Raw genomic sequence first — 57671 nt, 5'->3', positions numbered from 1 at the left:
CCTCGCTGCCCTTCGGCGGGCGCTACCGGCTGGTGGACTTCCCGCTGTCCAATATGGTCAATTCCGGCATCTTCACCGTCGGGCTGATCACGCCCTATATGTACCGCTCCATCATGGACCACGTGGGGGTCGGCAAGGAGTGGGCGCTGAGCCGGAAGGTGGGGGGCATGTTCATCCTGCCCGGCTCGATCTACGGCCTGAAAAACGTGCAGGGCAAGTTCCTGCTCCGGGATATCCTCCGCAACAGGCCGTATCTGGACCGCAGCAACTTCGACCTCGTTGTAATATCGGGCTGCAGCAAGGTTTTCAATATCGATTTTCAGGATGTGGCGGAGCAGCACACCGCCAGCGGCGCCGATATCACCCTGATCTATAAAAAGACCGACGCCGCCTGCGGGACGAAGGAGCTTTACCTGGACGTGGCGGAGAACGGGGAGGTCACCGCCGCCCACGACGCGCCCATAGGCGCCGACAACTGCTTTATGGACGCCTTTATCATGAGCCGGGACCTGCTTTTAAAGTTCATCAGCTGGTACGAGGAGACGAGCTATCTGGACCTGACGGATATCATCGTCGAAAATCTCAGCCATCTGTACGTGAGCGGCTATGAGTTTACCGGCTATATGGGCAACGCCGACAGCGTGGCGTGCTATATGCGCTGCAGCCAGGAGCTTTTAAACCCCGAGGTGAACCGGGAGCTTTTCCGGCCGGACCGGCCGATCATCACAAAGATTCAGGACAGCCCCCCGGCGAAATACTGGCCGGCCGCCAGCGTCAGAAACGCCCTTGTCTCCTCCGGCTGCATCATCAAGGGCACGGTGGAAAACAGCATCATCTTCCGCGGCGTTACCATCGAAGAGCACGCCGTTGTGCGTAACGCCGTCGTCATGCAGAATACGGTGATCCACCGGGAGTCCATCCTGGAAAACGTCATCTGCGATAAATACGCCGTCATCCGCCCGGGCGTCAAGCTCTTCGGGAATCCCGACGCGCCGATCCTTGTCGGCAAGGGACAGGACGTCTGAGACTTGTTGCGCAACGGGCGATCACAGATCGCCCCTACGGGCATGGCGAACCGTGTTCGCCGGACGTACAATGCCGTAGGGCCGAACTGTGTTCGCCTCATCAAACTGGGAGATTTATATGGCCGATCAGCTGAAAGTTCTCTTTGCCGCCTTTGAGGCGGAGCCCTTCGCGAAAACGGGCGGCCTCGGCGACGTCTGCGGCAGTCTGCCCGGCGCACTGCAAAAAGCCGGCGTGGACGCCCGTGTCATTTTGCCCAAATTCGGGACGATCCCGCAGGAGTACAGGGCCGCGATGACCCCTGTGGCCGACTTCAGGGTGCGCCTGGCCTGGCGGGACCAGTACTGCGGCCTGGAGACGCTTACGCACCGCGGCGTCGTTTTTTACTTTGTGGACAACGAGTATTACTTCAAGCGCGACAGGCTCTACGGGTACGATGACGACGGCGAGCGCGTCGCGTTTTTCTCAAAGGCCGTGCTGGAGTGCCTTGCGCATATGCCCGGCTTCTTCCCGCGGGTGCTTCACTGCCATGACTGGCACGCCGCTCTCGTCCCCGTCTACCTGCGGGAGCTGTATGGCGGCGCGGACAAGTACCGGGATATAAAAACAGTCTTCACCATCCACAACCTCAAATTCCAGGGCGTTTTCTCCAGGTTTTACCTTGGCGACGTGCTGGGCCTCGACGGGTACCCCGCCGCCGCCGACCAGCTGGCGCAGTTCGACGCGATCAATTATATGCGCGGCGGGCTCAATTACGCCGACGCCATCACCACCGTCAGCCCCGCCTATGCCGAGGAAATCCGCACGGATTTTTACGGGGAACGGGCCCAGGATATCCTGAACAGGCGGCGGAACGTCCTCACGGGCATATTGAACGGCATCGACAGCTCGGCCTATGACCCGGCAGCGGACACGGCGCTTTACGCGTTATATACCGCCGATGATCTCAGCGGGAAGGCAGAAAATAAAAAACGCCTCCAGGCCGAGCTGGGGCTGGAGGTCAGGGACGATACCCCGCTGGCGATCCTCGTCAGCCGCCTGACGGAGCAAAAGGGGCTGGACCTCGTCGTCCGGATACTGGACGAGCTGCCGGGGGAAAACATGCAGCTGGCCGTCCTCGGCGTCGGCGATAAAAAATATGAGGACGCGTTTTCGCACTTTGCCGGGAAATATCCGGGAAAAGTGGCCGCGCGCCTGGCCTTTGACGAGCGCCTGTCCCGGAAGTTCTATGCCGGCGGGGACATGATCCTCATCCCGTCGCTGTTCGAGCCCTGCGGCCTGACGCAGATGATCGCCATGCGCTACGGCACACTCCCCATCGTCCGGGAGACCGGCGGGCTGAAGGACAGCGTGACGCCGTACAATCAGTTTACCGGCGCGGGCACCGGCTTCAGCTTCAAAAACTTCAACGCCCACGAGCTGCTGGACACCGTCCGCCGCGCCATCCAGGTGTATTCCGGCGACAGGCCCGCCTGGGAGCGCCTGATGAAAAACGCCATGGCCGCGGACTTCTCCTGGAACGCCTCGGCGGAAAAGTATACGGCGCTGTACCGGGGGCTGCTGAAAGCATGATGTCGGCATAGCTTAATAAACAGAGATTACTGTTGCGCATGTCTGGGCATACGGAATGTCTTTCTACGTAACATCATTTTTCTCGATGGAAGATGAGAAAATTATGGCTCTGGATGAATACTGGGGCGATGATGGGCCGGCTCCCCAATGGAGGCTCGATAAGCGTATAGGACAGCCTATACGCTAAATTCCTTTTAACGGGAAGTGTCGGGCGGCGATTTGACGAATGCAATGGCCAAGCACCCGCAGGGCGGGCTTGCTCCCGCCGTGCGCATACACTATAAGCAAATGTCCGCACGGCCGACTGAGGATTTTATATGGAAGCTTATCACAATTCACACGATTTGAATTACAGAAACCCCTTCGGCGCCGTCCGGGCCGGTGAGGCGGTGCGCCTGTCTCTGGATGTGGCGGCGGTTTCATGCTCTCTCGTTCTCTGGAGGGACGGCCGGGAAGTGGAGAACGTCCCGATGGCGCGGGAGGAATCCGGGCAAAGCCGGTTCTCCGTGACGATACAAACGCCCCCGGAGGGGGCGCTCCTGTGGTATTACTTTGCCGTCCGGGGCGACGATGGAGGCATCCGGTATTACGGCAACAACGACGCGCGCCTCGGCGGGCCGGGGCGGCTGTCGGAGACGGCACCGGCGCCGTACCAGATCACGGTGTATGAGGAGAGCGGCGCGCCCGCGTGGTTTGAGGACGCCGTCGTCTATCAGCTTTTTCCCGACAGGTTCCGCCGGGGCGGCGACTGGGAGGAGCGGCGGAAAAACGCCCGCCGCCCGGAGGGCTGGCGCGGCCCGGCCCGCGTCTTTCAGGAGGACTGGCACGACACGCCCTTTTACACGAAGAATGCGGGCGGCGCGGTGACCCGCTGGCCGTTCTTCGGCGGCACGCTTACCGGCATCCGGGAAAAGCTTTTATACTTAAAGAGCCTCGGCGTCGGCGCCATATACTTGAACCCGATCTTTGAGGCCGCCAGCAATCACCGGTACGATACCGCCGATTATATGAAGCTCGACCCCGCCCTCGGCGACGGGGAGAGCTTTAAAAGCCTTGCCAAGGCCGCCGGGGCGCTTGGCATCCGCCTTATATTGGACGGGGTTTTCAGCCACACGGGGGCGGACAGCGTCTATTTTGACAAATACGGCAATTACGGGGGCGCCGGCGCGTACAGGGGCCCCTCGTCGCCCTATTACGACTGGTATCGATTTGACAGCTTCCCGGACAAATACGACAGCTGGTGGGGCGTCGATGACCTGCCAAAGGTGGACAAAAACCAAAAATCCTACAGGGATTTTATCTACGGCGGACCGGACAGCGTCGTCCGGCACTGGCTGGAGCAGGGCGCCGCCGGCTGGCGGCTGGACGTGGCGGACGAGCTGCCGGACGATTTTATCCGGGGCATCCGCCGCGCCATGGAGGAGACGACTCCGGGCACGCTCCTGCTGGGAGAGGTCTGGGAGGACGCCAGCAATAAGGTCAGCTACGGCGTCCGCCGGACGTATCTCTTGGGCGGGGCGCTGCAGTCCGTGATGAATTACCCCTTCCGGCTGTCGGCGCTGGACTATATGCTCGGTAAAAGCAGCGCCTTTGACCTGGCCGCCGCGCTCATGAGCCTCAAGGAAAATTACCCGCCCGAGCAGCTCCGGTCGGCGCTCAATCTGGTCGGCAGCCACGACAGGGTCCGGGCGCTGACCGCCCTTGGCGACGCGCCGGAAAACCTGCCGGACGGGGAAAAGGAATATTATACGCTTCCTCCCGACAAATACGCGCTGGCCAAGGCGCGGCTGAAGCTTTTGTCGCTCATCCAGTTCACGGCCGAGGGCGTGCCCTGTGTCTACTACGGCGACGAAGCGGGCGCCCAGGGCTTTGAGGACCCGTTAAACCGCGCGCCGTTCCCCTGGGGGCGCGAGGACCCGGAGCTTCTGGACCATTACCGCCTGCTCGGGCTGCTCCGGCGCCAGTACCGGCCCCTGCGCCGGGGCGAATTTGTCCCCGAGGGGCTGACGGCGCATGTTTTCTCCATCAGCCGCCGGGCCGGGGATGAAGAAGTCCGCCTGATTGTCAACAGGGGCATCTTCGAGCGCGAGACGGTGACGGTCCAAACCGGGGCCGGATATATCCTCGACCTTTTGACTTCGGAGGAGCTCCCCGGGGAAAACGGCACCCTGACGGTGACGCTGGAACCCCTGACGGCCAGGCTGCTGTATCTCAAAAGCGCCCCGCCGGCGCGGACCGGGCTCCCCAGAGCCGCCGGCATCCTCTGCGCCCTGGGCTCCGTGCCGTCGGAACGCGCGGAGGGCGGCGTGACGCTCGGCGATATCCGCCGGTTTATCGATTTTCTCGCCGATAGCGGGCAAAGGCTGTGGCAGCTTTTGCCCCTGAATCCGGCGGGGAAGGGCGGCTCCCCCTTTTACAGCCCCTCGCTCTTCGCCCTGGGCGGCGCGCTGCCGGACGGCGATGCTTCGTCCGATGCCGGCGCGTTTGAGGAGTTCTGCCGGGAGAACGCGTACTGGCTGGACGACGACGCGCTGTACTGGACACTGAAGGAGAAAAACGGCGGCCTGCCCTGGCAGGACTGGCCGGAGGACGAGCGGACGCGGGAAAATCTCGAAGCGCTCTTTGAAGAGCACCGGGACGGTATAACCCGGCATAAAAAAACGCAGTTCCGGCGCCAGCGCTGCTGGCTGGCCGCGAAACAATATGCAAACAGCCGGGGCGTCTCGATTATCGGCGACCTCCCCGTTTACGCCGCGCCCGACGGCGCCGACGTCTGGACACACCAAAGCCTGTTCCGCCTCGACGAAAAAGGCAATGCGGCGCTGCACGGCGGCGTGCCGCCCGACTATTTCAGCCCCGAGGGGCAGGACTGGGGCAACCCGCTGTACGACTGGGAGAGCGACAAAGACGGCGTCTATCTGTTCTGGGAGCTGCGGCTCCGGCGCGCCCTCGAGCTGTACGATACCGTCCGCCTCGACCACTTCCGGTCGTTTTCCGCCTATTTTGCCATTCCCGACGGCGCGCGCCCCTCGGAAGGGCAATGGCTTATTGGCGCCGGGATAGAATTCTTCGACGAGATGCGCCGCCGGCTCGGGCGCCTCCCGGCCATCGCGGAGGACCTGGGCGCCCTGGACATGGCGGTGAATGACCTTTTAAAGCTTTCCGGCCTTCCCGGCATGCTCGTCTGGCAGTTTTCCGCCGACGAGATGGAGGCCATGACGGCGGCGGAGGCCGCCCGGCGCGTCTTTTACAGCGGCACGCACGACAACCAGACGTCCGTGGGCTGGTGCGAAGAATGCTACCCCGGGGACGACCCCGTCAAAAAGGCCAATGAGCTCGTGGAGAAGCTTTACGCCGCGCACGCCCCCTGGGTCATTACGCCTTTGCAGGACGTTATTGGCCTCGGCGACGAGGCCCGGATGAATACGCCCGGCACCACGGCCGGCAACTGGACCTGGCGGGCCGACCGGGCCCGGCTGACGCCGGCGCTGTCGGCGAAGCTGCGCGGCTGGGCGGAAAAGTACGGCAGATAAAAGCCATCCGCCCGCCCCAACGCCTGCCGGTGGACGGGCGGCGCGTCCTGTGCTATACTCGGCTGTGGCAATTAAAACCAAACGCCCCTGCGTCTGATGGCCGCTCCCGGCGGCCAGGGAAGGAATACCGTGGATCAATACAGGAAACTTGCGAAAAACACCGTCATCGTCGGCATCGGCAGCTTCAGCTCAAAGCTCCTCGTCTTCTTTTTGATGCCGATCACCACGCGGATATTGACGAAGGCCGAAATGGGCTCGTACGATCTGGCCTTCCAGACGGCCAGCCTCCTCTATCCCGTCGTCAGCCTCGGCGTCGCCAACGCCATCCTCCGGTTCGGGCTTGATAAAAACGAGGACAAGACGGACGTGTTTTCGACGGGCCTTTTTACCAGCCTGATCGGGTTGCTGGTGCTGCTTGCCTTTGTTCCGCTGGGCGGCCGCGTCGATGCGATTTCACAAAATACCCTCGGCATTTACCTGTACGTCTTCTTTGCCACCCTCCACGCCGTCTGCTCCTGTTTCATCCGGGCCTGCGAGCAGGTCAAGCTGTACGCGGCCGACGGCATCCTGTGTACCGTGCTGATGGTTTTGTTCACGGTGCTTTTCCTCGTCGTCTTCAAAATGGGGGTGACGGGATATCTGCTGGCCACCTCGGCGTCCAACGCCGTGTCGATTATATTCCTGTTCATCCGGGCAAAGCTGTACCGGTATATCCGGCTCCGGGGCCTGAACAGGAAAACGGCCCTCGCAATGCTCAAATACTCGGTGCCGCTCATGCCGTCGATGATCTTCTGGTGGATCACGAACGTCTCCGACCGGTTCCTGGTGACGCATTTTATGGGGAGCGCCGCCAACGGCCTTTACGCCGTATCCAACAAGGCCCCCCAGATCATCGTGATCGTCAGCAACATTTTCTCCGACGCGTGGCTCATTTCCGCCGTGACGGAGGGCGACAGGGGGAGAGACAACTTTTTTACAAAGGTCTTCAAATCCTATCAGGCCGTCGTTTTTATCGGGGCCTCCGGGCTCATCATGTGCGCCCAGCTTGTAACGCGGATTCTGGTGGACGCCTCGTTTTTTGAATCCTGGCGGTTCATGCCCATTCTGGTCATCGCCACCGTTTTCTCCTGCTTCGTCACATTCCTGCAGAGCATCTATTTCGTCGAAAAAAAGAGCGTTATATCTCTCGTCACCATGTTTGCCGGCGCGCTGGTCAACGTAATCCTCAACCTCTTCCTCATTCCCGCGTACGGGATCAATGGCGCCGCCCTGTCCACGCTTATCTGCTATATCTTCGTCTTCGTCCTCCGGGCGGTCAACACGGGCAATTACATCAAAATCCGGTTCAATATCCTGACGCTGGGCGCGAATTTTCTCATCCTCATGGCGCAGACCTATATCTTACTCAAAGAGCTCAGCTATTGGCCCATATATGAGGCGGCACTGTTCGCGATTGTCTTGCTGCTCAATTTCAAGCCGCTTTTGCAGAGCGTGCAAAAAATCATCAAACGCTGATTTGGTCAACGGCATTAATTTATTAGACCCCCTTTGATCCGGGCATACTGGCATCAAAGGGGGTTTTTGTCCATGGCGTTCAATATCGGCGAAAAACCGGGCAGAGGGCGGTATCAATGCGTTTTCAGCGACGATGTCGTTACGCTGGAAACAGACGACGACGCGCTCCCGGCCTGCCCGAATACCGACTGCCTCATCGCCCACGAGACACGGTGGGAAAAAGCAAAATTTTCAAAAAATTCTTAATTTTTTACTATTTTGTGCTTAAAAATTACACGATAAACTTAAATAGATATCCAGAAAAACACAGGGAATAACTGTGTTTTTCGTTTGGGTTTTTCATAAATAATATAAAGTGGCAGAAAATGCCCGAGGAGTGACACCATTGTTAAAGAAAACAATCCCTGTCTTCGCATTGATCCTGACGCTGACACTTTTCAGTTCCTGCGCTTCGGAAACGCCGCAGACGAGCCCCTCGCCGGATGCGAGCGTCCCGGCCGACACCTCGGCCGACGCCTCTCCTGATGAGGGAGGAAATGCCGGCGCCGGCGCTTCGGCCGACAACGGCGGCGTGCCTGCGCGGGGCGTTTGGAGCAATGGCGTGTATTCCAGCGTATTCACCGGACTGAAGTTCACCTTGCCGGACGGCTGGGAGGTCTCTCCGGATGAGGAAGTCGCCGAGAAAATGAGCATTGCGGCGGACACACTGTCCGATAAAACGAAATGGGCCGCCGCCGCCTCGGGCCTGTCGACGATTTACGATATGATGGCCAGCGATCCCACCACCGGGAGTAACGTTATCGTCATGTTTGAAAACGCCGACGGTATGGCGTCGGTCAGCGAGAGCGACTATCTGCTGGCCGCGGCAATGGCGCTCGATCCCGAGGACTATACCATTGACGATACATATACCACAAAGGTCGGCGCCACGGATTATAAAACGCTCCATGTGTTTGAAAAGTATATAGAGTACGATCAGTATTTCTTTGTGCACAGGCAGGGCAATTATATGACAAGCTTCGTCGTCACCATCCTGGACGACACAAAAATCGAAGATTTTCTGACGCATTTCGCCTGAACACCCTTTAAATAAAAAAATCCCCGCCTGAACGGCTTGTTCATGCGGGGATTACGTTATGCCGTCTCAGATTCTTCCCTCGCCCTTCAGCCAGGCGATAGTGTCGCGGATGGTTTCCTCAAAGGGGCGGGGGCGGTAGCCCAAATCGCGGGAAGCCTTGGCGTGGGAATAGAGAGAGTTGCCGCCGAGGGTGTGCAGGGAATAGGCGCAGAAAAGCGGCTGCTGTCGCCGGAACCTGTAATAGAGGGCCGTCAGCGGCAGGCCGGCGCGGGCCAGCCACATGGGGGCGAAAAACCGCGTGCGCCGTCCCCCGGTTTCCTTGTGGAACAGGTCGAACATCTCCGACACGGAGACTTGGCGGTTGCCGAGGATATAGCCCTCGCCGGCGCCGCCCCGCTGCGCCGCCGCCGCGATGCCCTTTGCCACGTCGCGCACGTCGACAAAATCGAAACGGCTCTTGAGGCCGACGGGCATTTTGCCCATACAGTACGCAATGATAAGCTGCGTGATGTTATTGCTTTTGCCATAGTCGTACGGCCCTAAAATGCCGCAGGGGTAGACGATCGTCGCGTTGAGCCCGTTTTTGACGGCTTCCTTCACATAGGCCGTGGCCTCCGCTTTCGTCTTGGCGTACGGCCCCACGACCTTGGCCGGGTCAAACGTCTCTATCTCCGACATCGGCTGGCCGTCCGGCAGCGTCGGCATGGCGTGGATGGAGCTTACATAGACGAGCTTTTTCACATTTTGCTGTACGCACATGTCCACGATGTTTTTTGTGCCGCCCACGTTGACGTCGTGCAGCCTTTTGCTGGCCTTCATGGAGGTGCTGACGATGCCGGCGCAGTGGATGACGATCGTCTCCGTCTCCTCGGGCACGGCAAAGAACTCCGACAGGGAGGCTTTGTCCAAAAGGTCGCCCTTTACCTGCTCGACGCCGTCCGGCAGCCGCGCGGCCGCTTTATCTCCCGGCATGACAAGCACGCGTATATCCCGAAGGTCCGACGATATCAGCTCGCGGACGACCGCGCTGCCCAGATGGCCGGCCGCGCCCGTCACTAAATATTTAGTACGCATCATACCACTCCATTTTTACGAACACAGTGTTGATTAACTATCACAATTTCATTATAATAGCACTGTGTCTATTATCAACAGTCACATTCGGACCTTATGCATGATACCTGACAATCACAAAGTTTTTTGTCTGGTATCTCTGGAAATGGATGTAAATTTTTTATGAACGGGCGGGATAAGTCGTGGCGGAAAAAACGGACAGAAGAGTCCTGTACACAAAAATGGTCCTCAAGCAAAGCCTTCTGGAGCTTTTGCGCGAGCACCCGATCGAGAAAATTACCATCAAGGATATCTGTCAGAAGGCCGATATCAACAGGGGCACGTTTTATTCCCATTTTTCGGACCCCTACGACCTTTTGGAGCAGATCGAAAACGAGCTGTTCAGCGAGATATTGTCGTCGGTGGAGTCTCTGCTGAAGGCCGAGGCCATTTCGGGGCTGCTCCTGAAGATCTTCGAGTCGATCCATAAAAACAGCGACCTCTGCCGGATATTGTTCAGCGATTACGGCGACAAGGTGTTTTTGCGGCGGATCATGAATATCGCCCGCGACAGGAGCATCGCCGAGTGGAAGAAAATGATCCCCGCGGTGAAGGACGAGCAGATGGAGCTGCTCTACCTGTTTTACGCCAACGGCTGCGTGGCCATCATACAGCACTGGCTCCTGAGCGGCATGAAGGAGAGCCCCCAGGAGCTCTCGGACATGATCGAAAAGCTGTCCCTCAAGGGTCTCCGGGCATTTATATAGGCGCCGTTTGCGGTTTGGCTTGACAATAAAATTTAATTGTGTTAAATTAAATTTATAACAATTGAATTTTATGAGGTGACACCATGAGTATCTATGATATTACAGTCAGCGACAATAAGGGAAATCCCGTACCGATGTCCGCTTTTAAGGGCAGGGCCTTGCTGATCGTCAATACGGCCACGGCCTGCGGCTTTACCCCGCAATACGCCGGTCTTCAGGAGCTGTACGGAAAGTACGGGGACAAAGGGCTGGAGATTCTGGATTTCCCGTGCAACCAGTTTGCCAATCAGGCGCCGGGCAGCGCGGAGGAGATTCATACGTTCTGCACGGGGCGCTTCGGCGTCACGTTTCCCCAGTTTGCAAAAATCGATGTGAACGGCAAAAACGAAGCGCCGCTGTATACCTTCCTGAAAAGCCGGCAGGGCGGCGTGCTCGGCTCGAAGATAAAGTGGAATTTCACAAAATTCCTTGTGGACCGGGACGGCCGCGTCGTCGGCCGCTACGCGCCGACAGTCACCCCGGAAAAAATAGAGGCCGACATTGCCGGGCTGCTCTGAGGCGGCAGCTGTCGGGGCAATTGCGCCCGGGGCGATTGTGTGATATGATTTCGCTGGAGGCGACCGGATGAGTTATGAGGCTTTAAAACTTGAAAATCAGCTCTGTTTCCCGCTCTACGCGTGCTCCAGGGAGGTCGTGCGGCTGTACAAGCCGTTTCTGGACGAGATCGGGCTGACATATACCCAGTACATCGCCATGATGGTGCTCTGGGAGAAAAACGAGGCCACCGTCAAGGAGCTGGGCGACCGGCTCCATCTGGACAGCGGCACCATCACGCCGCTTGTGAAAAAGCTCCAGTCCCAGGGCCTTGTAACCCGGGCCCGGGACGCGGCCGACGAGCGCAGCGTCATCGTGGCGCTCACCGAGCAGGGAGGAAGCCTGCGGGACAAGGCAGTGAGCATCCCCGAAAAAATCGGCCGCTGCATCCCGCTCACCGCCGACGAGGCGGGGACCCTGTATCAACTGCTGTACAAGGTTTTGAAAACGGTATGAAATATCAAACGCCCCGCCGAAAGGCGGGGCGCGTTGTTTGAAGCTTTATTACATCGCCAGCTCTGTCCTTTTTATAAGGTCGTTCTGGCCGGAGATGTGGAGCTCGACGAAATAGGCGGAGAAGCCGGCGACGCGGACGACGAGGTCTTTGTGCTTGTCGGGGTTTTTCTGGGCGTCACGGAGGACGCCCGTGCTGATGACGTTGATCTGGAGCTCCATGCCGCCCAAGTCGAAGTAAGTCTGCATAAGCTGCATAAGCTTTTTCCAGCCGTCCTCTCCGGCCAGGGCCGTGGGGTGGAACTTGAGGTTCATGAGGGTCCCGTTGGCGAAATCCGTCTGTTTGATCTGGGAGATGGAGGCGATGATCGCCGTGGGGCCGTTTTTGTCGTAGCCCTGGGGTGCGGCGATGCCGTCGGCCAGGGGCTCGCCCTTATAGCGGCCGTCGGGCGTGGCGGCCGTCATCTGGCCGAACATGACGTTGGTGGTGACGGGATAGAGACCGGCGCTGGAACGGTTGCCCCTGGGGCCGCTCGTTGCCCTGACCGCGTCGGCAAAGACCTTGGCCGCCCAGCCGGCCAGCGCGTCGGCCTCGGCGATGCCGTTGCCGTAATGGGGCGCCTCGTTCAGAATATAGCGGTGCAGGTCCTCAAAGCCCTCCCAGTTGTTCAGTATGGCGTCGTACAGCTCCCGGGCCGTGCAGACTTTCTTTTCAAACACGCAGTGGCGGATGATGTTCAGGCTGTCGGCCACATTGCCGATGCCCACGCCGGAATTGCCGGTGGAGTTGTATTTGGCGCCGCCCCACATGACGTCCATGCCCTTTTCCATGCAGCCCGCCATCGTGCAGGAGACGACCGGGTTCGGCAGGACCTCCCGGGCCACGTACTCGAACGAATTGATGTTCATATGGTGCCATTTGACGAAGAATTCGATCTGCTTTTTAAAAGCCTCCTTGACCTCCTCAAAGCTCTTCATGTCGTAGAGATGGCCGGTCGGCAGTCCCACGCGCGTTTCGGACGCCTTGAGCTTCGCGGCTTCCGCCATGCTGTCCGTCATGAGCGGCGGCATGGGATTGTAGCCGTCGTTGATGGCGATCCATAAGGCGGCGGCCAGATTCATATAGCTCTCGGTGCCGGTGCCGCCGCAGCAGGGCCACTCCGTGCCGCAGCCGGCGGGCTCGACACAGCCGATGAGTGTACAGTTCCTCGCGTCCTCCAAGGACAGGCCCCGGGCCATCAGGGCGGGGATGATGACCTCGTCGTTTTCAAATGTCGGCACGCCGCCGGCGAGCTTCGTGGTCTCAATCGCCGCCTCCCAGAGCTCCGGCGGGGTGTTCTTGTGGATGCGCAGCGCCTGCGGGGGATCGTGCAGGACGAGGCGGCCGGCCGTCTGCAGCATCATATAGGTGACGGCGTTGGACGCGTCGTTCCCGTCCTTGTCCACGCCGCCCATAGTCATGAGCTGGCCGGAGGTGTAGCCGGGGTTTGACTGGGTGGCGCCGTAGCTCCAGGGCTTGTTCATTTCGGCCACCTTCAGGTAAAAGAGGTCCAAAAGCTCCTGGCCGTATTCCGGGGTAAGGCGCCCGGCCTTGATGTCATTGTCATAGAAGCCGCCCAGGTACTGGTCCACCCGGCCGAAGCTCATGCCGTGCATGTTGGCGTCGAGGCACAGGCAGGTCTGGTACATGAACAGGCACTGCACCGCCTCGTGGAAGCTGCGGCACGGCTTTTCCATGCACCAGTCCAGCACCTCCGCCATCGTCTCCAGCTCCTTTTTGCGCCCGGGGTCGGCCTCAGCTGCCGCCATCTCCGCGGCAAGGCGCGCGTAGCGCTTGGTGAGCGTGATCATGCCGTCGCAGACGATGGAGACGGCGCGGTAAAAGTTGTACTGGTCGATGGTCCTGCTTGGTATCCCCTGCCCGACGAGCTCGGCCTTTTTCGCCTCGGCCTCGGCCCTGATGGCGGCAAAGCCCTTGCGGATGGCGGTATTGTAGCCGGTGGCGAAATGGCCCACAGGGGACATTGTCTGGCCCCGTGGCCCGAAGAGCAGCACGCCGTTTGCGGCGATGGGCTTGTATTCGTCGATGATGGCGGCGTCTGTCTTGGCGCTCATGCACTCCTTCATCCAGAAATCCACGGTGGAAAGGATATAATCCCTGTCCTCGTCGGAGACGATATAGGGGTCGATGTCGCGCGTCATTATATAGCCGCTCTCCAGCTCTTCCTTCAGCCAGATGACGGAGTTTTCCGGGTACAGGGCGCAGGCGCGGTACTTGGACGACTGGGCGCCGACGATGACCTCCCCGTCGTCGATGCGGATGGCGATATTCTCGCAGATATTCTTAAAGTTTTTGGCGCGCTTTAAAATTCCGGTCAGATCCGGATTGTCCATATAAAACTCCGTGATCAGCCTGTAACGGGATGTGCAGATTTCCGGCTGCGTGCCGCGGTATTTCTCGCGCATTTTTTTAACGCGCTCAGTGACGGGTGCCAGCTTATACATGCATCTGCCTCCTTAAAATCAAGTGAGCCGCAGTATTTCTCCAGCTTGAGTATAGCACAGCCCCCGGGAAATTCAATTTCCATCGGCGTATGAGATGATGCAAGAATATCATGACGTTTCCGCCAACCCGGCCGTCGGCAAAAAAAAGCAGCCTTTCGGCTGCTTTGGGAGGATATGCGCAAATCCGGAAAGAACCGCAAGGATCAGGGCGTCCCGGGGGTGGGAGAGGCGGCCTCCGTTACAAGCTCTATGGCGACGGCGGTAACCTGCACGGGATAGCTCTCCTTTATTTGCGGAAGCGCGGTGATCTTTACGGTCTGCCCGACGATGAGATTAAATCCGATCTTTACATCGGCGGCAAACGAAACGCTTGCCTTGTCAAAGCCCACGTCGTCGGCTGTGGATACCAGGATCGAGCTGTCATGTATTTCGTCTACGGTGGCGGTGAAGACAATATTTTGTTCTTTTTTTCCGCATCCGGCAAGGGCCGATAATAACACCCCGGCGCATATCAGTAAAACAATGATTTTTTTCATGTGACAGACCTCCTGTTTTATTTTGGGACGGTTATTCGATAGAAAATGTTCCATTTACGGTACGTGGCCCGCCGGCGCGTTTCGATTTTCCTGTTTCAAAATTTTCGGTAGTATGCTACACTATGTGTGTAATTATGTGCTCCTGACAGGAGGCTATTTAACGGGGGAATCGGCTTGAACTTTTCACAGATCAAATGCTTTTTGGCCGCGTCGGAGTGCCTGAGCTTTACGCGGGCCGCCGACAGGCTTTACCTGTCGCAGCCTGTTTTGAGCCGTCAGATCGCGGCGATGGAGGACGAGCTTGGCATCGAGCTTTTTACCCGGGAGAAGAAGTCGATTCGCTTGACGCCCGCCGGCGAGATTCTCGCCCAGGGCCTCAACCGGCTGGCCCGGGAATACCAGGCCCTTGTGGAAAAGGCGGGCGCTGTTCACCGGGGCTTTGCCGGTAGGCTCAATATCGGCATGGTGGAGGGGCAGCTTATCTGCCCGCCCTATTCCGTGGCGCTCAATAAGTTCCATGACAAATACCCGGACGTTCAGGTCAACCTGTCGCGCCATACGATGGCGGGCATACACAGCGCCCTCCAGAGCGGCGAGATCGACGTGGCGTTTGCCGCGCTGTTCAATTTGAATGACCAGGACGACCTGGACTACATCCCCGTCGGCATGGCGGGGACGCGGCTGGTGATCCCAAAGTCCCATCCTCTGGCCGACAAGGAAAACGTCAGCCTGACGGATTTCAGGGAGGACACGTTTTTAACGCTGCCGGAAACGGAGTCGCCGTACATCGCCCGTTTTTCCGAGCGTATCGCCAAGCATGACTTTTTCAGGCCGAGGACCCTGGAGGCCCCGAACATCGGCGCCCTGGCGCTCTGGCTGGAGGCGGGCTACGGGATTTTCCCGCTCAACGCCAATCATTCCCTGCGGAACAATCCGAATCTGGTTTTCAAGTATATCCCCGAGCTGGAGGACGCCGTTGAGATCGTCATGTGGAAGAAGGACAATACAAATCCCCTTATCGCCATGTTCACCAAACAGTTCGAGGGCATCGGGCAGAGCTGACGGCCGCTGTTATACGTATTGCTTATCAAAGCATGCGAAAAATGTTCTTTACGAGACCGGCCGTATCAACTAGAATTAATTTAAACAAAGCATCCCCGCCGCTTGACGGGGAAATCAATATCATTGGAGACGAGTTATGGAGACGAAGGCATTAACCGGCAAGTTCTACGATATACAGGGCTTTTCCGTCCATGACGGCCCGGGCATCCGCCTGACGCTCTTCATGAAGGGTTGTCCGCTCCGATGTCCCTGGTGCCACAGCCCGGAGTCCCAGGCGTTCCCGACGGAGCTCAACTGGATGGAAATCAAGTGCGTCGGCATCGAGAAGTGCGGCAACTGCCTTAAGGTCTGCCCTCATGGCGCCATTTCCCCGGGCGGGAAGAAAAAGTCCCTCACCGGCGACGACGAAATCACGCTGGTGACCGTCGACCGGTCCAAATGCGACAACTGCGGCAAATGCGCCGAGGCCTGCACCTCCAAGGCGCTGTACATGTGCGGCACCGACTACACTCTCGACGAGATTATGGAGCGGGTCAGGAGAGACGTCCCGTTCTTTAAAAAGTCCGGCGGCGGCGTGACGGTTTCCGGCGGCGAATGCCTCTGGCAGCCGGAATTTCTCCTGGAGATCCTCAAAAAATGCAAGGAGGAGGGCATACATACGGCCGTCGACACCACCGGCTACGCCAAGTGGGAGGTCATCGAGCCGCTCCTGCCGTACACGGACCTGTTCCTTTTGGACATCAAGGGCATCGATCCCGAGCTGCACAAGCGCGTCGTCGGCGTGCCCAACGAGCTCATTCTTGAAAACGCCAGGAAGATCGCGAAGGCCGGCGGCAAATTCCAGATCAGGATACCGACCATACCGATGTATAACGATTCCGTCAAGGCCTTTGACGATATGGGTAAATTTATAGTGGAGCTCGGCGACGCCGTGGAGGTCGTGCAGCTGTTGCCCTACCACAATCTCGGCACCGTCAAATGGGAGCGCCTCCAGCGCAGCGCCCCCATCCTTGAGGCGACGCCCCCCTCCGACGAGCTGATGCAGGCCCGCAAGAAGCAGCTGGAGGACCTGGGGCTGAATGTGATCATCCACTAAAAGCCCGGTCCTGTCATTCCGGCACGCTCAGTATAACATACTGAGCGTGCTTTTTCGTTATAAAAAAGCCGTCTACCCACCCGCATACTCATTCGACATAAACCGACAAATGCCTCCAATCGGCGTTTTTAAAAATATAAATACAGCACAAATCGAGATTCTCAAAAATCGATTATCCAGCAATTGCAACGCTTTGACCTCTTTTTAAGCACGAAGTGCTTAATACTTCCGTAACATATCAAGGAAAATATGCCTCACTCCAGTCCCTTTTCGGCGCTTTGGCAGGCATTTTTAATCAAAATCACCCCCAAAACATCCAATAGAAGCCCTTTTTCATCCAACACAAGCCTGTTTTTCTGTCGAATCCCTCGTAGGGGGCGATGCCCACATCGCCCCGTCGGTCCTTCCCCACAGGCCACCGCCGCGCCGACAGAAGTAGGCGAACACAGTTCGCCCCTACGAAGACAATCCATGCCACCGGCAACCCATTCTTCCTTGCCGGCCCCGTTGTAGGGGACGCCGCCCTCGGCGTCCCCTCGCACCGCACCCCGGGGACTGGGCCGCGCACGTATCCCCGTTTTCCCCGGCTCCCTCAGACGAGGGAGCTGTCGCCCGCAGGCGACTGAAGGAGGGAACGCCTCCCGGCGCGGCAGCATGTTATACACAGCGGCGCGGGACAAGTTCACTCCTTCCGGCGCTCCGCGCCACCGCCCTCGACCGAGGGAGGCTTTTTGTCCTCCCTCCGCCCCCTCTCGGAAGGGGCTTTATTTTTATGTGCGGAAGATACGAAGAATCCGATAATTCGTCGTATGCTACGTTTATTGACTTGCGGAGCGGGCGTGATAAAATGGAAGCATAGACCAACAAGAGGATGGAAGATTTGACAGTAAAAGGAGGAAGAAACGTGACGAATACAAGCGGATTTTTCACGGATGTGCTTGTTGTGGGCGGCGGCGTGGCCGGCGCGGCGGCGGCGATCACGGCGGCGCGGAAGGGGGCGCGGACGATGATCGTGGACAGCGCGCAGTCCATGGGGGGCCTGGCCACCAACGGGTATGTGACAGGCATCGCCGGCGTCAATGAGGGTATCTGCAAGGAGTGGCTCGACAGGCTCGCCGCCGACGGGGACGCCGTCATCCGCCCGCACCTGCCGGTCATTGACCCGGACAAGGGCAAGCTGATGCTGGAGCGGATGATGGTGGAGTCCGGCTGCCGCATCCTTTACGGCACCACGGCGCTGGACGCCGTCCTCGAGGACGGCGTCGTCAGGGGCGCCGTGTGCCACGGGAAATCGGGGAAGTTTGAGATTGCGGCAAAGCTCGTCATCGACGGCACCGGCGACGGAGACGTGGCGGTGAGCGCGGGCGCGCCGTTCGAGCTGGGCAGCCCCCATGACGCGGGGCTCAATATGTCAACGACCTTGGCGTTCCGGATGGCGAACGTCGATCTTCAGGCCTATTATGAGGCCAATTTCAAATGGCGGGAGAGCGCGGGGCGGGACCGGCTGACAAAGTCCTTCGGCCTCCTGCAGGACCTGGAGGAGCAGGCGGTGTCAAACGGCGACCTGCCCTTTGTGGTATTCCCCACGGCGCTCATCTACCAGGTCCCGAAGACCGAGATCACCGACGCGGACATCACGGTGATGACGACGCACAGCTTTTATACCCGCAACACCGATACCGAGGACCTGACGCGCCAGATTCTCGAGCAGCACAACCAGATGGTGTGGCTGGAAAGGTTCTTTAAAAAGTACGTGCCGGGCTTTACGCGCGCCCGCGTCACCGGTATCGCCAATATGCACGGCGTCCGGGATTCGCGGCGTATTCTGGGCGAATACATACTGAAGGATACCGACGTGGCTGCCGGCGCCCGGTTTGAGGACGGTATCGCCCGGTTCCCGGAGTTTTTCGACACCCACCATCCAACCAGCCGGCGGCTCGGCTTTTTGCGCCATATTCACGTGACCGCGCCGCTCCCGGGCGCCGTCTGCCGGGAGGCCCAGTGCTCTGAGGAGATGCACCCGTTCGGGCGGCCGGCGGGGCTGGAAGCCCGCGTGGACCCCAAGGGCTACAGCGAGATACCGTACAGGTCGCTGGTGCCGCTGAAGGCGGAGAACCTGCTGGTGGTGGGCCGGTGCGTGTCGGCGGAGTTCAACGCCCAGGCGGCCGTACGCATCATCGCCCCCTCCATGGGGACGGGGCAGGCCGCGGGCATCGCCGCGGCCCTGTGCCTGAAAACCGGCCTGACGCCCCGGCAGCTGGACGGAAGGCGCGTCCGGCAGGCGATGATCGACGACGGCGTGCCGCTGGATCGGCCGTTCACCGGCCACTGGGGCGCCGTGCAGAATTTTGAGGGGGAGCACGTGGTGCTGACGGGCGATTTTATCGGCTTTCGACAGCAGGACGGCAGCATCGTCACGGCGATGTAGAAATTCGAAAGGGGATATAAGTATGGTCGATTACGGCATAAGCGGCAAAGTCGCGGCGGTCACCGGCGCAGGAAAGGGCATCGGCCGCGAAACCGCCATCCAACTGGCAAAGCAGGGTGCGGCGGTCGCCCTCATCGGGCGGAGCATGTCGTCCCTCAGCCTCGTAGAGGAAGAGATCAGAGCGTTTTCAAACGACGTCTCGTCTGTTGAATGCGACGTTTCCTGCGAGGAGAGCGTCAACCGGGCAGTGGGCGACATCATTAATAAATCCGGCAGGATAGACATCCTGGTCAATAACGCCGGCATCGAGGCCGACAGGGAACCGGGCCAGATGGGCGGCGATATCCTCATGACCACGTCCGTCGAGCAATATCACAAGGTGCTGGACACAAACCTCATCGGCCACTACAACTTCCTGCGGGCCGTGATTCCGCACATGCAGGAACAGAAGTTCGGGCGCATCGTCAATGTGAGCTCCGTGACGGCGTTTAACGGCGGTGTCGGCAGCGCGGCGTACGTGGCCTCCAAGGCGGGCATCATCGTCCAGACAAAGGCCTTTGCCCGCCAGTTCGGCCCGGATAATATCATTATCAACACCGTCTGCCCCGGCATGATCGACACGCCTATGCATGCCACCACGCCGAAGGAGAACTTTGAGACGGTGGCGCGCATGGTGCCGCTCCGTCGGGTCGGCAAGCCCGCCGACGTGGCAAAGCTCATCCTTTTTCTGGCGCAGGAAGACCTGTATATGGCGGGAGAGACCATTGCCGTCGATGGCGGCGGCTCGATGCGCTGAGATATCATTGGCATTGGCCTCATTAAAATTTTGGCGCTTTTGCGCGGGGGAGGATTATCTATGAGATGCCGCGTTGCGGTTGTTGAAAAAATGGGCGGGCCGTTCTCCGTGGAGGTCATGGAGCTGGCCGAGCCGAAGGAAAAGGAAGTCCGTTTAAAGATTATGACCTGCACCATCTGTCACAGCGATATCCACGGCGTCCGGGGCGAGCACGGCCCCTATGAGGGCTGCGCCACGGCGGGGCACGAGATTGCCGCCGTCGTCGACGCCGTCGGCCCCGGCGTCACGTATGTGAAGCCCGGTGACCGGGTCGCCTGCTGCGTCATCCGGGCCGGGTGCGGCGTGTGCGACCCGTGCCTGCACGACAGGACGTGGTTTTGCGAGAACATCCCGCCCATGGCCTTCCGGATGCCGGGGCCGTACACCCGCGACAACGGCCTTGTGCCGATCCAGACGAACGCCTCCGGTACCGGCTTTGCCGAGTACTGCAACGCGCACGAGTCCACCCTGTGCAAAATAGACGACGATATCCCGTACCCCGTCGCCTCCGCGCTGGCCTGCGGCTTCATCACCGGCTTCGGCGCGGTGTTGAACAGGTGTAAGGTAAAACCCGGCGAGAGCGTGGCCGTCATCGGCTGCGGCGGCGTGGGCCTGTCGGCCATCCAGGGCGCCCGTGTGTCGGGCGCGTGCCCCATCGTCGCCATCGACACGGTGGACGGCAAGCTGGAGCTGGCCAAAAAGTGCGGCGCCACCCATACCATCAACCCAAAGACGTGCGAACCGGCGGCGGAAATGCGGAAAATCTATAAATACGGCGCGGATTATACGATCGTCGCCGTTGCCGGCCAGGGCATCAAGCGCGAAGCCATGGACCTGACGGCGCCCTGGGGCACCGTCTGCATCATCGGCCATGCCCGGCCGGAGGAGGAACTGCTCGCCGACTTCTGCGCCATGGAATTTCTCACCGGCAAAAAGTTCACCGGCAGCGTCATGGGGGCGTTAAACCTCCGCCGCGACATGCCGAAGTATATGGATATGTACCGAAGGGGCATCATCGATATCGACGCCATGCTGACCCACCGGTTTGCCCTCGACCAGCTCAACGAGGCGTTTGACGACGCCGAGCACGGCGCGCTCAAAAACATCGTCGTCATCGGCGGCGAATATTAACGGAAAGGTAACGTGCTATAGAAAGGAGCTCCGCTTATGATCGATTTCGAGAAGATGCCGCCCTCCAGGCAGCCGCAGGGCACCTTTCCCTGGATGATGCAGCAGCCGCCGAAGCCGCTGTACCCGGGGAACAGGCCTTTAACGGCCAAGGAGAACCTGCTGCGCATTTACAGGGGAGAGAAGCCCTGCTGGATGCCGGTCTGGCTCACCGACAGCCAATACTGCTGGCCGGACGTCTACCAGGAGCACGCCGTTTTTGAAGGCACCGGCGACGACTGGTGGGGACAGCACTGGACCTATGAGCCCTCGATCCAGGGCCAGATGCCGACACCGGGCTACCGCGTCATCACCGACATCGCCAAATGGCAGGAGGAGGTCAAATTCCCGGAGCTGGACGCCGTCGACTGGGAGAGCGACGCCAAGCTCCAGACAGCCCGCTACGACCCCGACCGGGCCCACCTGTTCCATGTGGTAGAAGGCATCTTCGAGCGCCTGCACGAGCTGATGCCCATGGATGAGACGCTGGTGGCCATGTACACCGACCCCGAGCAGGTCCATGCGTTCTTTAGAGAAATGGTCGGTTACAAAATAAAGCTCATGGGCCTCGTGTTCAAGTATTACGATCCCATCGACTACATCATCTGGGGAGACGACTGGGGCCACCAGAGGTCCGGCTTCTTCTCCAATGAGATGTTCCGCGAGTTCATCATGCCCTACACAAAGACGTGCTGGGACTGGGTGCACGATTCCGGCCGGTTCGTCGAGCTGCACTCCTGCGGCCTGACCCAGCAGTACATAGAGGAATTTGTGGAAATGGGTCTCGACGCCTGGACGCCGCAGCCGATCAATGACCTCGACATGCTCACGAAGAAATACGGCGAGAAAATCTGCCTGACGGTCAACCAGCCCGAAATCGCCGGGGCCAAGTCCGAGCAGGAAGCCAGGGCGCTCATCCGCAGGTTTGTCGACAAGTACGCGCCCCGCGGGAAGGTCGTCTCCGGCCCGATTATGAATGCCGACGAAAAAATCAGGAACGCCGCCCTGGAGGAGCTTTACAACTACTCCAGTGAATTTTACGCGAAGAAATAAAAGACATCGATAGGTGCGCCGGCGGGATGGCTTCATCCCGCCTTTCTTGCGGGGGGAATGGGACGCCGAAGGCGGTGTCCCCTACGGGGACATTTGGATATCATACCCCGGCCCGATTTTGGCATCGGGACCTGCTTGACAAAACGGGAAGCTCGTGGTAAAACAATACGTGTATATACACCAAAGGCGGTCTTCATATGACAAGACAACAAAAACCAGAAAAAGCACCGTCCCCGTGCAATTGCCTGAACCTGCGGCGGGCGTCGTCGGCCATGACGAAGATATATGACGCGTATCTCGCGCCCTGCGGCATATCGATCGCGCAGTTTTCGCTTTTTCGGCATCTGAGGCAGCTGGGCCCCGTGAGCGTCAGCGCGCTGGCCGAAAAAATCAGACTCGACAGGACGACGCTCGTCAGGAATCTCCGCCCCCTGGAGAAGGCGGGCCTTGTGGTGGACATTTCGCCCCGGAGTGCGCGCAGCCGCGAGCTGGAGCTGACGGAAAAAGGCAGGGAGAAGCTGGGGGAAGCGGAAAAGCTTTGGGACGGCGCGCAGCGCCATATCGAAGAGGCGCTTGGAAAGGACAATATCGCGTTGCTCACCGAGCTTTTGACACGCATTGAAAATATCCGGTGATACGCGCTTTTATAAACGCGGCCTGCGGCGCGATTATTTTTAGATCGATACGTGTATATACACTATTAATGTTAAGGAGTTATCCGGAATGAATGCTATGGAGGAGAAGATCGCGCGCCGCGCGCTGGCGCTGGGATATGAGAAGTGCGGCATTGTCCGGCTCGCGGCGATGGAGGGCTACGACGAGAAATTGAGCGAACGGATACAAAAGGTCCCGGAATCCGCGCCGTTTTATGAAAATCAGAAGCGCCTGACAAATCTGGCCGAGCAGTACCCGTGGGCCAGGTCCGTCGTGGTCGCCGTCCATCCCTACGGACGGTACAACGTGCCGCAAAACGCGGACGGCCATATCGGCAAGCACTATCTGTTTGACACGCGCGTGAGTGAAGCCTCGCCCGAATATAAGGCCTGCACGGAGCTGGAGAAATATCTCCAGGAGCTGGGGCTCAAAACCGCGGGAAACAGAAAGTTCGGCGTTGTCGGTCTGCGCTGGGCGGCCATGCAGGCCGGGCTCGGCCTTGTGCGGCGGAATAACTTTTTTTACACAGAGTCGGGCTCCTGGGTGACGCTGGAGGGCTGGCTCACCGACGGGGACCTGGAGCTGATACAGGCAAACGCGCTCCCCCAATGCCCAGAGAACTGCGGGCAGTGCGTCAAGGCCTGCCCCAGCGGGGCGCTTTTTGACCGGTACACCATGTCGCCCGGGCGCTGCGTCTCATTTTTAACGACCTTCGGCGGGCGTGACCTGCCGGAAAATCCGCTGGCGAAACGGTTCGGCCCGTGGTACTACGGCTGCGACGCCTGCCAGGACGCCTGCCCGATGAACCGGGGGAAATGGACGGGCGGGGAGGAGTTCCCCGGGCTTGCCGAGCTGTCGCCATGCCTGTCGCCGGAGAACGTCCTGCGGATGGACGACGCGTTTTACAGGGAAAAGATTCAGCCGCGCTTTTTCTACCTGTCGCCGGAGGAGCTCTGGAAATGGAAGGTCGACGTCCTCAATTACATGCACAATAATTATACCGAGGACTACGGGCCATATATCCTTGCCGCCTGCGGCGATGAGAACGACAAAGTCGGCGACATGGCGCGTCACGTGGCCACGGAGCGGTCTCTTCTATAATTTCAATGTAATATAGCACTCAGAACTTCTTTTGACAAGAATATCGCACGCTCCTTATAATCGAGATAGCAGACAAAGCCGCAATTATCTTGAAAGGAGAGCGTGAGGTTCCACGCGAAAAGATTTGATGAGCACGTTGAAATATCCGCATCTGTTTGAGCCGGTAAGGGTTGGGGGGACACTGTTCCGCAACAGGCTCTTCGCCGCCCCGACCGGGCCCCAAGCTCTGACGCTGGAAGGCTTCCCGACGCCGGACGTTATCGCCTACTATGAGAGGAAGGCTATCGGCGGCGCGGCCGCCGTCACGGTCGGCGAGGGAATCGTGGACAGCAAGAGGGGCAGGGGCGGCCAGTGGCACGTGATGCTGGATAACCCGAGGGCGGCGCATCCGCTGCACCGGCTTACGGACGCCGTCACCCGGCACGGGGCGGTGGCGTCGGTGGAGCTGCAGCACGCCGGCATGTACGCCAACCGGGAGCTCTCCTTTATGGGCGGCGGGGCCAGGGGCGTCGCCTACGGGCCTGTTGAGTGCGAGCTGGCCGGCCGGCATATCCTGCCAATGACGGAAGAGCTCATCGAGGAGACGATCGAAGCTTTCGCCAATGCCGCGCTCTTTGCCAAGCAATGCGGCTTCGGCATGGTGACGGTCCACGGCGGGCACGGCTGGCTCATCTCTCAGTTCGTTTCGCCGCTGGTCAACACCAGAAAGGACAAATGGGGCGGGAGCGTGGAGAACAGGGCGCGCCTGCCCGTGGCCATCGCCGACGCCATTCATAAAAAATGCGGGGCAGATTTCCCCGTGGAGATGCGCATTTCCGGCTCGGAGTGCCACGCCGCCGGTTACGGTATCGACGAGGGCATCGCGCTTTCAAGGCAGCTGGACGGGCATGTGGACCTGCTGCACGTTTCAGCGGGCAGCCACGAGGTGCCGGAGGTCTTCCCCGTCACGCATCCGAGCATGTTTTTAGAGGACGGCGTCAACGTCAGATACGCCGCCGAAATCAAAAAATACGTCAAAATGCCGGTGGCGGCCGTCGGCGCGCTCTCCGACCCCGCGCTCATGGAGGAGATCATCGCCTCCGGGCAGGCCGACGTGGTGGAGGTCGCCCGCGGCCTCATTGCCGAGCCGGACCTGCCGAACAAGGCGCGGGCCGGGCGCGACGGGGAGATCAAAAAGTGCATGCGCTGCTTCCACTGCTTCTCGACGCTCTTGAGCGACGGGCAGTTCCATTGCGCCGTCAATCCCGAAACGAGCCGAGAGCTGGAGTGCCGTTATGCGCTGCCGGTCAAGGAGAAAAAGACCGTCCTGGTGGCGGGCGGCGGTATCGGCGGCCTGCAGGCTGCGCTCACCTGCGCCGCCCGGGGCCATAACGTTGTCCTCTGTGAGAGAAGCGGCAGGCTTGGCGGCGCCCTGCGGTGCGAGGAAAAGGTGCCCTTTAAGCAAAAGCTCGGCGAGTACATCGGCTATCAGGTCCGGGCTGTGGGGAAGGCCGCGGTGGACGTGCGCCTCAACACGCCCGTGACGAAGGCTCTGGCGGAGGCCATCGCGCCGGATGTCATCATCGCCGCGCTGGGCGGCCGGCCCGTCGTGCCGGGGATCAGGGGCATCGACGGCAAAAATGTCCTCTCGGCGGAAGAGGCCTATATAAATCCTGAAAAGGCCGGCAGGCGCGTGGTCATCCTCGGCGGCGGGCTCGTGGGCGTGGAGCTGGCCATTTACCTGGCACAGCTGGGACGGACGGTGACGGTCGTCGAAATGCTCGACAGGCTCAATGACGGCGGAAACTTTTTGCATATGATGGGATTGAACGTGGAGCTCGCCCGGTATCATATCGGCGTTGCCCTCGGCACGAAGGCCGCTGAGATCAATGAAAAAGGCGTTGTCGGGCAAGGTCCCGACGGGGAGAGGCTGTTCGAGGCCGATACCGTCGTCTACGCCGTCGGCCAGAGGCCGCTTGACGGCGAGGCGGCCGCGCTCAGCGCCTGTGCGCCCGAATTTTACATGATAGGCGACTGCAGCGTCCCGAAAAATATTGCCGCCGCCACCAGCGCGGCATACACCGTGGCGCGGGATATCGGGGTATACTAAGCTGCCGGTAAAGCCTCGCGACAGCCTGAAAATTCCCCTCTAGGAGGGGAATTTTTCGTTTGCTTATCCTACCATATGCCCCTTATGTTATGGCAACTTTGCATATGCGATTGACGTCGCCGGGAAAATTGCTATATACTTTGCACAATGATAAATATGGGAGGATTTAACAATGGATCTGGTTAAGAAATACGGACCGATCGCGGGCGGATTATCTATCGGCCAGTACTGTCCCCCCGCGTGCTTTGAGCTCGCCGGCAAACGCCTTGAGCTGGTGCTGGACACCGGCGAGGACACCGGCGGCGCCGTTCTCAATTTTCTGGACGAAACGCAGCTGGAGTGGAGCATCCGGGACGGCGGCGAAGCCAAAGCGGAAAAATACGAGTGCCGCAAGGCGGACGACCGGACGTATCTTGTCACCTACTGCCTGGACGGCGTGACACCGCGGGAAAACCACACCTGGGTCATCGACAAAGAGCAGAGCCTGGTGACGTTCCTGCGCTGTCGGCTGGGCGAAAACCCTTATTGGCCCTACCTTATTGAAAGCCATTTCACTTTCGGCTATATCAGGGAAGAAGGAAAAGACCATCCCGACCGCAAGCGCCACGGCTTTACCGAGGAGGTGGCGGGGACGGGCGTAAAGTGGACGTATGGCCACGAGCTGGCCACGGTGCACGTGTATTACAGCCCCCACTGGTACCGCATTACATATCCGAAGGGCGCGGCGGCATCCAAACAGGCCGTCGACACCAACAACAATTTTAATGAAATGATGAAAGCGCTGCCCGGGTCGGACGAACCGGCGTATTACGTCAAGATCAAGGAGAGCATATATCTCATCAGCGTTACCGAGCAGAATATGGAGAAGATATTGGGCGAGAAGGCCGGCTTCCGCAGCGACACGCTGTGCTTTCTGGACAACTGGAAGCACCTGTACAGCGTCGGCCGGGGCTTCGGCACGACGACGCTGGGCGGGGAGGAGCGGGAAATCTTCGTCATGATCGGCAAATACGGCGCGCCGGAGGACGTCGACGCACATTTTTTTACGGACCCGAATCCTTATCTGGTGTAGAGCACCGGCCATAATATAGGGGGCGCAATATCCTGCCGGGCGGGACATTGCGCCCCCTTTCTGCCGCGCTGTAAAAAATCGGCAGCGCCGGCCGGCGGCTTTTGAGAATCGGAATGCGGCAGTTATGGAATATTATCTTGTAAAGACGGCCGTTTACGGCAGCGCGCGTTGCGGCGATTCAGAAAAGCGGGTAAAAAATGTTCAGAAAAAATAAAGAAAAACCGATCCAGACGGATAACAATACGAAAAACACGGAAAATACGGAAGATCGGCAGCTGGCAAAGACCCTGTCTGAAAATATCGGCATGTTCAGAGCCATTTTCCAGGATGACAGCACAATAATCTTCAGAGACTTCGAAAACGTTAACGCCAAAGGGTTCCGCTGCTGCCTCGTCTATTTTGACGGCATGGTGAACACGGAGGTTTCGAACGAAAATATCATTAATCCGATCATGAACGCGGACATCCTGAAGATCAGGGACGGCGGCCAGGACGTGCTCGATATTCTGAAAAACAAGGTCATATACGCCAACGAGATCAAAAGGTCGGGAAACGTCGACGAGCTGCTGATGGCCCTTTTCAGCGGCGACGCGCTCATCATGACGGAGGGCCTGGACGCGGCGCTGATCGTCAACAGCAAGGGCCTGCAGGTGCGGTCGCTGCAGGAGCCGGGCCTGGAAAAGGTCCTGCAGGGCCCGAAGGAGGGCTTTTCAGAGACGATCATCACGAACCTGTCGCTCATCAGGCGGCGGCTTAAAACGCCGGATCTGAGGTTTAAATTCAAGGAAATCGGCACCCGGACAAAAACGCGTGTCTGCATTTGTTATATTGACACCCTGGCAAACGACGATATTCTGAAGGAGCTTGAAAGCAGGCTGGACCGCATCAGCATCGACGGCATCATCACCTCGAACTATATCGACGAAATGATAAAGGACAGTCCCCTGTCCCCGTTCAAAACCATCGGCACGACCGAACGCCCGGATGTGGTGGCGGCAAAGCTCCTGGAGGGGCGATTTGCCGTCATTGTGGACGGAACCCCTTCCGCGCTGACGCTGCCGTTTGTGTTTATGGAATATTTTCAGTCTGCCGACGATTATTACACGAGCTTTTTCTTTTCCTCAATCAACAGGTTTTTGAGATGCCTGGGCGAATTTTTTACAACGAGCATACCGGCGATCTATGTGGCCCTGATCACCTTTCATCATGAGATGATACCGACGGAGCTTCTGCTGAGTATCACGGCGGCCAGGCAGCAGGTGCCGTTCCCCTCGGTTATCGAGGCGCTGATCCTCCTGTTTACCTTTGAGGTCATCAGGGAGGCGGGGGTGCGCATGCCGCTGCCGATGGGCCAATCGGTCAGCATTGTCGGCGCGCTTGTTTTGGGGCAGGCGGCCATCGAGGCAAGGCTGTTCAGTGCGCCGATGGTCATTATTATCGCGGCCACGGGCATCACCGGGCTTTTGACAATAAAGCTGAAAGGCGCGAGTATCCTCATCAGGCTGGGGCTATTGCTGCTGGCGGCCTTTATGGGACTGTACGGCTATATCTTCGGCGTTATCGGGGCTTTTATCTACATGTTCAGCCTTCGCTCCTTCGGCGTGCCGTACATGATGAATTACGGGTCCATCAATCCGGTGGATTTGAAGGACATGTTTATCCGGGCGCCGTGGTGGTATATGAACTACAGAACCAAGCACACCGCCGCCAAAAATGTCATCAGGCAGAAGGTGCCGGCAAAGGAAGAGAAAAAAGGCTGATGAAACGCAGAAAAATATGGATATTGCTGCTGTGTTATCTGTTGATATCCTCGGTGCTTTCAGGCTGCTGGAACTACAGGGAAGTGGAGAGCTTTGCCATTATCTCCGGCTTCGCCGTGGACAAAAAAGATGAAAATTACCTGCTGACCTTTGAAATCGTCAACGTAGAGTCGGGAAAGGATACGGTTATCAGCACAAAGCATGTAACCTCAGAAGGCACGACGGTCTTTGACGCCGTCCGGAAAACAATAAAAATGGTCGGCAAAAGGCTCTATTTCAGCCATGCGGAGGTCGTCATCCTGAGCAAAGAGGTCGCGGAAGAGGGAATCGTACCGATACTGGACTGGGTCGCCAGGGATGCCGAGCCCCGGAGCACGCTGCACTATCTGGTTTCAAAGGAGGGGCCGGCCGGCGAAATCCTGGAGCAGCAAAGCATGACGTCGGATGTCCTTGCCTATGAGCTGAGCGACATGCTGAAGGCCCAGCGGAGCCTCTCTAACGCGCTGGACACCGAGGAGTGGCAGTTTATGAGGGATATGGCCACGAAGGGCTTGTCAGCCACGCTGCCGACCGTACGCCTGACCAACGATGACAATAAGGTGCTGCCGGAGATTTCGGGCGCCGCCATATTTAAAGAGGATAAGCTCGTCGGCTTTATTGACGGCGAGGATACGATGACGATGATGTTTATAAAGGACGAAATAAAGGGCGGGCTGTTGGTCAACAAGGAATACAAGGGAGATTCCGTAACAAACATGTCTCTCGAAATACTGACCAGCAAAACAAAGCTGAAGCCGCGGTACGCCGACAATAAAATAACGATGGAGATCGTTACCGAAACGAATGTGGCCATCGATGAAAACGGCGGGAGGGACAATTATCTGGAGGGAGAGGCGCTTGCGAAGCTGAAGAGTGATTTTGAGACGATGCTGCAGGACAACATCAGAAACCTGGTGAAAAGCATGCAGGAGGAATACGACTGCGATACCTTCGGCTTCGGCAGAGCCATTAAAATAAAGCTGCCGCGCGTATGGAAGCAGATAGAGCCGCAGTGGAGTGAGGTCTATAAGACTGTAGAGGTGGAGGTGCATTCTACGATCAACATCAGGAATACGAGCTTCGAGTCAAAACCGGTTAAGGTGGGAGATTGACGATGCCGATACTCTGCACAATGGTCTATATTTCTTTCGCCCTGATCGATCTCATACCGATAGTGAGGAACAAAAGATGGAAGGTGCTGGCCGTCTACGCCGTGTTGATATTGGCGTCGTACACTTTCAGCATGCTGACCGAGCAGGGTATTCAGCTGCCCAGCCCGGCCGGGCCGCTGAAGGACCTTGTCACCTCGATCGTCGGAATACCGAAAACGTCGTAAGGTAGAAGCATGCGTATGGAAATTATCTCGAACAGACAGGGCATCACGCTGATAGCGCTGTTTATCATGGGCAGCACGCTGGTCCTTGGCATCGGCGCCGACGCCAAGCAGGACGCGTGGCTGGCCATTCTTCTCGCCGTGCTGCTCGCCGTCCCCATGATGGCGATCTATGCCAGACTGCTGTCCTTATATCCTGAAAAAAACCTGTATGATATACTTGACACCGTTTTCGGCAAGCTTTTCGGCAGGCTCGTGGCGCTGCTCTTCACCTGGTATGTGTTCCATCTCGGCGCCATGGTCCTGCGCAATTTCCAGGAATTTATCAAGGTGGTCGCGTTCCCCGAAACGCCCGAATTCGTCCCGATCATGCTGATGGGGATTTTATGCATCTGGGCGGCCAAGGAGGGCGTTGAGCTTTTGGGCAGGTGGTCGCAGTTTATTATGATCATCCTGTCGGCCATCATTGTTATCGTCGTCCTGCTCTGCATGAAGGACGCGGATTTTGACAATCTGCGCCCCGTCCTGTATAACGGCGTGGGGCCTGTTATCAGCAGCGCTTTCGGCATTTTTTCGTTCCCGTATGCGGAGACCTTCGTGTTTACCGCCGTTTTTACATTTTCCAAAGTGCGGAACAGCCCGCTGAAGGTCTATCTGAAAGGGTTGATCCTCGGTACGGTTTTTGTGCTGCTCGTGTCCCTGAGAAACCTTCTTGTGCTGGGCCCGGATTTGATCGAGCAGGTCTATTTCCCCTCCTATGCGGTGGTCGGCATTGTCAATATCGGAGATTTCCTGCAGCGCATCGAGGTGACGGTGGCGGTGGTGTTCCTGTTTTCGGGATTTGCGAAGATCAGCGTCTGCCTGCTGGCGGCCTCCAAGGGGGTCGACTATATTTTCGGCCTGGGCAATTACAGGCAGATCGTCGCCCCTGTGGGGCTTTTGATGATGGTCTCCTCTCACATTATCTATCAAAGCATCATGGAAATGCAGGAGTGGGCCTTTGATATATACAAATATTACGCATTCCCGTTTCAGGTGCTGCTGCCGGTGGTCATATGGATCGCCGCGGAGCTCAAGGCAAAGCGCGCAAAGCCGGACGGATCCGTCCGGCATCCGCCGCGCGTTTAATACAGCGGTGTCAGCCTTGCGCCCGGGATGGAAACCGTCAGGGCCGCCGACGCAAATTTCTGCCCGTCCCAGGCGAGCAGGTTTTCCACATGCCCGAGGGTATCGGCGTTCGTCGTGCCGATAATGCGCTGGACCGCCAGCAGGTCGAAGCCGTTGTTTCTCTCGTCCGCGGCCACGGGCGTCAGCGCCGAGATGGCGAGGACCTCCCCCTTTATGGGCTTCATGAGCTTGCCGGGGGCGGTATAATACTGAGAAATATAGTCGTAGCCCTTGTCGCTGATATCGAGGATAAAAAGCCTATCCAGGGCCGCACTGCCGACGCGCACCCTGTAGAAATTGTCGTAATCGACGCTGAATATGTAGGTTTCATTGTATTTTTCAAAATCGAAGAGTTCCCGTATGACGGCGTCCTTATAGGAGTATACATAAAAAATGCCATATCCGCCGCTGCCGCCGGCGTCGATGCTGACCTTGATATCCTTTGTCAGGTCGCGGTTGAAATCGCCCAGAAACAGCCGCGGGTTATAACCGGCGTTATATTTGGGCGTGACGGTTTTGACGGTGCCGCTCCGGCTGTCCTCGATCACCAGCGTGATGTTTTCCGCGAACAGCCCCGCTTCGCCGTCCGGCTTGCGGCCGACCAGGTACACGGATTCGGATACCCCGTCGCCGGTGACGTCCCCGCGCTTGTAGTCAAGTACGTAAACATTGTTGCCCTGCAGACTTACCATATAATTCGGCGCTCCCTTTGATTTATTTTGCCCGCCGCGAGTATCCGGGCCGCGCGGCGAAATGTCCCCAGAAACATGATATTCAGCGGTTTGTGAATTGCAACAGGCGCAGATATAAAAAGCCCCCGTATCCTGCGATACGGGGGCGCGCTGCCGGTAAGAGGCGCTGCCGGTTTACAGCTTGTTTCTCTGGATTTTTCCGCTGATCGTTTTCGGCAGAGTGTCGCGGAAGACGATGATGCGGGGGTATTTGTAGGGGGCGGTGTGGGTCTTGACGTAGTCCTGGATCTCTTTTTTCAGGTCCTCGGTGGGCTCGGTGCCCTTGGTGAGCACGATGCTGGCCTTGACCACCTGGCCCCGGACTTCGTCGGGCGCCGGGGAGACGGCGCACTCCAGGACGTAGGGCAGCTCCATGATGACGCTCTCGATTTCGAACGGCCCGATGCGGTAGCCGGAAGATTTGATCACGTCGTCGATGCGCCCGACGAACCAGAAGTAGCCCTCTTCGTCCCGCCAAGCCGTGTCGCCGGTGTGATACAGACCGTCGTGCCAGGTGGCCTGCGTCTTTTCCTCGTCGTCATAATAGCCGTTGAACAGGCCGCAGGGGATGCCCTTGCCGGTGCGGATGACGATCTCGCCCGTCTCGCCGATGCCCACGGGGTTGCCGTCGGGGTCGACGATGTCCATGTCGTACAGGGGGCTCGGCTTGCCCATCGAGCCGATTTTCGGCGTGGACCCCACCAGATTGGCGATGCTCAGCGTCGTTTCCGTCTGCCCGAAGCCCTCCATGATGGTGAGCCCGGTCGCCTTTTTAAATTGGTGGAACACCTCCGGATTGAGCGCTTCGCCGGCCGTGGTGGCGTATTTAATCGAGGAGAGATCGTATTTTGACAGGTCCTCCTTGATGAAGAAGCGGTACATCGTCGGCGGGGCGCAGAAGGTCGTGATGTTGTATTTTGCAAACATCGGCAGAATGTCGTGTGAATCGAAGCGGTCGAAGTCGTAGGTGAAGATCGCGGCCTCACACAGCCACTGCCCGTAGAGCTTACCCCAGAGCGCCTTGCCCCAGCCGGTATCCGAGATCGTCAGGTGGATGCCGTCGGGATCGACGTTGTGCCAGTATTTGGCCGTGATGAAATGGCCCAGGGGATATTTGTGCGTGTGCTCCGCCAGCTTCGGATATCCGGTTGTCCCGGAGGAGAAGAACATCACGGCCAGGTCGCTGCCGCAGGCGCTGTCGTCCGTGCGGTTATACGTGCCGCGGAACATGGAAATCTCACTGTCAAAATCGTGCCAGCCCTCGCGGCTGCCGCCGGCCATGATCTTTGTGGCGACGAACGGGCAGTTCGCGATTGCCAGCTCCGCCTCTTCCGCCGCCCCGCCGTCCGCCGTGCAGACGATCGCGCTGACGCCGGCCTTGCCGAAGCGGTATTCGAAATCCTTCTGCAGCAGCTGGTCCGTTGCCGGGATGGCGATGGCGCCCAGCTTGTGCAGGGCGATGATGGCGATCCAGAACTGGTAGTTGCGCCGCAGCACGAGCATGACGCGGTCACCCTTTTTGACGCCCAGGGAGCAGAAATAGTTGGCGGCCCTGGAGGAGAGCCGGCTCATATCCTCAAAGGTGAAACGGCGCTCGACCTTCTCCCGGTCAAGATGCAGCATGGCGAGCTTGCCGGGCGCTTTCGCGGCAATGGCGTCGACCACGTCAAACGCGAAGTTGAAGCGGTCCTCGTTTTTAAAGAAGATCGACTGCAGCACCCCGCGGCCGTCCTCTACGGTTTCGACAAATTCCTCGTAGATGAGCGGCCTTTGCTTAACGGCCGGCTCGATTGCCGCCGCGGCCGTTTTTTCTTCCGCCGCCGGCTCTCCGGGGATGACGACGGCGCAAAAGACGCAGTCCCTGCCGCCGACGGCGATCATGCCGTGGGGCGTGGTGCTGTTGTAATAAATACTGTCGCCCTCGTTTAAAATCTCCGTGTGCTCGCCGATCTGGACCTTCAGGCTGCCGCTGAGGATGATGTCAAATTCCTGGCCGGCGTGGCCCACCAGGGCGATGGGCTTGCTCTGCTGCTCTTCGGAATACGCGTACGTCACCCAGAAGGGCTCGACGATTTTGTGGCGGAAGAGCGGGGCCAGGTCTTTTATATCGATACCCGGCTCCTGGGCCGTCATCCGGCCCTTCCCCCGCCGCGTGACTGTATAGGACGACAGGTGCGCGCTGCTGCCTTCCAAAAGCTCCGTCAGCTCCACGCCGAAAACGAGCGCGCACTTGTGGATGAAGGTGAAGGGCAGATCCACAAGGCCCGACTCGTATTTGACATAGACGTCCGGAGTCAGGTCCGTTTTTGCCGCCATTTCTTCCGTGCCGAGCCCGATGATCTCGCGAAGCTCCCGGATGCGCGCGGCAACATCCATCAGCATGATTGACATTTGTTCGTTCGGAGCCATATTGTCCGTCCTTTTCCCCGGCGCCAATATTTTTTCGTCCCCGCCTGTTTCGCCGGTCAGCGGCGGGGCGTTTTTAGCCTGAAATGCAAAAATCCGCCTCAAGGAAACTTTCCCTTGAGACGGATATGATCCGCGGTACCACTCAACTTGCTCCGGAGCCTTCACTCCGCAGCCACTCTTTACCGGACTCTATCAAGCCCTCGGCTTTAACGCAGCCATACGGGAGGCGTCTACTGGCCGTGTACCTACGGTACATGCGGCGTTTCGAGCCCCGGCTCGGAAGTGATGGGTTTGTGAGATTTCCTCGTGCCGGCTTCCACCGCCCGCCGGCTCTCTGTAAGGAGGACATCTCAGCCGTCTTCGTCACAGCCTTTGATGCTATTATGTCTAAGATAGCATATGCGCGATGCCGTGTCAACACAAATTTCCGCCGCCGCGCCGGCTCCCAGCCCGCGCGGCACTGGACAAGCAGGGGGGCGTATGGTAGAATAATCTGACATGTCACGGTGCATATGTTAATAAATGGTTTTCCAGACGAACGGGGATGCAGATATGAGGACGGATGTTTTGGGCGTCGGCTTTGACGACCTGACAATGGATGAGGCGGTCGGCAGGGCGGCAGTGCTCCTGGAGAGCGGCACGCCCGCCTATATTGTCACGCCGAACCCGGAAATCGTCTGGCTTTGCCGGGACGATCCGGAGCTCAAAGAGATCGTCGGCCGCGCCGCGCTCGTGCTGCCGGACGGGATCGGCGTCGTCTACGGCGCGAAAATCCTCGGGCGGCCGCTGAAAGGGAAAATCGCCGGGATCGATTTCGCCGAAAAGCTCCTGGAAAGAATGGCCGGGACAGGGAAGAGCGTCTATCTCCTGGGCGCCAAGCCGGGCGTGGCGTCCATGGCCGCCAAAAAGCTTCAGAATAAATACCCCGGCCTTGTCGTCGCCGGGACGGCGGACGGTTATTTTAAGGACGACGGCCCGGTCATAGAAAAAATCAACGCTTCAAAGCCCGATTTGCTCCTCGTATGCCTCGGCGCGCCGAAGCAGGAGCGCTGGATGGCGGCAAACGCCACACGGCTGAACGTCCGCCTGATGGCGGGCCTCGGCGGCGCGCTGGACGTTTTCGCCGGCACGGCCGAGCGCGCACCGGAATCCTGGCAGAGACTCCATCTGGAATGGCTCCACCGGCTCAAAAAAGAACCCTGGAGATGGCGCCGGATGATAAAGCTGCCCCTGTTTATTTTCGCGGTGGCCGGACAGCGGCTCAAGGGGAATTGACGATGGGGAGGCTTATTGTTTTTGAGGGCATCGACGGCAGCGGGAAGTCGACACAGTTTGCCCGTATCTGCGCCCGTTTTGAAAACGACGGCGTTCCGCTGATGCGCCTGACATTCCCCCAGTACAAGGAGCCGTCCTCGGCCCTCATACGCATGTATCTGGGCGGCGAGTTCGGCGAAAATCCGGAGGACGTCAACGCTTACGCGGCGTCGACCTTTTTCGCCGTGGACAGATTCGCATCCTTCGTCAAGGTCTGGCGGGATTTTCACCGCGCCGGCGGCGTTATTCTGACAGACCGCTATACCACGTCGAACGCCCTGCATCAGGGATCGAAGCTGCCCGAGCGGCAGCGGCCGGACTTTTTCCGGTGGCTTTACGACTTTGAGTTTCGCCTGATGGAACTCCCGCGGCCCGATATCGTCATTTATATGGATATCCCTGCCGAGGAGGCCCTGAAGCGGATCAAAACCCGGCAGGCCTTAACGGGCGCGGCGTCCGACATCCACGAGCGGGACGAGGCGTACCTGAAGGAGTGCTGGCGCTGCGGGGCGCAGGCCGCCGATTTCTACGGCTGGCGCAGGATCAGCTGCCTTAAGGGCGGCGTGCCCCGGACCGAGCAGGACATCCACGAGGAGATCTATCAAATTTTAACGCAAACGGAGTAAAAACCATGAAGGCTGAAAAAACGGCGCTGCGCAAGCAGGTCATGAAGAAGATTGAGGAACTGCCGGACGATTACATCGCCGAGAGCGACCGCGGTATTTTTGACAATCTTACAAAGCTGCCGGAATTTCAAAAGGCCAAAACGATCTTTACGTTTTACAGCATGGGGCGCGAGCCGGATACCCGCAGGCTTGTGGAATACGCCCTCGGGCAGCACAAAACCGTCGCGCTGCCCGTCTGCGCCAAATGCGGCGTCATGGACGCCCGGGCCATCGCAAGCACAGAGGAGCTGTCCCTGTCGTCCTATCAGCTGCTGGAGCCGCTCGGCTCCACACAGGTCGTCGCACCGGAAGCGCTCGATTTTATCATCGTACCGGCGCTGGCCTACGACAGGGAAGGCTACCGCTTGGGATACGGCGGCGGCTATTATGACAGGTTCCTCCTGAAAACAAAGGCCTTTACGGCCGGCATCGCCAGGGAGCGCCTGCTTATGGATGCGGTGCCGCGGGAAGCGCACGACGTGGCCGTCCGGTGCGTGGTGACTGAAAAGGAAGCGAGACTCCGTTAAGGAGCCTCGCGTAAAGATTTAATGACCTGATGAAGGGGATAATTCCGCCCGCATCTTGTTTATATCCTGGCTTTATCGGTATGTAGCCTCGTTTGTCAATTTCAGCAGCACTTGTCTCTGTTCTCGAAGCCGCAACCACCGAAACCGCCGCCGCCGCAGCAGCAACACAGGATAAGCAGGATGATGATGATCCAGCAACAGGAATTATTTCCAAAATTAAACATATCATTGACTCCATTCTGCCGCTGCGCGCCGGCTTAATTGAAATGTAGGTCACGCTTATCACGCGCAGTAAGCTGATAAGGGTTTTTCATTCGTCGGGACGGTTATGTTTCTTTTGGCTGCCGTCTGCGATATTCTATGCAGCCCCCGCTGTCGGGGTTACTTGTTAATAGACCCTCAATTTAACGACCTGATTTTTTTAACGACTTGATATTTGATGTAAATTTGGGAGTGAAACGAATGACTGAAAATTCGGATTACTGGAAGGAGCTCCTTGGAGACGACTATAACGACGAGCTGATGAATATCCTGCAGGGGTCATCCCAGCCGGAGAATCCGGACGAGCCGCCGGCGGCAGCCGGGCAAAGGAACGACGGGGTTCCGGAGGATGCTGATGACAGCTCCCGCTTTTATAATTATGATCTTATCCCGCCGGAGGTTCCTGCTTCAAAGAACACGGGCAAAGCCGGCGGCCCTCCGGCAAGAGACCGCCGGAAAAGCGATAAAGACGATGATTTCGATGTAACTTTTGATTTTGACGGGGAGTATAGAGACGTGCCTGATAACAGACCCTTGCGCCAAAGAAGAGAAAAAAGGACGGGCTGTCTCGGCGGCGTCCTTTACGCTGTATTCATTATCTGCGTCTGCCTGCTGCTGGCGTCCCTCTTGTGGCTGGCGGCCACGGACGTCCTGGGCCTCGGCAACGAGGACGTGCAGGTGCAGGTGACCGTGCCGCAGGATTATACGGTGGCCGGTGTCACCGACACCCTGTATCAGGACGGGCTGATCAAATACAAATTCCTGTTCAAGCTTTATGCCGATTTTTCGCACGCGTCCGAGAAGCTGACGCCGGGAACCTACGTGCTGAACAAAAACTACGACTACCGCGCGCTCGTCAACGGCATGTCCGCCCGCGGCGGCAAGCGCGTCGAGGTTACCGTGACGATCCCCGAGGGTAATACGGTAAAGCAGATCATCGAGCTGCTGACGGTCAATAACGTCTGTAAGGAGGACGAGCTGTGGGATACGGTGACAAACTACGACTTTAATTATGATTTCCTCGACAAGTCCACGCTCGGCGACAAGCACCGGCTGGAGGGCTTCCTCTTCCCGGACACGTATACGTTCTACGTCGGGAATTCTCCCACGGGCGCGATAGATAAGATGCTCAGCAACTTCAAGTCAAAATTCAAAGCGGAGTATCTTACCAAGGCCAAGGACATGGGCTATTCCGTCCGCGATATCCTCACGGTCGCCTCAATGATCGAGAAGGAGGCCGGCAACGACGAAGAGCGCGCCACGATCGCCTCCGTCATCTACAACAGGCTGAACAACAGCAAGAGCTTCCCGTACCTGCAGATCGACGCCACCATCATTTACGCCATCGCGGATACCCAGGAGGCGTTTTCCACCGACGTCGACAGCCCGTACAACACGTACAAGGTGAAGGGCCTGCCGGCCGGACCGATCGCCAACCCCGGCATCGCCTCCATCAAGGCCGCGCTCTACCCAGCGTCGACAAAGTATTACTATTACGCGCTCAACAAGGACAGGGCCCACAACTTCTTCAAGGACAGGGCCTCGTTTGAAGCCTTTATCAAGAGCGACAAGTATGGCGGATAAGCCGGAGCTGCTGTCGCCCGCCGGGGACATAGAGCGCCTTAACGTGGCGCTGACCTACGGCGCCGACGCCGTATATCTGGCAGGCCCGCGCTTCGGCATGCGGGCTGCGGCGGGGAACTTTTCGGACGAGGACATGGAAAAGGCCGCGGCGCTCTGCCACGGCCGGGGCGTCCGGGTTTACGTGACGTGCAACACCGTGATGCGCGGCGAGGGTATCGCCGCGCTGCCGCAATATTTCGAGCGCCTGCAGGCGGCGGGGGCCGACGCCGTTATTGTCACGGACTTGGGTGCTTTTACGCTGGCAAAAAAATACGCCCCGAAGCTGAAAATCCATATCAGCACGCAGGCGGGCATTATGAACGCCGAGAGCGCCAGGGCGTTTTACGACCTGGGCGCGTCCCGCGTCGTTCTGGCGCGGGAGCTGACGCTTGAGGAAATTGCCGAGATCCGCGCGAAAACACCGGCGGCGCTGGAGCTGGAGGCTTTTGTCCACGGCAGCATGTGCGTGGCCTTTTCCGGCCGGTGCCTGCTGTCGAATTATCTGGCCGGGCGGGATGCCAACAGCGGCGCGTGCGCGCAGCCGTGCCGGTGGAAGTACCGCCTCATTGAGGAGAAACGCCCGGACGACTGGCTGGAAATCTCTGAGGAGGGCGGCACGTATGTCTTCAACTCCAGGGACCTGTGCATGATCGACCACCTGCCGGAGCTCCTCGAGGCCGGGGTCACCAGCCTCAAAATCGAGGGGCGCACGAAATCGGCCTATTACGCCGCCGCCGTCACGAATGCCTACAGGCACGCGCTGGACGCCGCCCTTCAGGGCATTGCCCTCCCGCGTGTCTGGTCGGAGGAAGTGAACAAGGTCAGCCACCGGGAATACTCCACCGGCTTTTATTTCGGCCGGGAAGGCCCGGGGCAATACTATAAGGATTCCATGTATTTTTCCGACTGCGATGTCGCCGCCGTGGTCGAAAGCTGCGACGGCGAGGGGAACGCCGTGCTGACCCAGCGAAACAGGTTTTTTGCCGGCGACACGCTGGAGCTTTTAACGCCCGGCGGCGTGCCGGAAACATTTACGGCCGGACCCATGCTTGACGCGGAAGGGCTCGAGATCACCGCGGCCCCGCATCCGATGATGACGCTGCGGATGCGCCTGCCCGGGATCGCGCCCCAATATTCGATACTGCGAAAGCCGCGGCAGGCGGAACTAGCCTGATCGTACAAAGCGTACAAAGCGCGCTTATTTCTTGTTGACACAGCCGCGCGGCATATTATATAATGAGTTTCCGCATCGGAGCATTATTGCCGGGGCAAATCCCGGGTGGCGGCGATGCGCGTATTGCGCCAAGTTATTGTGCAATACTTTATATGAATGTCCAAACGGGACATGCTACCAGCGCCGCAAACGGCTTTTGCTGTGCTTTTCACTTAAGGAGGTGCCACGATGATCAGAACATACCAGCCCAAAAAACGTCAGCGCTCGAAGGAGCATGGATTCCGCAAGAGAATGTCGACGAAAAACGGCCGCAAGGTTCTCGCCCGCCGCCGCGCGAAGGGCAGAGCAAAGCTCTCCGCGTGATCATGCGCGCAGAGTGTTAAATTGTTTTTTAGGGCGGTGTATCCGCCCTAAGGCTGTTTGAGAAGGAGAACCGTTGAGGTATTCAACTTCCTTAAAAAACAATTACGAATTCAGGCGGCTCTATACCAAAGGCAGGAGCGCCGCTTCCCAGTACGCCGTCGTCTACTGCCGTAAAAACAAAGGCTCCATGAATAAGCTGGGGCTGACCGTCAGCACAAAAATCGGCAAGGCGGTGCAGCGAAACAGGATACGGCGCCGCTTTAAGGAGATTTACCGCCTGAATGAAGATAAGCTCATCCCCGGATTCGATATTGTCATTGTCGCGCGGACAAAAAGCAGGTTCGCGACTTATCACGCGCTTGAAGCGGATTTGCTGAGCCTTATGGGAAGGCTGGGCCTCCGCGCTGCCGAGAAATGAAAAAAATTTTGATTGCCGCCGTCAAGTTTTACAGAAAATATATATCGCCCCTGACGAAGCCGTCCTGCCGGTTTGTGCCGACCTGCTCGGCCTACGCGCTGGAGGCGATTGAAAAGTACGGCGCTTTGAAGGGCACGTGGCTGGCTGTCAAGAGACTTTCAAAATGTCACCCTTTTCATAAAGGCGGCTATGACCCCGTACCCTAGCAAGGAACGAAAATTCTCAAGCCGTTCTTTGTTTTATACAGATTGGAGATAGTATGGACTTTATAACAAAACCGTTTGGCTGGCTCATGATGGTCCTCTATGAGTTCACCAAAAGCTACGGTCTTGCTGTGATTATCTTCGCGCTCGTTGTCAAACTCATCCTGCTGCCGTTCCAGGCAAAGTCCAAGCACAGTATGATGCGGACAAGCCGGCTGCAGCCGAAAATGAAGGAGCTTGAAAAAAAGCACGGGGCCAACAAGCAGAAATATAACGAAGAGGTGGCCAAGCTCTACCGGGAAGAAAAGATCAATCCCATGTCGGGCTGTCTCTGGTCCCTTTTACCGTTCCCGATCATCATCGCCCTTTTCTATGCCATCCGTCAGCCGCTGACCACCATGATGGGCGTTCCCAAGGCGCTTCTGGCCGCTCCGGACGGCGCGATTTATAAGCTGCTTGAACAATTGGGCGGCCCGACGGCTAATGGGACGTATCTTGAAATCCACCAGGCGGAGTTCATTTCCAGGCCGGAGCATTTTAACGCCTTCCAGCAGCTCAGCGACAAGCTGCACCAGATCGACTATCACTTCCTGGGCGTGGACCTGGGTCAGCAGCCGGACTGGCAGTTTTTATGGAAGGCGAACTGGTCCGATCCCAGCGTCTGGGTTCCCGGACTCCTGCTGTTCCTCCTGCCGATCATCTCCGGTGTTCTGGCATACTTCTCCTCAAAAGTCAGCATGCAGATCAACCCCGTGCAGGGCAACGCGCAGCAGCAGTCCTCCACGAAATCCATGATGCTGATGATGCCGCTGATCAGTATTTTCTTCGGTTTCTCCATGCCCGGCGCCATCGGCGTATATATGATCGCCCAGACGGTGCTTTCCGTTGTTCAGGATGTTTATCTGACAAAGAGATATACAAGGATCATGGACGCCGAGGACGCGGTCAAGCTCGAGCAGCAGCGCGTCAGAGAGGCGGAGATGGAAGCCAAAAGGATCGAGACCGAGCGCAAAAAGCTTGAGAATAAGACGGAGGTCAACCGGAATACCTCCAAGAAGAAGCAGCAGAAGGCCGAGCGGCAGGAGCAGCTGGAAAAATCCGTTGAATGGGAGAAAAAGAACGCGCCTCCCGAGGTAAAGGACGAGCCGGGCCGCATTGAAACGCGCCGGTATGCCAGAGGCCGTGCCTACGACCCCGAGCGGTTCGACGGCGAGGCCGACGGTAACACGCCGGAAGAAGAGCCGGCAGAGCCGGCCGCCCGCGAGGAGCCGGCCGAAATCGAGGCGGCAGACGCGCCGGACGACGGCGACCTCACGGTTGAAGAAGCCGACGGCCCGGCGGACGACGAGGACGACCCGGAACAGGAATAACAGGGGGGACCGCAGCACTCGAACCCACTCGCGGCGCGGCGGCCTGGAGCCGCAGGCAATAAGGGCCGGCTGATCATCTTGCATCGCACGATAAAGATTCGAGGCGGAGCCAGGGCTTCCCTCTTATAAAGGAGATGACCGGAATGTTGAAATCAATTGAAGTGTCCGGAAAAAGCGAAGAAGACGCCATCCAGACGGCGCTCGGTCAGCTGGGACTGATGAGAGACGAGGTCTCTGTGGAGATCATCCAGCAGGCAAAGGCGGGATTCCTCGGGCTTAAAAGCACGCCCGCGGTCATCCGGGTTTCATATGAGTGCGACGAGACGCACGCCGAACGCGTTGAAAAGTTTCTGACCGGTTTGTTCCTGCGTATGGGTGTTAAGGCGACGCCGGAGATCAAAGAAGCCGACGGCGTGATTTCCGTCAACCTCACCGGAGAGGACCCGGGCGCACTCATCGGCCGGCGGGGTGAAACACTGGATGCCATTCAGCATTTGACCAATTATGTCGTCAACCGCGGCCTGTCGGGGCGCGTGCGCGTCAACGTCGATACGGAGAATTACAGGGAGCGCCGCAACGAGGCGCTGGAGCACCTGGCCGAAAAGGTCGCTTCCAAGGTCATCAAATACCGCAGGAATATGACGCTGGAGCCGATGAATTCCTACGAGCGCCATATCATCCACACCGCTCTGCAGGACTACGAAAACGTCACGACTTATTCCATTGGCACGGAGCCGAACCGCCGCATCGTCGTGGCATATGAGCACAAAGCCGGGCCGAACGCGTCCTCCCCGGCGCCGAACTACAAAGAGTGGCATTGAAAACACATAAGGGGAAAACTGACACATGGTATATGACAAAGTAAAAGAGCTCCTGGCCTCGCAGTTCGACACGGATATCGACAAGATCACCAGGGAGACGGATATCGCAGGCGATCTCGGTGCCGATTCGCTGGACCTGGTGGAGATGATCATGATGCTGGAAGAGGAATTCGGCATCGTCATCACGGATGAGTCCATCTACGCGTATAAAACGGTCGGGGAGATTACCGCTTTTATAGAGAGCATGCTGGATAAGAACGCCTGACAGCAGGGATATAAATGAAAATGAGCGGCGCATACGATTAAAGTATGCGCCGCTCTCTTTTTGAGTTTTTCGAGAAATTGCCGGCTAGGACAGGATGCGCTTTGCGCCGTACCAGGCGTTTAAGTAGTAGCCGCTGTTCAGATCGGAGACGACGACGCCGACCTTCGGGCTGGAGGCGTGGACGAATTGGCTGTTGCCGATGTAGATGCCCACATGCGTCACGCTGTAGCCGCCGTTGGAAGAGAAGAAGACGAGATCGCCCGGCTGCAGGTCACTTTTTGAAATGGCGCTGCCGTTATTGGCGTACTGACTGGAGGCCGAGCGTGTGAGATCATAATCATAATGACCGAAAACATAATAAACAAAGCCGGAGCAGTCAAAGCCGGTGGACGGCGACGCGCCGCCGTAAACGTAGCTGCCGCCGACGAACTGGAGCGCGAAGTTGACAAGCTGCTGGCCCTGCGTCAGCTCTCCTGTGAACAGGGGCGTCGTGGTGACGGCTGTTGCAGCCGGGGACGGCGAGCTTACCTGATCGTCGGAGATAAGGGCAATGAAATCTGAGCGGATATATCCTGTTTTGCCCCCGTAATTGACCTTGTACCAGCCGCTGTTGATGCCGATGATGTTTACGACGGTGCCGGCGTCAAGGGTGCCTAGGGAACCGGACGATGTGGCCGGCCCGCTGCGCATAAAGACGTCGTCTCCTGCGAGCTTTCCCGCGGCGGTGAAATTCTCCGCGGTGAGTACGTTCATCAGATAGAGAGTGGCCACGTATCCCGTGGCGCCGTTGTAGGTCACATGGTACCAGTAATCGTTCGTCTGTTCCAGAATAACGATTTTTTCGTTCTGAGGCACCGTTTCAACGATGGGATACGTCGTATCGGGCCCGGATCGGATATTCAGAGAGGTTGCTCCGACCGTGGCGGCGCCGTAGGCAATGCTGCCCGCCGCCGAGGCTGATATGTACAGTGCCGAAACCACAAACGAAAAAACGATGAGTACGGCAAATATCTTTCGCAAGAACCTCAAGTGGATCACTCCTTTCGGGAATTACTTGGAGTTCAGCGCTCTGTCGAGCCAGACGGCGGCAACGTCAATCGCCGCGTATAAGCTGCTCTTTTCGCTTTTCTTGACGACCCTGTCGCGGGACTTCAGATTGGGATCCGTCAGCTGAAGCTGGACGGCGACCTTTGTGGCCACGTCCATATCTTTGACCTTTTTCATCTCGATGACCTGCATCATGATGATATATTTGTCGGCCATGCTACCGTAATAGATAAGATTATCCTTCCTTCTTAAAGGATGACCTTTATACTCCAGTAAATTTCCAGTTTCTGTCGCAACTGTGGACATAGTGTGCCCCCTCCTACTATTGTAACGAAATTGTAACACATTGTTTCCCTGTTGTCAACGTAAAAAAGGAAAAAACGGTCAAATCATACAATTTAGCCGTCATATGGCAGAGAAAAGATTAACGTTATTTACAAACGACAAAAAGGAACAAAATATTGAAAATAACAACAGCCGGCACACATGATGTTGTGCCGGCTGTTGGAATCTCAGCACTGAAGAAAACGCGCCCCGCTTATTTTTCGAGGTAGTATTTGACAAGCTCCTGCAGCAGCTCGTCTCTGTCAAGGCGACAGATCAGGCTGCGGGCGTTGTTGTAGTTGGTGATATATGTGGGGTCTTCCGACAGGATGTAGCCCACGATCTGATTGACGGGGTTGTACCCCTTCAGGCGAAGCGATTCGTACACCGAAGACAGGATCTCACGTGTTTCGGTTCTGCTATCCACGACATCGAATTTTCTAGTATAGCCATCCACCTATGAGCCCTCCCCATAACATTTTCTATCGTCGGATACGTGCTCTTACTATAAACATTATAGCAAATATGTGCAAAGTGTAAAGGCGGATATGTTACAATATGATGACAAATACAGCAGAAAACCGTAAATATTTGCCGACAACCGGCTACTCCAGCTGTTCCCTGCCGTAAGGTTCTGGTAAAAGCGACGAGAGCGGGTAGCTGACATATCTTCCGTCGGACCGGGCGCAAAGGACCTCGACCTCGGGCGAAAACTCCCAAAGGACCTGGCGGCAGGTGCCGCACGGGACGCTGTAGCTGGCGGAATCGGAGTAGATGGCCAGCCGTTTGAAGCTCCGCCGCCCGGCGCTGACCGCGCCGGCCACGGCCGACAGCTCGGCGCAGAGCGTGTTCCCCAGCGCGGCGTTTTCGATCTTGCTCCCTGTAAAGACGGAGCCGTCGTCACATTCAAGGGCTGCCCCGACGGGGAAGCGTGAATATGGCGTATAGGAGTTTTTCATGGCATCCGCCGCTTTTTCGATGAGATTTCTGTCTGTCATAATGATCCTATTCTTTCTATTATTGACAAATATCAAATGAAATATTTGACGCCGCTCTCGAAAATTGGCTGATGCTTTTCGCCGGAGATATTTTTGGCGACGTAATTGCCCCGGCGCTCGGTGTGGCACATTTTCCCGAAGACCCTGCCGTCCGGGCTGAGGATGCCCTCCACGGCCATCAGCGAGCCGTTGGGGTTGACGGCGATATCCTGGGACGGCACACCGCCGGCGTCGCAGTACTGCGTCGCGAGCTGCCCGTTTTTAACGAGGCCTTCAAGCAGGTCGCCGGGGGCCACAAAGCGGCCCTCCCCGTGAGAGACGGGCAGCGCATGCACGTCTCCCGTATTGCACAGGCTCATCCAGGGGGAATTGACGGAGGCGATCCGCGTGTACACATATTTTGCCTGGTGGCGGCCGATCAGGTTAAAGGTCAGCGTCGGACTCTTGTCATCCGTCGGCCGGATCTCCCCATAGGGCACGAGGCCGAGCTTGATGAGCGCCTGGAAGCCGTTGCAGATGCCGAGCATCAGGCCGCCCCGGCGGTGCAGAAGGTCGTGGACGGCGTCGGTGATGCGCGGATTGCGGAAAAACGCCGTGATGAACTTGGCCGAGCCGTCCGGCTCGTCACCGCCCGAAAAGCCGCCTGGGATGATGACGATCTGGCTCTGGCGGATGGCTTTTTCGACAGCCTCCACCGACGAAGCCAAAAGCGCAGGCGTAAGATTGCGGACGATCTGGATTTCCGGGCAACCGCCGGCATTCCGGACGGCGCGGGCGGTATCGTTTTCGCAGTTGGTGCCGGGGAAAGCCGTGATAACGGCGCGCGGCTTTGCAAAGCGTTCGGAGGTCCGGGCCGCAGGGCGGGCCGTAAAGCTGACGGCTTTAACAGGCTCGGAAGAGCCGGCCGCCGTCGGGAAAACACTTTCGAGGGCGCCCTCCCAGACCTCCTGGATGGACCCGGCAAAGGCCGCTTCGCCGCCGGCGGAGATTTCGTAGGCTTCGGTGACCTTGCCCAAAAGGCGCGTTTCCGGGACGGGCCGCGTGACCTCGGCGATGATGGCGCTGACGGGCGCGGCGAAAAGCGCGTCCTGACCCACCGTTTCATCCGCTTTAAAGCCGAGGCGGTTGCCGAAGGCCATTTTAAAGAGCCCCTCCGCGATACCGCCCTCCGTGACGCTCCAGGCGGAAATGACGACACCTTCTTGAACGAGTGCCCGCACGCGCTGCCAGACGCGTTTTGTTTCGGGCAGCGTTTTTCCCGTTTCAAAAAGAACGACGCTGTTGCCGCTTGCTTTGAATTCCGGGGAGATGACATAGCGGGCGTCGTTGGGCGCCACGGCAAAGGAGACGAGGGAAGGGGGGACGTCCAGGTCGTTGAAGGAGCCGGACATGCTGTCCTTGCCGCCGATGGCGGCCAGCTCCAGGCCCAGCTGCGCGTCCAGCGCGCCCAGGAGGGCCGACAACGGCTTGCCCCAGCGCGCCGCGTCCCGGCGCAGGCGCTCGAAATATTCCTGGAATGTGAGGTAGACCGCGTCAGGGTCGCAGCCGGCGGCGACCAGCTTGGACACCGAGGAGACGACGGCGGTCTTCGCGGCCTCGTAAGGATTTATTCCGGCCTGGTATGAGTCAAAGCCGAAGGACATGACGGAGCAGGTCGTCGTCGCCCCGTCCATAACGGGCAGGAGCGCGGCCATCACCTGTACCGGCGATTTCTGCGTTTTTCCGCCATAGGGCATCAGCACGCTGCCGGCCCCGATGGAGCTGTCGAAACGCTCCATCAAGCCGCGCTGCGAGCAGAAGCGGAGGTCGGCGGCCAGGGAGCGCAGCCTGCCGGAGAATGTCCCCGAGGACCTGGCAATGGTATTTGCGGCCATCTGGCCGACCTTTGCGTCGGCATGCTTTTCCGCACCGTTTGACGAGAGGAAGGCACGGCTTAAATCGGCCACCACAGCGCCGTTATGGCGCATGACCATGCGCGCGTCGGCGGTGACTTCGGCCACGACATACGCCTCCAGATTCTCAGCCGCCGCTTTTTTGACAAAGGTGTCGGCGTTCTCGGGCGCGACCACCACGGCCATGCGCTCCTGGGACTCGGAAATGGCGATCTCGGTGGCGTCCAGCCCCTCGTATTTTTTCCGCACCAGAGTCAGGTCAATGTCCAGCCCGTCGGCCAGCTCGCCGATGGCCACAGAGACGCCGCCCGCGCCGAAATCATTGCATCTCTTGATCATTTTTGTAACGTCCGGGTCCAGAAACAGGCGCTGGATCTTTCGTTCCTCCGGCGCGTTGCCCTTCTGCACCTCCGACGCCATTGTCACCAGGGAGGCGTCATTGTGGGTTTTTGACGAGCCGGTGGCGCCGCCGATGCCGTCGCGTCCCGTCCGCCCGCCGAGAAGGATCACCTTGTCTCCGGGCACCGGCGTCAGCCGGACGACGTTTTCCGCCCTGACGGCGCCGACAACGGCGCCGATCTCCATGCGCTTGGCGATATAGCCCTGGTTGTAGACCTCATGGACGAGCCCGGTGGCGAGCCCGATCTGATTGCCATAGGAGGAATATCCCTGCGCGGCCGTCACCGTCAGCTTCCGCTGGGGCAGCTTGCCGGGCAGCGTCATTTCCTGCGGCAGCCGGGGGTCGCCCGCGCCGGTGACGCGCATAGCCTGGTAGACATACGCCCGGCCGGAGAGCGGGTCCCGGATGGCGCCGCCGATGCATGTGGCGGCGCCGCCGTACGGCTCGATTTCGGTCGGGTGGTTGTGGGTTTCGTTTTTAAACATGAGGAGCCAATCTTCCACCGCGCCGTTGATGTCGGCGTCGACATGGATGGAGCAGGCGTTGATCTCCTCCGAAATATCGATGTTTTTAAGGAGGCCGCGCTTTTTAAGGACCTTGGCGCCAATGGTGGCAAGGTCCATCAGCGTTTTCGGCCGGCTGCCGGCCTGGTCGCCGTAAACCTCGTCCCGAGCCTCCAGGTAGCGGCCGTACGCCGCGCGCACCGCCTCGTCCTCGATCTCGATCTTGTCCAGCTGGGTGAGGAATGTCGTGTGGCGGCAGTGGTCGGACCAGTAGGTGTCCACAAGGCGCAGCTCGGTCAGCGTCGGGTCGCGCTTTTCCACGTCGCGGAAGTGCGCCTGCATAAAGCGCAGGTCGTCGATATCCATGGCCAGCCCGAACGTGTCGAGAATGCCCCGGAGCGCGCTTTCCCCGGCGAGCGTAAAGCCGCCGACAGTGGCAACCGGGGCGGGCGCGGGATATTCCCGGGCCAGCGTTTCCGGCTTTTCGGGAGAAGCCTCCCGGGTTTCGACGGGGTTTATGAGGTAGGCGCGGAGGCGGTCCCTGTCCGTCTCGCGGAGCGCGCCGAAAAAGACATAGAACTTGGCGGTATTGACCGACGGGCGGTCAAGGCATGTGAGGATCTGGATGCACTGGGCACAGGAATCGGCGCGCTGGTCAAACTGTCCGGGAAGCGCCTCGACGCCGAGAATCCAGTGGGTGCCGTCAAATTCCGGCATCGTCTCGTCGAACAGGTCGTCCACCTGCGGCTCGGAAAAAACGGTGGCGCGTGCCTGACCATAAATCTCCGGGGTGATGCCCTCGGTGTCATATCTGTTAAAAATCCGGACGGACAGGAGCTCTTTAAGACCGAGAAACTCTCTCAGGTCATGCAAAAGCCCCTGGGCCTCGATATCAAAGCCCGGCCGTTTTTCCGTATAGCACCTGAAAACTTGCATAGGACACCTCTTTATTTCTATTCGCCAAGATTGATTTTCCAGCTGGTCAGGCCGTAGAACAGGCTCGACTGCGTCGGGTTCAGGCCTGTGACGATGTTTCTGTTTGTATGGACGGCATACTGCCTGTAGAGCACGGGGACAATCGGCGCATTTGTATAAATCTCGTCGCAGAGCGCCTTGGCGGCCGCCGTCCGCGCCGTGTCGCTGGACGCTTTGAGAAAAGCGTTGATATACGTGATGTAAGAGGTGCTGCCGATGTGGCCGAAGCTGAGCGCGCCGCTGGGCGACAGTAGCTCCGTCAGGTCATAGTCGGCCGGCAGGCAGACGTCGCCGTAATATAGGTCAAAGTTGCCCTTCTCCAGCGCGGACGTGTAGTCGCTCCAGGACAGCGATTTCACCATGACGTTAATGCCGACCTCTTTCAGGGAATCCGCGATTTCCTGGGCCGCCCGGACCTTATACAGGTTGTCCTTGTTGACGATGAAGGTCAGGTTAAGCGGATGCCAAGCGCCCGCGGCGTCTTGCATTTCAAGATAACCGTCGCTGTCTCTGTCGTCCAGGTCGAGTGAAAACAAGATTTTCGAGATGTCGCCGAGCGCGTCGTCGACTTCGGGGGCCCAGGCCGGGTCGTAGTGACTGTAGTTTGGGCTCAGGATGCGCGGCGCGGCAACAGCGTGATTGGAATAAACCTCGTCAATGATCTTGTCGCGGTCGATGGTCAGGCCGAGCGCGCGCCGCAGCTCCGGGCTGGAAAGGCCTCTGCTTTTTGTGTTGAAGCCGACGTATTCGAGTATTGTCGTGTCGTAATACCGTATCTCGTGGTCGCTCAGGATGTTGATATCCGTCGTATCGGCGGGGTCGTCCCAGAACATATCGACGGCCTGCGATGAGAATTCCATCGAGAGCTCTGAATCGGTGCAGCTCTTGAGGTAAATGACCGGCGCCGGAATATTGGCGCTTTCCCTGTATGAGCTGAACGCCACTAGGCGGGGCTCGCCGGAAGACGCAAAGGTATACGGGCCTGTCCCGGCGGGATGATCCTGGTTGCCGGAATTGGCTTTGATAATGGGGATGTCAAGAAGCTCGGGCAGCATGTAATTGGCCGAATTCAGCGTCACCTTCACCGTCAGGCCGTCAACCGCCGTGACGCTGTCAAGGATATTCAGGCGGCCGGAGAATCTCCCGGACTGCTTGGCCAGAAGGAGCGTGTACTTGACGTCGGCGGCGGTCAGGGTCGACCCGTCGCTCATGGCGATGCCGGATTTCAGCTTGAACGTGTATGTGACGCCGTCTCCGGGGTCGAAGCTTTCGCACAGCACGGGCTCGGCCGTCAGCTTGCCGTTTAAGACAAAGAGACCCTCGTACATGAGCGGCGCCAGCGCCATATTGTTGGGGTCCGTGCCGGTAATCGGGTTGAGGGTGTGATCGGCGTCATACCGGATGGTAAACATATGATCAATGGCGCCGGCAGGCACCGCCGACGTCGCCGGCGCGGGCGTATCCGTGCCATTGGGGTCAGACGACGCGGTGCTTGCGCAGGAGGTAAGGGAAAGCAAAACGGCCGCGGCGGAAAGCAGCATCGCGGCTGTTCGTTGTACGAACCGATTCAATTCATATTTCCTTTCAGCATGATGACGGACGCCTGGCTGCCGCGTGCGCCGTGCGTCGCCCGATGGGACCAGTACTTGCTGCTCAGGCAGGAGGTGCATTCCGGTGAAACGTCGATATTTTCCCGGCGTAGGCCGGCGCGTTCCAGGAGAAAGGCGTTGATGCCCTTGAGGTCGACCATAAATTTCTCGCCCTTCGGGACGAGGTACGGGGCGGCGGCGCCGCCCAGCAGCCGGCGGGCGGCCTCGGCCACATCATCGCCCGTTTCATAGCAGCACAGGGAAATACACGGCCCGATGGCGGCCCGGATGTTCTCCGGCCGGCTGCCGAAATGCCGGACCATTGCCAGAACGGCATTGCCCGCGATATCCTGCGTTGTGCCGCGCCATCCCGCATGGGCGGCGCCAATGGCGCAGCCGACCGGATCGAAAAGAAGAATCGGTACGCAGTCGGCTGTAAAAATGATGAGCGGGACGTCTTTTTCCGCTGTGACAAGGCCGTCGGCCTCGTAGGGGACAGGCGTATAGGGCGCCTGACAGTCCGCGCCCGTCACCAGGCGCACGTCCGGCTTGTGGACCTGGCGTGAGAATACCAGGCGCGCCGGATCAAAGCCGAGGGCGTCGGCCAGGATGCCGTAGTTTTTTAGGACATCCCGGGGCTCGTCGCCCAGGTTCTGGCCGAGATTCAGCGCGGCATAAATGCCGCGGCTCACGCCGCCCAGCCGCGTGGTGAAGGCATGGGCCGTGCCGAGGAGCGAGGACGTCATATAGACGAGACTGCCCGCGTTGTTCTCGGAAAAGGACATCGCTTATTCGTCCCTGCCGCAGCAGTCCTTATACTTCATGGGGAGGCCGTTGGGGCGCTTTTTGCCGCAGGGGCACGGGTCGTTGCGGCCCGGCTTCTGGGCTTTTTTGACCGGCTGAGGCTTAACGGAATCGTCTCCGCCGGCGTTATTGACGGCATTCTGGTTTTTGGCCACGCTCCGGCGTTCGAGCGTCTGCTCTTTCTTAACGCGGGCGATAAAGAGCCGACGGACGACCTCTTCCTTGATGCCGCCGATCATGGCCTCGAACATGTCGTAGCCCTCGCGCTTGTATTCGTCCACGGGGTTTATCTGGCCGTAGGCGCGCAGGCGGACGCCGTCGCGCAGCTCTTCCATGGCGTCGATATGCTCCATCCAGTATTCATCGACGACGCGCAGCATGATGACGCGCTCGAGCTCGCGCATGAGCGGGGTTTCGGTGCCGGGCAGGAGCCCGAGATCCTTTTCCTTGGCCTCATACGCCTCAATGGCCTTGTTATACAGGAGGTCCTTCAGCTCGTCATGGGTGAGCCTGGCTGTGTCGGACACCTTCGGAATATCGCTTCTTCTTAAAAACAGCTGCTCGAACGGCTTGACAATCTCGTCGACGACGTCCTGGTCTGTGATCGCGTCGTGCTCGCCGACGGCGGCGCTCACGGCCGTCTCGATGACGTCATTGATCATGCCCTGCAGGTTTGCCTTGATATCTTCCCCGTCGAGGACCTTGCGGCGCTGCGCGTAGATAAGCGTGCGCTGCGTGTTCATGACGTCGTCGTATTCTAGGACGTGCTTACGGGACTGGAAGTTGCGGCTCTCCACCTTTTTCTGCGCCTGCTCAATGGCGTTGGAGAGGATTTTCTGATCGATGGGGGTATCCTCGTCGAGGCCGAGCGTCTCCATCATGTTCATGATGCGTTCCGAGCCGAAGAGCCGCATGATATCGTCGGACAGGGCGATATAAAAGCGCGATTCGCCGGGGTCGCCCTGACGGCCGGCACGGCCGCGGAGCTGGTTGTCGATACGGCGGGATTCGTGCCGTTCCGTACCGAGGATGAACAGGCCGCCCGCTTCCTTGACCTTTTCCGCCTCCTCGTTCGTCGCGGCCTTATACTTCTCCATACTGTTGTGGAAGAGCTTCCGCGCCGCGATGATCTCCTCGTTATCGGTATCGGCGTAGCCCGTGGCTTCGACGATGATCTCGTCGGAGTGGCCCGCTTTTTTAAGGTCGTTCCGCGCCATATATTCCGCGTTGCCGCCCAGCATGATGTCGGTGCCGCGGCCGGCCATATTGGTGGCGATGGTGACGGTGCCGAATTTACCGGCCTGCGCCACGATCTCGGCCTCTTTTTCATGGTTTTTGGCGTTCAGCACATTGTGCGGCACGCCGCGCTTTTTGAGCATACTGGAAAGGAGCTCGCTCTTTTCGATCGACACCGTGCCGACGAGGACGGGCTGGCCCTTCTTGTGGCACTCCTCGATCTGGTTGATGACGGCCTTGTATTTGCCGTTTTCAGTTTTATAGATGACGTCGGCGTGATCGTGGCGGACCATCGGCTTGTTCGTCGGAATCTCGATGATGTCGAGGTTATAGATGGAGCCGAACTCCTCTTCCTCGGTGAGCGCCGTACCGGTCATGCCGGAGAGCTTGTCGTAAAGGCGGAAATAGTTCTGGAAGGTGATGGTGGCCAGCGTCTTGCTCTCCTGGGCGACCTTCACATGCTCCTTAGCCTCGATGGCCTGATGGAGGCCCTCGTTGTACCGGCGCCCGAACATGAGGCGGCCGGTGAATTCGTCGACGATGATGATCTCGCCGTCCTTGATGACGTAGTCCACATCCAGCTGCATGACGCCGTGGGCCTTGATCGCTTGGTTGATGTGGTGGGACAGCGTATTATTTTCAAGATCGGCCAGATTCTCCAGGCTGAAATACTGCTCCGCTTTCGCGATGCCGCGCGACGTCAGCGTGGCGGTGCGGGCCTTTTCGTCGATGACATAATCGGCGTCCAGGTCCTCTTCCTCCTCCTGCTTGTCATCGATGGTGGCGTAGACCTTTTTCTTGAGCTTGGAGACAAATTCGTCGACCTTGACGTAAAGGTCGGTGGATTCGTCGCCCTGGCCGGAGATGATGAGCGGCGTCCGGGCCTCATCGATGAGGATGGAGTCGACCTCGTCCACGATGGCGAAGGAGTGGCCGCGCTGGACCATGTTGGCGGCATACAGCGCCATGTTGTCACGGAGGTAGTCAAAGCCCATCTCATTGTTGGTGCCGTAAGTAATATCCGCGGCATAGGCTTCCCGGCGCTCGGCGCTGGACAGGCCGTGAACGATGAGGCCGACCCTCAGGCCCAGGAAATGATGGACCTTGCCCATCCACTCGCTGTCGCGGCGGGCCAGATAGTCGTTGACGGTGACAATGTGCACGCCTTTGCCGGACAGGGCGTTCAGGTAGGACGGCAGAACGGCAACGAGGGTTTTACCTTCGCCCGTTTTCATCTCGGCGATACGCCCTTGGTGGAGGACGATGCCGCCGATGAGCTGGACCCGGTATGGCCGCAGGCCGATAACGCGGTCGGCAGCCTCGCGCACTGTGGCAAAAGCCTCGGGCAGGATATCGTCCAGCGTCTCGCTGTCGGCCAGCCGCTTTTTGAACTCCTCCGTTTTGGCTCGGAGCGCTTCGTCGGAGAGCTTTTTATACTCGTCCGCGAGAGCTTCGATTTTATTGACGATCGGGGCTATCGCCTTCAGTTCTCTGACACTGTGGGTGCCGAAAACCTTGTTCACCATTTCTTTAAACATAAGACAGCCTTTCCTGCATTCGTGTGTAAAATATTTAACTAAAGTATTATAGCACACGAATATGAATAAAAAAAGAGAATCTCCAAAAAAATGAACCATATACCGTCATTATTGCCATTTCAATAATCAACGGCCACGGAAAGCGCCTGTTTTCGGCTGTTTTCGACGAGGCGCCGCCCGGCGGGGACGGCAGATTTTCGTCTGTTGCAGGAAAAACTTTTTGTTGACAATAAACGATGCGTTTGCTATTATAATTCTCACTGACGGCAAGGGCGTGCTGGTGTAGCTCAGCCGGTAGAGCAGCTGATTTGTAATCAGCAGGTCGGGGGTTCGAATCCGTCCACCAGCTCTCGTCGCAGCGGACTGCGCTAAGTTTCGCTTCCACGCGAGCGTGAAAGCTCGCTCGCTCCGTCGCTGCTCCTCTCCGACATGAACCCGCTGCGCTGGGCTTCATGCCGGGTTTAAGATGAACGGAATAAATAGTTAAATACGGAGGAGTTCCCGAGTGGCCAAAGGGGGCAGACTGTAAATCTGTTGTCACCGACTTCGGTGGTTCGAATCCACCCTCCTCCATTAGAAAAGCCTCGCAGCTGCAAAGACTGCGAGGCTTTTGCTTTGCCCTCGTGATCCAGCCGGAAAAATCAATGCATGAGGCTGTCAAAATTTTCTTGACGGCTTTAAAATTATACTTTAGAATGTTGAATATGCTACAGTTTGACATCAAACAAATTGGAGAATTCTCATGAACACTAAACCGCTTGGGATGGAAATACATGCGCTGTCGAATCTGCTGAGACGAAAAATAGAAAATGTCAGAGCATTGAAGTATGTCGAAAGCGTTACCGGCCCGAACGGCTGGATTATCGGGTATCTGGCCGAGCACGGCGGACAGGACATCTACCAGAAGGATCTGGAAGCGAATTTTTCAATTACGAGATCGACGGCCTCCAAGGTGATCAAGCTGATGGAGCAGAAGGGGCTTGTCGAGCGTCAGGGCGTCCCTCACGACGCGAGGCTCAAGAAGCTTGTCCTCACGGAGAAGGCTCTTGGGATGCACCGCGAAATTGTTCGGGACCTCAACCAGATCGAACGCGAGCTGATCGAGGGCTTTTCCGAGGAAGAAGTGGGGCAGCTGTATTCGTATATAGGCAGAATGAAAAAAAACCTGACGCGTGCGTAAACGCGCGGCATAATCCGGCGCAAAACCAGGTCTGCGGTCATGGAACCGCGTGGTGAACAGGAGGAAAACGGCATAATGATCAAACAATTGGCAGGCAGTCTCAGACAGTACAGGAAAAATACCGTCCTGACCCCTATCTTCGTAACGGTTGAGGTCATTATGGAGGTCGTCATTCCGCTTTTGATGTCCAGGCTTATTGACTACGGAATTACTGCACGGAATATGAACTATGTCGTCGGCATGGGGTGCGCGCTGCTTGTCTGTGCGGTGTTGTCCCTCGCCGCGGGCGTTATCGCCGGCCACCACTCCGCTTTTGCTTCGGCCGGGTTTGCGGCAAATCTGCGCCGGGACATGTATCACCGGGTGCAGGATTTTTCGTTCTCCAACATCGACAAATACTCGACGTCCAGTATTATCACGCGCCTGACGACCGATGTCACCAATCTTCAGAACGCCTTTATGATGATCATCCGGATGGCGTCCAGGAGCCCGCTGATGCTGATCTTCTCGCTGGCCGCCTCCTTCAGCATCGACACAAGGCTGTCGCTCATTTTCCTTGCCATGATCCCGGTGCTGGGCTTTGGCCTCTGGTTCATCATATCAAAGGTCCATCCCATTTTTATGCGGGTCTTCAAGACATACGACCGGCTGAACAATATCGTGCAGGAGAATCTGCGCGGCATCCGCGTCGTCAAATCCTTTGTCCGCGAAGATTATGAGATCAAGAAGTTTGCCGGAGTTTCCGAGGTCATCTACGACGATTTCTCCAAGGGCGAAAAAATCAACGCTTTCAACATGCCGCTCATGCAGCTTTGTACTTATGCCTGCATGCTGCTGATCTCCTGGTTCGGCGCCAAGGCGATCGTCGCCTCGGGAGGGAACCCGATCGGCGGCCTCAGCACCGGCGAGCTGATGAGCCTGATTACATATACGATGTCCATTCTCATCAGCCTCATGATGCTCTCCATGGTCTTTATCATGATCACCATTTCCAGAGCATCCGCCGAGCGCGTGGTGGAGGTTTTAAATGAGGAGAGCGATCTGAAGAACCCCCCGGCCCCCGTGACAGCGGTGCCGGACGGCAGCATCGGGTTTGAAAACGTCTGCTTCACCTATTCCAGCCTCGCCGATAAGCCCGTCCTGACCGGTATCGATCTCAAGATCGGCTCCGGAGAGACTGTCGGCATCCTGGGCGGAACGGGCTCTTCCAAAACGAGCCTCGTCCAGCTCATCCCCCGGCTTTACGACGCGACGGCCGGCCGCGTCACCGTCGGCGGCGTCGACGTGCGCGACTACGACATTGAAACGCTCCGGGACTCGGTGGCGATGGTCCTGCAAAAAAACGAGCTTTTTTCCGGCACCATCAAGGAAAATCTGCGGTGGGGCAACCCGTCAGCCTCGGACGAGGAGCTTGTGCGCGTCTGCCGCCTGGCCCAGGCCGATGGTTTTATTCAGGAATTCCCGGACAAATATGATACGTACATCGAGCAGGGCGGCACCAACGTCTCCGGCGGACAGAAGCAGCGCCTGTGCATCGCCCGGGCGCTGCTCAAGAA

The 57671-nt window shown here is 58.3% G+C and carries 50 protein-coding genes and 2 tRNA genes (2 of these 52 running past the window's edge); 39 read left to right on the top strand and 13 right to left on the bottom strand.

Translation table 11 applies throughout. The features are described 5' to 3' along the window. The 6 genes from glgD to BUB60_RS13315 all read left to right on the top strand — a co-directional run. Positions 1–1025: the 3' portion of a glucose-1-phosphate adenylyltransferase subunit GlgD gene (gene glgD, locus BUB60_RS13335; protein WP_073079896.1), read on the top strand. It extends 79 nt beyond the left edge of the window; the window shows 1025 of its 1104 coding nt (coding positions 80–1104); its start codon lies beyond the left edge, outside the window; it ends in the stop codon at positions 1023–1025. 118 nt (positions 1026–1143) lie between these two features. After that, positions 1144–2595, top strand: a complete 1452-nt coding sequence (glgA, locus tag BUB60_RS13330; protein WP_073079894.1) for a glycogen synthase GlgA — start codon at positions 1144–1146, stop codon at positions 2593–2595. A gap of 317 nt (positions 2596–2912) precedes the next feature. Beyond that, positions 2913–6128 carry a 4-alpha-glucanotransferase gene (locus BUB60_RS13325; protein ID WP_073079892.1) on the top strand — a complete coding sequence of 1072 codons (3216 nt, stop codon included), beginning with the start codon at positions 2913–2915 and terminating at the stop codon, positions 6126–6128. Between the two features lie 129 nt (positions 6129–6257). Further along, complete coding sequence (locus BUB60_RS13320) at positions 6258–7643, top strand: oligosaccharide flippase family protein (RefSeq protein ID WP_159435423.1); 1386 nt, start codon at positions 6258–6260, stop codon at positions 7641–7643. 72 nt (positions 7644–7715) lie between these two features. Then, positions 7716–7889, top strand: a complete 174-nt coding sequence (locus tag BUB60_RS20195; protein WP_159435422.1) for a hypothetical protein — start codon at positions 7716–7718, stop codon at positions 7887–7889. A 139-nt stretch (positions 7890–8028) separates the two neighbouring features. Continuing rightward, positions 8029–8721: a hypothetical protein gene (locus BUB60_RS13315; protein WP_073079888.1), complete on the top strand. Its 693-nt coding sequence runs from the start codon at positions 8029–8031 to the stop codon at positions 8719–8721. Between the two features lie 66 nt (positions 8722–8787). On the opposite strand, the gene BUB60_RS13310 is transcribed toward BUB60_RS13315, so the two are convergent. Next, positions 8788–9795 carry an NAD-dependent epimerase/dehydratase family protein gene (locus BUB60_RS13310; RefSeq protein ID WP_084726484.1) on the bottom strand — a complete coding sequence of 336 codons (1008 nt, stop codon included), beginning with the start codon at positions 9793–9795 and terminating at the stop codon, positions 8788–8790. 182 nt (positions 9796–9977) lie between these two features. Here BUB60_RS13310 and BUB60_RS13305 point away from each other — a divergent pair, with 182 nt between their 5' ends. The 3 genes from BUB60_RS13305 (at position 9978) to BUB60_RS13295 (ending at position 11591) form a co-directional block, all read left to right on the top strand. Next, the gene (locus BUB60_RS13305) at positions 9978–10541 is read left to right on the top strand and encodes a TetR/AcrR family transcriptional regulator (RefSeq protein ID WP_084726483.1); all 564 of its coding nucleotides are present in this window, start codon (positions 9978–9980) and stop codon (positions 10539–10541) included. Positions 10542–10624: 83 nt separating this feature from the next. Beyond that, positions 10625–11098, top strand: coding sequence for a glutathione peroxidase (locus BUB60_RS13300; RefSeq protein WP_073079884.1), 474 nt, complete (start codon positions 10625–10627; stop codon positions 11096–11098). Between the two features lie 67 nt (positions 11099–11165). Further along, positions 11166–11591, top strand: coding sequence for a MarR family winged helix-turn-helix transcriptional regulator (locus BUB60_RS13295; protein WP_073079882.1), 426 nt, complete (start codon positions 11166–11168; stop codon positions 11589–11591). A 48-nt stretch (positions 11592–11639) separates the two neighbouring features. On the opposite strand, the gene BUB60_RS13290 is transcribed toward BUB60_RS13295, so the two are convergent. Both BUB60_RS13290 and BUB60_RS13285 read right to left on the bottom strand, forming a co-directional pair. Next, the gene (locus tag BUB60_RS13290) at positions 11640–14093 is read right to left on the bottom strand and encodes a glycyl radical protein (protein ID WP_073079879.1); all 2454 of its coding nucleotides are present in this window, start codon (positions 14091–14093) and stop codon (positions 11640–11642) included. A gap of 203 nt (positions 14094–14296) precedes the next feature. Then, on the bottom strand, positions 14297–14629 hold the full coding sequence (locus BUB60_RS13285) for a hypothetical protein (RefSeq protein WP_073079877.1): 333 nt from the start codon (positions 14627–14629) through the stop codon (positions 14297–14299). A 174-nt stretch (positions 14630–14803) separates the two neighbouring features. On the opposite strand from BUB60_RS13285, the gene BUB60_RS13280 reads away from it, so the two are divergent. The 14 genes from BUB60_RS13280 (at position 14804) to BUB60_RS13210 (ending at position 31446) form a co-directional block, all read left to right on the top strand. Further along, a complete protein-coding gene (locus tag BUB60_RS13280) occupies positions 14804–15691 on the top strand; it encodes a LysR family transcriptional regulator (protein ID WP_073079875.1) in 888 nt (295 codons plus the stop codon). 136 nt (positions 15692–15827) lie between these two features. Further along, positions 15828–16787, top strand: coding sequence for a glycyl-radical enzyme activating protein (locus BUB60_RS13275; RefSeq protein ID WP_073079872.1), 960 nt, complete (start codon positions 15828–15830; stop codon positions 16785–16787). 904 nt (positions 16788–17691) lie between these two features. Continuing rightward, on the top strand, positions 17692–19215 hold the full coding sequence (locus BUB60_RS13265; protein WP_073079867.1) for an FAD-dependent oxidoreductase: 1524 nt from the start codon (positions 17692–17694) through the stop codon (positions 19213–19215). Between the two features lie 22 nt (positions 19216–19237). Further along, complete coding sequence (locus tag BUB60_RS13260; protein WP_073079865.1) at positions 19238–20011, top strand: SDR family NAD(P)-dependent oxidoreductase; 774 nt, start codon at positions 19238–19240, stop codon at positions 20009–20011. 60 nt (positions 20012–20071) lie between these two features. Next, positions 20072–21181 (top strand): zinc-binding dehydrogenase, encoded by a 1110-nt coding sequence (locus tag BUB60_RS13255; protein ID WP_073079862.1) that lies wholly within the window; start codon positions 20072–20074, stop codon positions 21179–21181. 36 nt (positions 21182–21217) lie between these two features. Next, entirely contained in the window at positions 21218–22270 is a 1053-nt protein-coding gene (locus BUB60_RS13250; RefSeq protein ID WP_073079859.1) for a uroporphyrinogen decarboxylase family protein, read from the top strand. Between the two features lie 197 nt (positions 22271–22467). Next, on the top strand, positions 22468–22905 hold the full coding sequence (locus tag BUB60_RS13245) for a MarR family winged helix-turn-helix transcriptional regulator (protein WP_073079857.1): 438 nt from the start codon (positions 22468–22470) through the stop codon (positions 22903–22905). A gap of 88 nt (positions 22906–22993) precedes the next feature. After that, a complete protein-coding gene (locus tag BUB60_RS13240) occupies positions 22994–24025 on the top strand; it encodes an epoxyqueuosine reductase (RefSeq protein ID WP_073079855.1) in 1032 nt (343 codons plus the stop codon). A gap of 127 nt (positions 24026–24152) precedes the next feature. Further along, positions 24153–26114, top strand: a complete 1962-nt coding sequence (locus BUB60_RS13235) for an oxidoreductase (RefSeq protein WP_073079853.1) — start codon at positions 24153–24155, stop codon at positions 26112–26114. 172 nt (positions 26115–26286) lie between these two features. After that, a complete protein-coding gene (locus BUB60_RS13230; RefSeq protein WP_073079850.1) occupies positions 26287–27186 on the top strand; it encodes a MoaF N-terminal domain-containing protein in 900 nt (299 codons plus the stop codon). Between the two features lie 197 nt (positions 27187–27383). Then, positions 27384–28946 carry a spore germination protein gene (locus BUB60_RS13225; protein WP_073079848.1) on the top strand — a complete coding sequence of 521 codons (1563 nt, stop codon included), beginning with the start codon at positions 27384–27386 and terminating at the stop codon, positions 28944–28946. Then, positions 28946–30097 (top strand): Ger(x)C family spore germination protein, encoded by a 1152-nt coding sequence (locus tag BUB60_RS13220; protein ID WP_073079846.1) that lies wholly within the window; start codon positions 28946–28948, stop codon positions 30095–30097. The genes BUB60_RS13225 and BUB60_RS13220 overlap by 1 nt, the downstream gene beginning before the upstream one ends. Positions 30098–30099: 2 nt before the next feature. Then, entirely contained in the window at positions 30100–30321 is a 222-nt protein-coding gene (locus BUB60_RS13215) for a hypothetical protein (RefSeq protein ID WP_073079844.1), read from the top strand. A gap of 9 nt (positions 30322–30330) precedes the next feature. Then, positions 30331–31446, top strand: a complete 1116-nt coding sequence (locus BUB60_RS13210; protein ID WP_073079842.1) for a GerAB/ArcD/ProY family transporter — start codon at positions 30331–30333, stop codon at positions 31444–31446. On the opposite strand, the gene BUB60_RS13205 is transcribed toward BUB60_RS13210, so the two are convergent. Further along, a complete protein-coding gene (locus tag BUB60_RS13205) occupies positions 31443–32177 on the bottom strand; it encodes a spore coat protein (RefSeq protein WP_073079840.1) in 735 nt (244 codons plus the stop codon). The two genes, BUB60_RS13210 and BUB60_RS13205, sit on opposite strands and share 4 nt — an antisense overlap. Before the next feature lie 174 nt (positions 32178–32351). Beyond that, positions 32352–34625 carry an AMP-binding protein gene (locus tag BUB60_RS13200; protein ID WP_073079979.1) on the bottom strand — a complete coding sequence of 758 codons (2274 nt, stop codon included), beginning with the start codon at positions 34623–34625 and terminating at the stop codon, positions 32352–32354. Between the two features lie 552 nt (positions 34626–35177). Between BUB60_RS13200 and BUB60_RS13195 the strand changes: the two genes are divergently transcribed. The 12 genes from BUB60_RS13195 (at position 35178) to acpP (ending at position 43629) form a co-directional block, all read left to right on the top strand. Further along, on the top strand, positions 35178–35900 hold the full coding sequence (locus tag BUB60_RS13195) for a WecB/TagA/CpsF family glycosyltransferase (RefSeq protein ID WP_073079838.1): 723 nt from the start codon (positions 35178–35180) through the stop codon (positions 35898–35900). Positions 35901–35902: 2 nt separating this feature from the next. Continuing rightward, entirely contained in the window at positions 35903–36565 is a 663-nt protein-coding gene (locus BUB60_RS13190; protein ID WP_084726481.1) for a dTMP kinase, read from the top strand. 5 nt (positions 36566–36570) lie between these two features. Continuing rightward, on the top strand, positions 36571–37131 hold the full coding sequence (locus BUB60_RS13185) for a 5-formyltetrahydrofolate cyclo-ligase (RefSeq protein ID WP_073079834.1): 561 nt from the start codon (positions 36571–36573) through the stop codon (positions 37129–37131). Between the two features lie 92 nt (positions 37132–37223). After that, positions 37224–37403, top strand: a complete 180-nt coding sequence (locus BUB60_RS20190) for a hypothetical protein (RefSeq protein ID WP_159435421.1) — start codon at positions 37224–37226, stop codon at positions 37401–37403. 190 nt (positions 37404–37593) lie between these two features. Continuing rightward, positions 37594–38976 carry an endolytic transglycosylase MltG gene (gene mltG, locus BUB60_RS13180; RefSeq protein WP_073079831.1) on the top strand — a complete coding sequence of 461 codons (1383 nt, stop codon included), beginning with the start codon at positions 37594–37596 and terminating at the stop codon, positions 38974–38976. After that, the gene (locus BUB60_RS13175; RefSeq protein WP_073079829.1) at positions 38966–40189 is read left to right on the top strand and encodes a peptidase U32 family protein; all 1224 of its coding nucleotides are present in this window, start codon (positions 38966–38968) and stop codon (positions 40187–40189) included. Before mltG ends, BUB60_RS13175 begins: the two co-directional genes overlap by 11 nt. Positions 40190–40417: 228 nt before the next feature. Beyond that, positions 40418–40552, top strand: a complete 135-nt coding sequence (rpmH, locus tag BUB60_RS13170; RefSeq protein WP_073079826.1) for a 50S ribosomal protein L34 — start codon at positions 40418–40420, stop codon at positions 40550–40552. 73 nt (positions 40553–40625) lie between these two features. Then, positions 40626–40970 carry a ribonuclease P protein component gene (gene rnpA, locus BUB60_RS13165; RefSeq protein ID WP_073079824.1) on the top strand — a complete coding sequence of 115 codons (345 nt, stop codon included), beginning with the start codon at positions 40626–40628 and terminating at the stop codon, positions 40968–40970. Continuing rightward, complete coding sequence (yidD, locus tag BUB60_RS13160) at positions 40967–41176, top strand: membrane protein insertion efficiency factor YidD (protein ID WP_073079821.1); 210 nt, start codon at positions 40967–40969, stop codon at positions 41174–41176. Before rnpA ends, yidD begins: the two co-directional genes overlap by 4 nt. A gap of 53 nt (positions 41177–41229) precedes the next feature. Further along, positions 41230–42543, top strand: a complete 1314-nt coding sequence (locus tag BUB60_RS13155) for a YidC/Oxa1 family membrane protein insertase (protein ID WP_073079819.1) — start codon at positions 41230–41232, stop codon at positions 42541–42543. 143 nt (positions 42544–42686) lie between these two features. Further along, the gene (jag, locus tag BUB60_RS13150; RefSeq protein WP_073079816.1) at positions 42687–43364 is read left to right on the top strand and encodes an RNA-binding cell elongation regulator Jag/EloR; all 678 of its coding nucleotides are present in this window, start codon (positions 42687–42689) and stop codon (positions 43362–43364) included. 25 nt (positions 43365–43389) lie between these two features. Next, the gene (acpP, locus tag BUB60_RS13145; protein ID WP_073079814.1) at positions 43390–43629 is read left to right on the top strand and encodes an acyl carrier protein; all 240 of its coding nucleotides are present in this window, start codon (positions 43390–43392) and stop codon (positions 43627–43629) included. A gap of 84 nt (positions 43630–43713) precedes the next feature. On the opposite strand, the gene BUB60_RS13140 is transcribed toward acpP, so the two are convergent. The 8 genes from BUB60_RS13140 to secA form a co-directional block, all read right to left on the bottom strand. Continuing rightward, positions 43714–44658: a C40 family peptidase gene (locus BUB60_RS13140; RefSeq protein WP_073079811.1), complete on the bottom strand. Its 945-nt coding sequence runs from the start codon at positions 44656–44658 to the stop codon at positions 43714–43716. Between the two features lie 21 nt (positions 44659–44679). Then, positions 44680–44982, bottom strand: coding sequence for a hypothetical protein (locus BUB60_RS13135; RefSeq protein WP_073079809.1), 303 nt, complete (start codon positions 44980–44982; stop codon positions 44680–44682). 232 nt (positions 44983–45214) lie between these two features. After that, positions 45215–45457 carry an IreB family regulatory phosphoprotein gene (locus BUB60_RS13130; protein WP_073079807.1) on the bottom strand — a complete coding sequence of 81 codons (243 nt, stop codon included), beginning with the start codon at positions 45455–45457 and terminating at the stop codon, positions 45215–45217. Positions 45458–45605: 148 nt separating this feature from the next. Then, a complete protein-coding gene (cdd, locus tag BUB60_RS13125; RefSeq protein ID WP_073079805.1) occupies positions 45606–45998 on the bottom strand; it encodes a cytidine deaminase in 393 nt (130 codons plus the stop codon). 32 nt (positions 45999–46030) lie between these two features. After that, a complete protein-coding gene (locus BUB60_RS13120) occupies positions 46031–49729 on the bottom strand; it encodes a phosphoribosylformylglycinamidine synthase (RefSeq protein ID WP_073079802.1) in 3699 nt (1232 codons plus the stop codon). 17 nt (positions 49730–49746) lie between these two features. Beyond that, positions 49747–51339, bottom strand: coding sequence for an ABC transporter substrate-binding protein (locus BUB60_RS13115; protein ID WP_159435420.1), 1593 nt, complete (start codon positions 51337–51339; stop codon positions 49747–49749). Next, the gene (gene pgeF / locus BUB60_RS13110; RefSeq protein ID WP_073079797.1) at positions 51336–52142 is read right to left on the bottom strand and encodes a peptidoglycan editing factor PgeF; all 807 of its coding nucleotides are present in this window, start codon (positions 52140–52142) and stop codon (positions 51336–51338) included. Before pgeF ends, BUB60_RS13115 begins: the two co-directional genes overlap by 4 nt. 3 nt (positions 52143–52145) lie before the next feature. Then, positions 52146–54935 carry a preprotein translocase subunit SecA gene (gene secA, locus BUB60_RS13105; RefSeq protein ID WP_073079795.1) on the bottom strand — a complete coding sequence of 930 codons (2790 nt, stop codon included), beginning with the start codon at positions 54933–54935 and terminating at the stop codon, positions 52146–52148. Positions 54936–55211: 276 nt separating this feature from the next. Here secA and BUB60_RS13100 point away from each other — a divergent pair. From BUB60_RS13100 to BUB60_RS13085, 4 genes are all read left to right on the top strand, one after another. After that, positions 55212–55284, top strand: a tRNA-Thr gene (locus BUB60_RS13100). A gap of 142 nt (positions 55285–55426) precedes the next feature. Next, positions 55427–55508, top strand: a tRNA-Tyr gene (locus BUB60_RS13095). Between the two features lie 169 nt (positions 55509–55677). Beyond that, a complete protein-coding gene (locus BUB60_RS13090; RefSeq protein WP_073079792.1) occupies positions 55678–56115 on the top strand; it encodes a MarR family winged helix-turn-helix transcriptional regulator in 438 nt (145 codons plus the stop codon). A 75-nt stretch (positions 56116–56190) separates the two neighbouring features. Continuing rightward, positions 56191–57671, top strand: partial view of an ABC transporter ATP-binding protein gene (locus tag BUB60_RS13085; RefSeq protein WP_073079789.1) — the 5' portion only. It continues 271 nt past the right edge of the window; only the first 1481 of its 1752 coding nucleotides appear in the window; it begins with the start codon at positions 56191–56193; the stop codon falls past the right edge of the window.

It is taken from the genome of Sporobacter termitidis DSM 10068 (assembly GCF_900130065.1).
GTDB lineage: Bacteria > Bacillota > Clostridia > Oscillospirales > Oscillospiraceae > Sporobacter > Sporobacter termitidis.
The sequence above is the reverse complement of the archived record's forward strand: the minus strand, read 5'-3'. Positions and strand labels throughout refer to the sequence as shown.

Bases quoted from the DNA above. Each gene is read 5' to 3' on its own strand.
- BUB60_RS13245 (WP_073079857.1), top strand. From the start codon at position 22,468: ATGACAAGACAACAAAAACCAGAAAAAGCACCGTCCCCGTGCAATTGC.
- BUB60_RS13215 (WP_073079844.1), top strand. From the start codon at position 30,100: ATGCCGATACTCTGCACAATGGTCTATATTTCTTTCGCCCTGATCGAT.
- BUB60_RS13260 (WP_073079865.1), top strand. From the start codon at position 19,238: ATGGTCGATTACGGCATAAGCGGCAAAGTCGCGGCGGTCACCGGCGCA.
- BUB60_RS13300 (WP_073079884.1), top strand. From the start codon at position 10,625: ATGAGTATCTATGATATTACAGTCAGCGACAATAAGGGAAATCCCGTA.
- BUB60_RS13155 (WP_073079819.1), top strand. From the start codon at position 41,230: ATGGACTTTATAACAAAACCGTTTGGCTGGCTCATGATGGTCCTCTAT.
- BUB60_RS13220 (WP_073079846.1), top strand. From the start codon at position 28,946: ATGAAACGCAGAAAAATATGGATATTGCTGCTGTGTTATCTGTTGATA.
- BUB60_RS13230 (WP_073079850.1), top strand. From the start codon at position 26,287: ATGGATCTGGTTAAGAAATACGGACCGATCGCGGGCGGATTATCTATC.
- BUB60_RS13185 (WP_073079834.1), top strand. From the start codon at position 36,571: ATGAAGGCTGAAAAAACGGCGCTGCGCAAGCAGGTCATGAAGAAGATT.
- rpmH (WP_073079826.1), top strand. From the start codon at position 40,418: ATGATCAGAACATACCAGCCCAAAAAACGTCAGCGCTCGAAGGAGCAT.
- glgA (WP_073079894.1), top strand. From the start codon at position 1,144: ATGGCCGATCAGCTGAAAGTTCTCTTTGCCGCCTTTGAGGCGGAGCCC.
- BUB60_RS13200 (WP_073079979.1), bottom strand. From the start codon at position 34,625: ATGGCTCCGAACGAACAAATGTCAATCATGCTGATGGATGTTGCCGCG.
- BUB60_RS13285 (WP_073079877.1), bottom strand. From the start codon at position 14,629: ATGAAAAAAATCATTGTTTTACTGATATGCGCCGGGGTGTTATTATCG.
- BUB60_RS13325 (WP_073079892.1), top strand. From the start codon at position 2,913: ATGGAAGCTTATCACAATTCACACGATTTGAATTACAGAAACCCCTTC.
- jag (WP_073079816.1), top strand. From the start codon at position 42,687: ATGTTGAAATCAATTGAAGTGTCCGGAAAAAGCGAAGAAGACGCCATC.
- BUB60_RS13240 (WP_073079855.1), top strand. From the start codon at position 22,994: ATGAATGCTATGGAGGAGAAGATCGCGCGCCGCGCGCTGGCGCTGGGA.
- mltG (WP_073079831.1), top strand. From the start codon at position 37,594: ATGACTGAAAATTCGGATTACTGGAAGGAGCTCCTTGGAGACGACTAT.
- BUB60_RS13235 (WP_073079853.1), top strand. From the start codon at position 24,153: ATGAGCACGTTGAAATATCCGCATCTGTTTGAGCCGGTAAGGGTTGGG.
- cdd (WP_073079805.1), bottom strand. From the start codon at position 45,998: ATGACAGACAGAAATCTCATCGAAAAAGCGGCGGATGCCATGAAAAAC.
- BUB60_RS13250 (WP_073079859.1), top strand. From the start codon at position 21,218: ATGATCGATTTCGAGAAGATGCCGCCCTCCAGGCAGCCGCAGGGCACC.
- secA (WP_073079795.1), bottom strand. From the start codon at position 54,935: ATGTTTAAAGAAATGGTGAACAAGGTTTTCGGCACCCACAGTGTCAGA.
- BUB60_RS13275 (WP_073079872.1), top strand. From the start codon at position 15,828: ATGGAGACGAAGGCATTAACCGGCAAGTTCTACGATATACAGGGCTTT.
- acpP (WP_073079814.1), top strand. From the start codon at position 43,390: ATGGTATATGACAAAGTAAAAGAGCTCCTGGCCTCGCAGTTCGACACG.
- BUB60_RS13290 (WP_073079879.1), bottom strand. From the start codon at position 14,093: ATGTATAAGCTGGCACCCGTCACTGAGCGCGTTAAAAAAATGCGCGAG.
- pgeF (WP_073079797.1), bottom strand. From the start codon at position 52,142: ATGTCCTTTTCCGAGAACAACGCGGGCAGTCTCGTCTATATGACGTCC.
- BUB60_RS13255 (WP_073079862.1), top strand. From the start codon at position 20,072: ATGAGATGCCGCGTTGCGGTTGTTGAAAAAATGGGCGGGCCGTTCTCC.
- BUB60_RS13225 (WP_073079848.1), top strand. From the start codon at position 27,384: ATGTTCAGAAAAAATAAAGAAAAACCGATCCAGACGGATAACAATACG.
- BUB60_RS13295 (WP_073079882.1), top strand. From the start codon at position 11,166: ATGAGTTATGAGGCTTTAAAACTTGAAAATCAGCTCTGTTTCCCGCTC.
- BUB60_RS13195 (WP_073079838.1), top strand. From the start codon at position 35,178: ATGAGGACGGATGTTTTGGGCGTCGGCTTTGACGACCTGACAATGGAT.
- BUB60_RS13090 (WP_073079792.1), top strand. From the start codon at position 55,678: ATGAACACTAAACCGCTTGGGATGGAAATACATGCGCTGTCGAATCTG.
- BUB60_RS13205 (WP_073079840.1), bottom strand. From the start codon at position 32,177: ATGGTAAGTCTGCAGGGCAACAATGTTTACGTACTTGACTACAAGCGC.
- BUB60_RS13175 (WP_073079829.1), top strand. From the start codon at position 38,966: ATGGCGGATAAGCCGGAGCTGCTGTCGCCCGCCGGGGACATAGAGCGC.
- BUB60_RS13190 (WP_084726481.1), top strand. From the start codon at position 35,903: ATGGGGAGGCTTATTGTTTTTGAGGGCATCGACGGCAGCGGGAAGTCG.
- BUB60_RS13210 (WP_073079842.1), top strand. From the start codon at position 30,331: ATGCGTATGGAAATTATCTCGAACAGACAGGGCATCACGCTGATAGCG.
- BUB60_RS13120 (WP_073079802.1), bottom strand. From the start codon at position 49,729: ATGCAAGTTTTCAGGTGCTATACGGAAAAACGGCCGGGCTTTGATATC.
- yidD (WP_073079821.1), top strand. From the start codon at position 40,967: ATGAAAAAAATTTTGATTGCCGCCGTCAAGTTTTACAGAAAATATATA.
- BUB60_RS13135 (WP_073079809.1), bottom strand. From the start codon at position 44,982: ATGTCCACAGTTGCGACAGAAACTGGAAATTTACTGGAGTATAAAGGT.
- BUB60_RS20195 (WP_159435422.1), top strand. From the start codon at position 7,716: ATGGCGTTCAATATCGGCGAAAAACCGGGCAGAGGGCGGTATCAATGC.
- BUB60_RS13310 (WP_084726484.1), bottom strand. From the start codon at position 9,795: ATGCGTACTAAATATTTAGTGACGGGCGCGGCCGGCCATCTGGGCAGC.